41 protein-coding genes and 1 tRNA gene (1 of these 42 running past the window's edge) are annotated in these 57671 nt (G+C 46.4%); 22 read left to right on the top strand and 20 right to left on the bottom strand.

Going from position 1 to position 57671, the window contains the following annotated elements:
• A protein-coding gene (locus GTQ38_RS20415; RefSeq protein ID WP_161437443.1) for a hypothetical protein crosses the window boundary here: on the top strand, positions 1–2129 show its 3' portion. The gene continues 304 nt to the left of window position 1, outside the view; the window shows 2129 of its 2433 coding nt (coding positions 305–2433); its start codon lies beyond the left edge, outside the window; it ends in the stop codon at positions 2127–2129.
• A gap of 18 nt (positions 2130–2147) precedes the next feature.
• Positions 2148–2624: a DUF11 domain-containing protein gene (locus tag GTQ38_RS20410; protein ID WP_161437442.1), complete on the top strand. Its 477-nt coding sequence runs from the start codon at positions 2148–2150 to the stop codon at positions 2622–2624.
• A 1-nt stretch (position 2625) separates the two neighbouring features.
• Here GTQ38_RS20410 and lipB read toward each other — a convergent pair whose 3' ends face one another.
• From lipB to GTQ38_RS20395, 3 genes are read right to left on the bottom strand one after another with little or no spacing between them, the layout of a single operon-like run.
• Complete coding sequence (gene lipB, locus GTQ38_RS20405; RefSeq protein WP_161437441.1) at positions 2626–3342, bottom strand: lipoyl(octanoyl) transferase LipB; 717 nt, start codon at positions 3340–3342, stop codon at positions 2626–2628.
• 32 nt (positions 3343–3374) lie between these two features.
• Positions 3375–4112: a hypothetical protein gene (locus GTQ38_RS20400; RefSeq protein ID WP_161437440.1), complete on the bottom strand. Its 738-nt coding sequence runs from the start codon at positions 4110–4112 to the stop codon at positions 3375–3377.
• Positions 4113–4120: 8 nt separating this feature from the next.
• The gene (locus GTQ38_RS20395; protein ID WP_161437439.1) at positions 4121–4276 is read right to left on the bottom strand and encodes a YqaE/Pmp3 family membrane protein; all 156 of its coding nucleotides are present in this window, start codon (positions 4274–4276) and stop codon (positions 4121–4123) included.
• Positions 4277–4375: 99 nt separating this feature from the next.
• Between GTQ38_RS20395 and GTQ38_RS20390 the strand changes: the two genes are divergently transcribed.
• The 7 genes from GTQ38_RS20390 to GTQ38_RS20360 all read left to right on the top strand — a co-directional run bounded on the left by GTQ38_RS20390 (position 4376) and on the right by GTQ38_RS20360 (position 15473).
• Positions 4376–4900 carry a GNAT family N-acetyltransferase gene (locus GTQ38_RS20390; RefSeq protein WP_161437438.1) on the top strand — a complete coding sequence of 175 codons (525 nt, stop codon included), beginning with the start codon at positions 4376–4378 and terminating at the stop codon, positions 4898–4900.
• 101 nt (positions 4901–5001) lie between these two features.
• Positions 5002–6693, top strand: coding sequence for a lysine--tRNA ligase (lysS, locus tag GTQ38_RS20385; RefSeq protein ID WP_161437437.1), 1692 nt, complete (start codon positions 5002–5004; stop codon positions 6691–6693).
• Positions 6694–6811: 118 nt separating this feature from the next.
• Positions 6812–9550: a PSD1 and planctomycete cytochrome C domain-containing protein gene (locus GTQ38_RS20380; protein WP_161437436.1), complete on the top strand. Its 2739-nt coding sequence runs from the start codon at positions 6812–6814 to the stop codon at positions 9548–9550.
• A gap of 2 nt (positions 9551–9552) precedes the next feature.
• Entirely contained in the window at positions 9553–11061 is a 1509-nt protein-coding gene (locus GTQ38_RS20375; protein WP_161437435.1) for a DUF1501 domain-containing protein, read from the top strand.
• Positions 11062–11072: 11 nt separating this feature from the next.
• Positions 11073–12458, top strand: coding sequence for a c-type cytochrome domain-containing protein (locus tag GTQ38_RS20370; protein ID WP_161437434.1), 1386 nt, complete (start codon positions 11073–11075; stop codon positions 12456–12458).
• Between the two features lie 106 nt (positions 12459–12564).
• Positions 12565–13962, top strand: a complete 1398-nt coding sequence (locus GTQ38_RS20365) for a PKD domain-containing protein (RefSeq protein WP_161437433.1) — start codon at positions 12565–12567, stop codon at positions 13960–13962.
• A 77-nt stretch (positions 13963–14039) separates the two neighbouring features.
• Entirely contained in the window at positions 14040–15473 is a 1434-nt protein-coding gene (locus GTQ38_RS20360) for an SLC13 family permease (protein WP_161437432.1), read from the top strand.
• Positions 15474–15635: 162 nt separating this feature from the next.
• Here GTQ38_RS20360 and GTQ38_RS20355 read toward each other — a convergent pair whose 3' ends face one another.
• Complete coding sequence (locus GTQ38_RS20355) at positions 15636–16268, bottom strand: hypothetical protein (protein WP_161437431.1); 633 nt, start codon at positions 16266–16268, stop codon at positions 15636–15638.
• Between the two features lie 279 nt (positions 16269–16547).
• Here GTQ38_RS20355 and GTQ38_RS20350 point away from each other — a divergent pair, with 279 nt between their 5' ends.
• The 3 genes from GTQ38_RS20350 (at position 16548) to GTQ38_RS20340 (ending at position 20055) form a co-directional block, all read left to right on the top strand.
• The gene (locus GTQ38_RS20350) at positions 16548–19046 is read left to right on the top strand and encodes a zinc-dependent metalloprotease (RefSeq protein WP_161437430.1); all 2499 of its coding nucleotides are present in this window, start codon (positions 16548–16550) and stop codon (positions 19044–19046) included.
• 194 nt (positions 19047–19240) lie between these two features.
• A complete protein-coding gene (locus GTQ38_RS20345) occupies positions 19241–19432 on the top strand; it encodes a hypothetical protein (RefSeq protein ID WP_161437429.1) in 192 nt (63 codons plus the stop codon).
• 182 nt (positions 19433–19614) lie between these two features.
• On the top strand, positions 19615–20055 hold the full coding sequence (locus GTQ38_RS20340; RefSeq protein ID WP_161437428.1) for a Spy/CpxP family protein refolding chaperone: 441 nt from the start codon (positions 19615–19617) through the stop codon (positions 20053–20055).
• Between the two features lie 236 nt (positions 20056–20291).
• Here the strand turns inward: GTQ38_RS20340 and hemL are convergent, their stop codons facing one another.
• Genes hemL through GTQ38_RS20320 form a run of 4 tightly spaced genes read right to left on the bottom strand, consistent with a single transcriptional unit; the run spans position 20292 to position 23655 of the window.
• Positions 20292–21581, bottom strand: coding sequence for a glutamate-1-semialdehyde 2,1-aminomutase (hemL, locus tag GTQ38_RS20335; RefSeq protein ID WP_161437427.1), 1290 nt, complete (start codon positions 21579–21581; stop codon positions 20292–20294).
• Between the two features lie 5 nt (positions 21582–21586).
• Positions 21587–22408: a glucosaminidase domain-containing protein gene (locus GTQ38_RS20330; RefSeq protein WP_161437426.1), complete on the bottom strand. Its 822-nt coding sequence runs from the start codon at positions 22406–22408 to the stop codon at positions 21587–21589.
• Positions 22405–23310: a 1-aminocyclopropane-1-carboxylate deaminase/D-cysteine desulfhydrase gene (locus GTQ38_RS20325; protein ID WP_161437425.1), complete on the bottom strand. Its 906-nt coding sequence runs from the start codon at positions 23308–23310 to the stop codon at positions 22405–22407. Before GTQ38_RS20325 ends, GTQ38_RS20330 begins: the two co-directional genes overlap by 4 nt.
• 21 nt (positions 23311–23331) lie before the next feature.
• On the bottom strand, positions 23332–23655 hold the full coding sequence (locus tag GTQ38_RS20320; protein WP_161437424.1) for a hypothetical protein: 324 nt from the start codon (positions 23653–23655) through the stop codon (positions 23332–23334).
• A gap of 179 nt (positions 23656–23834) precedes the next feature.
• Here GTQ38_RS20320 and GTQ38_RS20315 point away from each other — a divergent pair, with 179 nt between their 5' ends.
• From GTQ38_RS20315 to GTQ38_RS20305, 3 genes are all read left to right on the top strand, one after another.
• Positions 23835–23993 (top strand): DUF5522 domain-containing protein, encoded by a 159-nt coding sequence (locus GTQ38_RS20315; RefSeq protein WP_161437423.1) that lies wholly within the window; start codon positions 23835–23837, stop codon positions 23991–23993.
• A 75-nt stretch (positions 23994–24068) separates the two neighbouring features.
• Complete coding sequence (locus GTQ38_RS20310; protein WP_161437422.1) at positions 24069–24629, top strand: DUF4136 domain-containing protein; 561 nt, start codon at positions 24069–24071, stop codon at positions 24627–24629.
• 152 nt (positions 24630–24781) lie between these two features.
• Positions 24782–26542: an aromatic amino acid hydroxylase gene (locus GTQ38_RS20305; RefSeq protein WP_161437421.1), complete on the top strand. Its 1761-nt coding sequence runs from the start codon at positions 24782–24784 to the stop codon at positions 26540–26542.
• Between the two features lie 39 nt (positions 26543–26581).
• Here the strand turns inward: GTQ38_RS20305 and GTQ38_RS20300 are convergent, their stop codons facing one another.
• The 5 genes from GTQ38_RS20300 to alaS form a co-directional block, all read right to left on the bottom strand.
• The gene (locus GTQ38_RS20300) at positions 26582–27220 is read right to left on the bottom strand and encodes a DinB family protein (protein ID WP_161437420.1); all 639 of its coding nucleotides are present in this window, start codon (positions 27218–27220) and stop codon (positions 26582–26584) included.
• Between the two features lie 66 nt (positions 27221–27286).
• Positions 27287–27901 (bottom strand): DUF4230 domain-containing protein, encoded by a 615-nt coding sequence (locus GTQ38_RS20295; protein ID WP_161437419.1) that lies wholly within the window; start codon positions 27899–27901, stop codon positions 27287–27289.
• Positions 27902–27968: 67 nt separating this feature from the next.
• Positions 27969–28928, bottom strand: coding sequence for a GSCFA domain-containing protein (locus GTQ38_RS20290; protein ID WP_161437418.1), 960 nt, complete (start codon positions 28926–28928; stop codon positions 27969–27971).
• Positions 28929–28944: 16 nt separating this feature from the next.
• Complete coding sequence (locus GTQ38_RS20285) at positions 28945–29601, bottom strand: hypothetical protein (RefSeq protein WP_161437417.1); 657 nt, start codon at positions 29599–29601, stop codon at positions 28945–28947.
• A complete protein-coding gene (gene alaS / locus GTQ38_RS20280) occupies positions 29601–32219 on the bottom strand; it encodes an alanine--tRNA ligase (RefSeq protein WP_161437416.1) in 2619 nt (872 codons plus the stop codon). Before alaS ends, GTQ38_RS20285 begins: the two co-directional genes overlap by 1 nt.
• A 104-nt stretch (positions 32220–32323) precedes the next feature.
• Here alaS and GTQ38_RS20275 point away from each other — a divergent pair, with 104 nt between their 5' ends.
• From GTQ38_RS20275 to GTQ38_RS20255, 5 genes are read left to right on the top strand one after another with little or no spacing between them, the layout of a single operon-like run.
• On the top strand, positions 32324–33301 hold the full coding sequence (locus GTQ38_RS20275; RefSeq protein ID WP_161437415.1) for a M23 family metallopeptidase: 978 nt from the start codon (positions 32324–32326) through the stop codon (positions 33299–33301).
• Positions 33301–33630 carry a MerR family transcriptional regulator gene (locus tag GTQ38_RS20270; RefSeq protein WP_161437414.1) on the top strand — a complete coding sequence of 110 codons (330 nt, stop codon included), beginning with the start codon at positions 33301–33303 and terminating at the stop codon, positions 33628–33630. The genes GTQ38_RS20275 and GTQ38_RS20270 overlap by 1 nt, the downstream gene beginning before the upstream one ends.
• Positions 33631–33657: 27 nt before the next feature.
• Positions 33658–34257: a LemA family protein gene (locus tag GTQ38_RS20265; RefSeq protein ID WP_161437413.1), complete on the top strand. Its 600-nt coding sequence runs from the start codon at positions 33658–33660 to the stop codon at positions 34255–34257.
• A 2-nt stretch (positions 34258–34259) separates the two neighbouring features.
• Positions 34260–34703 (top strand): TPM domain-containing protein, encoded by a 444-nt coding sequence (locus GTQ38_RS20260; protein WP_161437412.1) that lies wholly within the window; start codon positions 34260–34262, stop codon positions 34701–34703.
• The gene (locus GTQ38_RS20255; RefSeq protein WP_161437411.1) at positions 34684–35481 is read left to right on the top strand and encodes a TPM domain-containing protein; all 798 of its coding nucleotides are present in this window, start codon (positions 34684–34686) and stop codon (positions 35479–35481) included. The genes GTQ38_RS20260 and GTQ38_RS20255 overlap by 20 nt, the downstream gene beginning before the upstream one ends.
• 378 nt (positions 35482–35859) lie before the next feature.
• Here GTQ38_RS20255 and GTQ38_RS20250 read toward each other — a convergent pair whose 3' ends face one another.
• From GTQ38_RS20250 to GTQ38_RS20240, 3 genes are all read right to left on the bottom strand, one after another.
• Positions 35860–38190: a hypothetical protein gene (locus tag GTQ38_RS20250; RefSeq protein ID WP_161437410.1), complete on the bottom strand. Its 2331-nt coding sequence runs from the start codon at positions 38188–38190 to the stop codon at positions 35860–35862.
• 141 nt (positions 38191–38331) lie between these two features.
• The gene (gene der / locus GTQ38_RS20245) at positions 38332–39633 is read right to left on the bottom strand and encodes a ribosome biogenesis GTPase Der (RefSeq protein ID WP_161437409.1); all 1302 of its coding nucleotides are present in this window, start codon (positions 39631–39633) and stop codon (positions 38332–38334) included.
• A gap of 100 nt (positions 39634–39733) precedes the next feature.
• Entirely contained in the window at positions 39734–40438 is a 705-nt protein-coding gene (locus GTQ38_RS20240) for an acetyltransferase (RefSeq protein WP_161437408.1), read from the bottom strand.
• A 247-nt stretch (positions 40439–40685) separates the two neighbouring features.
• On the opposite strand from GTQ38_RS20240, the gene GTQ38_RS20235 reads away from it, so the two are divergent.
• Positions 40686–41180 carry a GTP-binding protein gene (locus GTQ38_RS20235; protein ID WP_161437407.1) on the top strand — a complete coding sequence of 165 codons (495 nt, stop codon included), beginning with the start codon at positions 40686–40688 and terminating at the stop codon, positions 41178–41180.
• On the opposite strand, the gene era is transcribed toward GTQ38_RS20235, so the two are convergent.
• A complete protein-coding gene (gene era, locus GTQ38_RS20230; protein ID WP_161437406.1) occupies positions 41175–42068 on the bottom strand; it encodes a GTPase Era in 894 nt (297 codons plus the stop codon). The genes GTQ38_RS20235 and era overlap by 6 nt on opposite strands.
• Positions 42055–43440, bottom strand: a complete 1386-nt coding sequence (locus GTQ38_RS20225) for an alanine/glycine:cation symporter family protein (protein WP_161437405.1) — start codon at positions 43438–43440, stop codon at positions 42055–42057. Before GTQ38_RS20225 ends, era begins: the two co-directional genes overlap by 14 nt.
• 214 nt (positions 43441–43654) lie before the next feature.
• On the opposite strand from GTQ38_RS20225, the gene GTQ38_RS20220 reads away from it, so the two are divergent.
• A tRNA-Met gene (locus GTQ38_RS20220) sits at positions 43655–43727 on the top strand.
• 957 nt (positions 43728–44684) lie between these two features.
• On the opposite strand, the gene GTQ38_RS20215 is transcribed toward GTQ38_RS20220, so the two are convergent.
• Together GTQ38_RS20215 and GTQ38_RS20210 are read right to left on the bottom strand one after the other, a co-directional pair.
• On the bottom strand, positions 44685–55865 hold the full coding sequence (locus GTQ38_RS20215; RefSeq protein WP_161437404.1) for a BspA family leucine-rich repeat surface protein: 11181 nt from the start codon (positions 55863–55865) through the stop codon (positions 44685–44687).
• A 1298-nt stretch (positions 55866–57163) separates the two neighbouring features.
• Positions 57164–57671: gliding motility-associated C-terminal domain-containing protein (locus tag GTQ38_RS20210; RefSeq protein WP_161437403.1), on the bottom strand; the 508-nt coding region annotated here is incomplete at its 5' end.

The following is a 57671-nucleotide window of genomic DNA, read 5'->3' as shown; positions in this document are numbered from 1 at the left end:
GGCAGATAGAAGCCAACTTTGAAGCCATGATCAAATCCCGTGGCAAGTTTAGTGAATATGGCAATGTACGTAAGAAATGGTTCTTTTTCCTGGAAGGAAGGACTCCGGATCAGGACGCCCAGGCCTACATTTTTGAGGACCAGTGCTGGATGCGATCCGTTGCCTGGGCAGAAGATGGAAGCCTGGATGATTTCAAGCAAACCGTTGCTCACGAATGCGGCCATTGCTACCAGATAGAGAATATGGAAGGTGAGGATTATTTCTACCACGCCTGGTTAGATGAGGCCAATGCCGAGTTTCTTTCTACCCTGGTGTACCCTGCCAATAACCTGGAACACTATTCCGCCGGGGACTTCGACCTGGACGATACCATATTTAAACAGGCCTATAAGTTTAACGTTATGCTGCAACACTATGCAAATCAATTCTCCATAAGGCAAACAATGTTATTAGTAAGGCAATCATTCAAGGTTAGCCCCGGCCGACTGACGCGGCATTATAAAAGCGCTGGCTTTGATCAGATCCTGCACGAGGCCTATTTTACCCACTTTAAGGGAGAGGTGGAAGACTCCGGCGGAGGTTATGTGCCAAGAGAAAGGGAAGTAAAACTGCGCCAGGATCCCGTAGACATGATCCCCGGACCGGCACAGACGGTAGACCTGGACTCCATTCGTCCACAAAGGCTCAACGTATACGGGCTGAAGTTACCTCCGGGATATGACCTGACCATAAACCCACCTGTAAGCAGTAGTGCCCCGGCATATTTCTCTTTAAAAGCAAATGAGCTGGAAATCCTGGACTGGAACAGACAGGTAAAAATTAAAGGTGAATGCGACGAGGAGGTCCGGGTTATGATACTGTCTACACATATGAACCCCAGGACCGTTAGAGGCACTAAAGTCACCTATAAGCTTAAAGAACGCGAAGGATGCTGTAGTGCAGACCTTGTGGTAGAGGAAAATCCAACAGAAAATGAATTAGACGGTAAATTCGCCTTTGATTACTATATAGAATCCACGATAAACTATAATACGGACGGCGAGAGTAATTCCCTCAACATGAATTATTACGTTAACTCCAAGGACGGTTCCATATTACTCCCTGTCTCTTTTCTTAATGATAATTTCGGAACTTCTTCCAACCGTAGTTTGGAGGCCAACGCAGTGATCTGGCTTGCCAATGGACAACTGGTGGGTTATGTTGATGATCTGTATGAAGGTGTAAAAAGGGCGATAACCATTGACCTCAACCAGACCCGTTCAGATATTATGGGAGTGCGAATAGTGAAAGTGGCCGAGCTGCTCAGGGAAGGCAGGAGCAGTGGAATATCTCCGGCACCACTTCCTGCCGGTAGCCGATGGATCGGAAAATCCCGGGCTTATGCCTTTAATCAACAGGAAAGGTCAGATCCAGGCAAGATCAACAAAGTTACCGCTTACATCAGCAACGAGTCCGTACCCTTTAGCAGTCCTATGCCTTCCTTTGGCTTTATGGCCGGTTATATCAGGGATGCAGCAGGAAGCAACAAGAACCTGGCGTATACCCGTTTTGACCTTCCCAATGGAGATATGTTCGAGGTTCACCTTAACCATATGGAAAAACTCTGTGCCACCTTTGACGGGGCGGGCTATAAAAAGATGACCCTTGGAGCCAGTACAGGGGCCATAGCCGCCATGACGGAGGCAGAGCAAAACGCCTTTGCGGATAGCCAGAACGAACTCAACAATCAGATGCTGGCAATGCTCAAAGATATGGAACGCTGTAACGGGGATAAAAGATGCGAGGCTGAGGTCACTAAAAGAATGATGGCTATTCAGAGACAGATGCAGGACGCGGTTTACGATCTTCCTGAAGATCCGAGCTTATCCGGTACAGCGGCCTCAGATCATCAATTACTGGAGAGAGACATACGCGATCGGATGCGTCCGATCCAGGAACAGATTATTGACACTGAAGTTCGTTGCGACAGATTGAGCAGGCAAGATGCGGCCTGTGGAGGTTGTATGAGTCTGGCCGTTGAACGATGCAAAGACGACCTCGAGGACCAGAGGGAGCAATTGTACGCTCTGGAGTGTCAGCTTGCCAGATTAAAAGGTTTGGAAGATCTGATGGACAATTGTCCACGTTAATATTAAATCCAGATAATTATGAAACTTAAAAAAATTTATGTCCTTTTGCTTTTATTGCCCTTAATGTCATTTTCACAGGACCTGGAACTCGGTGTGCATGTACTCCCTACCTCTGTGATTGGCGATAGGATCATGTTCAATATTACGGTTAGAAATAAGGACGAGGATCCCGCGAAGGGGGTAAGAGTAAAGGTCAATATGCGATCTGGTCTTAAGTTTTCAAGCTTTACCCCCAACACCCAGGATTTTGATCCTGAAACCGGGATCTGGCGCATTGGTACGGTAGACCGTTACAAGGCCAAAGTGCTTGGGGTAATCGCATTTTATGCCACAAAAGACGATGCTATCTTATCTGCTGAGATCATTGCCAGTTCAGGGATAGATCCGGACAGCACACCGGGTAATGGCATAGACACCAATGGCAATGGGATTATCGTGCATGATAAAGGTGATGAAGACGATGGGGATGCAGCCCAGAACGGACCTTATAATTAGTTTATACGGTCTTTTCTTCTCGGATTAGGGTGGCCTTGAACAGGGATTCAAAGTGGTTTAGAAGCTTTTGTTTGACCTCTTCTTCGTCTACCCTCTCCTTGCCTAACTCCACGTTCAAAGAGGTTACTGATTTGTCTTTGATGCCGCATGGGATCATCAGGTCAAAGTAGCCCAGGTCCGTATTGATATTAAAGGCAAAACCATGCATGGTTACCCAGCGGCTGGCCCTTACGCCCATAGCGCAGATCTTTCGGGCAAACGGTGTTCCCACATCAAGCCATACACCGGTTTCTCCGTCTGAGCGCTCTCCTTTAATTCCATAATCTGCCAGGGTAAGGATAACGATCTCTTCTAAAAACCGCAGATATTTGTGGATGTCCGTAAAAAAGTTGTCCAAGTCCAGGATGGGGTAACCGACCACCTGCCCCGGTCCGTGATAGGTAATATCTCCACCCCGGTTTATTTTGTAGAAGGTGGCATTCCTGTCTGCCAATTGGGATTCGTTCACCAGGAGATTAGACAGGTCTCCGCTTTTACCCAGGGTAAAAACATGTGGATGTTCAACAAATAATAGGTGATTAGGGGTGCTTAAGGAAGTGCCTTCCCTCCTGTTCTTTATTTTCAGGCCAACGATCTCATCAAACAGCTGCTCCTGATAGTCCCAGCAAGCCTTATAATCCATGTGGCCAAGATCCTGATATCGTACCTCCTTATTCATCCTGCAAAGATACGAAGAGCTTTCCAGAGAAGCTATTTTTCCAATTCTACTGAAATGTTCAGAGCTTCCGGATCTTTCATATAATCCAGGAACTTTACGGTATAGATCATGGTTTTTCCGTCCGCACTGAAGGTTGCCTCCTCTGCTGAGGCAGACTTTACCCTTTTTGGAAAGTGGTATTTCAGGGTATAGGTAGATCCGGACAGGAACATTTCCGCACCCTGCAGGCTATCCAGGCTCATCTGGTGCAACACGCTATCGGTGATCCTCGCGGTTCTCTTAAAGGTATTATCTTTAAAGGTGTAATTGACTTCGGAACTTTGGTAGTCCGAATTGATTGGGCTGTCTTGTGCGCCGGAATTCGGGCCTATGGCGCTGGCATTCTGAAAGGCGTTAAAGGCGTCACTAACCTCACCTACCTCTTTAAATTCGCTATACATATCAAATTTCATCACCCCGGTTTCCGGGTTCATGATCATATGCAGATTAAAAGGTTCCAGCTTTTTGAGCTTCGCCTGTTCCTCCGGGCTAAGGGTCGCGATGCTATCTTTCTTTTCTTCCAGGAAATCCTTAAAAGATATAATGGAATCCACTGGCTTTTCATTGGTTTGGGCCATTTCCTCCCCTGCCATCTCCATGAGCTCGGATCCGTCAAAATTGATCGATATTTTACCGGAACCGTCTTCCTCAAGAAATATCTCCTCTGTAAAATTGCATGCCGCTGCCAGGGCAACCACTGCAAGTAGCACCCAACATCTGATCTTATACATACTTCTGCCTAATTTGGATTATTTAAAATGATTAGCGCTGCAATGACCCCAGGCACCCAGCCACACAAGGTTAAAAGTAGTACAATTAAAATAGAACCACAACCTTTTCCGATAACCGACAAGGGCGGAAAAAGTATCGCGAGTAAGACTCTCCAGAAGCTCATAACGTAGGTTTTTGATGATGATGTACTTATGTGACGCTAAAAAAGTAATTCTGTTACACTTCATCATACCTATAAATATTCTGTATTTTTAGTGATAGGATGAAACTTACTTCTGAAAAGATCACACTGCGCAAATTTAGCGAGAAAGACGCCCCCCGGCTGGCATTATTGTGCAATAACATAAAGATCTGGAACAATGTACGCGATTACCTGCCCCATCCATATTCCGAAAAGGACGGTCTGGCTTTTGTCCGCGCCATAAAGGATGAGGATCCCCAGGCCACCTTTGCCATTGACTACGAGAATGAACTTGCAGGCTGTATCGGCATCCAACCTCAAAAGGATGTATATCGCCTGACGGCAGAAATCGGTTTTTGGATAGGAGAGCCTTTCTGGGGTAAGGGCATCGCTCCGGTGGCTATAAGATTGGTTGCTAAATATGTGTTTGAAGAACTGGGACTCGTCCGTATATATGCCTGCTGTTTTGACTTTAATACTGCTTCCCAAAAGGCGTTGATCAAAGCCGGATTTCACCGCGAAGGGGTAGCGGAAAAAGCCATCATTAAAAATGATCGCATAGGTGATGAGATCCGCTTTGCCATGATACGGAAAACAGCAGATTAAGCCTTCAAATCGGCCGGATTAATACCTTCTGTTTTGTTTAAATCATTCCATTGATAGATTTAGCCATTGTGGCTATATTTGCAGCTTAAATCCTTTTGAATATGCAGCTTTCTGAACAAGAAGTCGTAAGGCGAGAAAAATTGACCCGTTTGCGGGAGTTGGGAATCGATCCCTACCCGGCAGCGGAATATCCTGTTGATGCCACTTCCGGGAGCATAAAACAGGATTTTGTGGAAGGCGGGAAGGTGGTGATCGCAGGAAGGTTGATGTCCAGGAGGATACAGGGGAAGGCCTCTTTTGCCGAACTACAGGACAGTGAAGGTAGGATACAGGTTTACTTTAACAGGGATGAGATCTGCCCGGGTGAAGACAAAACCCTTTATAACGAAGTCTACAAAAGACTTTTGGATATAGGGGATTTCATTGGAGTAGAAGGAGAGCTTTTCATCACAAAAGTGGGAGAAAAGACCGTACTGGTCAAACACTTTACACTGCTGAGTAAAGCTTTGCGTCCCTTACCACTACCAAAAAAGGACGCGGAGGGTAACTTATACGATGAATTTAACGACCCTGAACTCAGGTACCGCCAACGCTATGTGGATCTGGTGGTGAATCCGTCGGTCAGGGATACTTTTGTAAAGCGCACCAGGATTACCAACAGTATTCGGGAATTCTATAATGAAAGAGGTTACCTGGAGGTGGAAACGCCTATTCTACAGCCTATTCCAGGTGGGGCTACCGCACGCCCGTTTGTCACCCATCACAATGCCCTGAACATCCCGCTATATTTGAGAATTGCCAACGAGCTCTACCTGAAAAGGCTCATAGTTGGTGGCTTTGATGCAGTTTACGAATTCTCTAAGGATTTCAGGAATGAAGGGATGGACCGAACCCATAACCCGGAGTTTACGGTTATGGAACTCTATGTGGCCTACAAGGATTACAACTGGATGATGAGCACGACGGAGCAATTACTGGAAAAGGTAGCCATAGACGCTACAGGATCAACCCGGGTTCCGGTTGGTGATGACGAGATAGAATTTAAGGCACCATATCCCAGAGTCCCTATACTTGGGGCGATCAAGGAACACACAGGTTACGACGTATCGGAAATGGATGAGGATGAATTAAGGGAAACCGCCAAAAAATTGGGTATAGAGGTAGACGATACTATGGGGGTAGGTAAGTTGATCGATGAGATCTTTGGCGAGGCTTGTGAGCATCACTACATCCAGCCGACGTTTATTACAGACTATCCTAAAGAGATGAGTCCGCTTACCAAAGAACATCGGACTAATCCAAGGCTAACCGAGCGATTTGAGCTTCTGGTCAACGGTAAGGAACTCGCTAATGCTTATTCCGAGCTGAACGACCCCATAGACCAGCGCGAACGTTTTGAAGAGCAGTTAAGGCTGTCCGAAAAAGGCGATGACGAAGCCATGTTCATAGACCAGGATTTCCTGCGGGCCCTGGAATACGGTATGCCCCCTACCAGCGGTATTGGAATTGGCATAGACCGCCTGGTGATGTTGCTCACCAACAATTCTTCCATACAGGAGGTGCTTTTCTTCCCTCAGATGAGGCCGGAGCAAAAACAGCTTCAACTTACGGAAGAGGAAAAGACCATAGTGAATCTTCTTAAGCCAGAGGGACAAATGGAGCTCGGTACCCTTAGATCCCGGACCGGCCTAAGCGGCAAAAAATGGGACAAATCCATGAAGGCCCTGGCCAAAAACGGCGTGATAAAAGTACAACTGGAGGGTGAGGCTAAAACCGTTACCCTGAAATCTTAGATTTCAGCAGGTAGACCTCCATCCCTGAGTTCAGGGCTTGTTTTGTTGCCCGACTCCTGATCAAAACCTCAGATTTTATAAGTATATTTAGTCTGCTGGTCTTTATTTTACAGGGGGAATGCAAAAAAAGATAACCGTCGCGCTCTTTGGGGTTTTGCTGATATTGGCAATCATCCTGCTATGGAATTTCCTTAAACCCTCAGATCCGGTAGATTTTAGCGCGGAAATCAAACCCATTTTCAACAAACACTGTATCTCCTGTCACGGAGGGGTGAAAAAAAATGGCGGACTAAGCCTGCTCTTTGAAGAAGATGCGCTGGGGCCTATGGATTCCGGAAAGGCCGCCATCGTCCCGGGAGAGCCCGGAGCAAGTGAACTCATCAGGAGGATAAAAGCCCATGATCCCGAATTGAGGATGCCTTACGAGAAACCCAGACTAAAAGATGATGAGATAGAGTTATTAAGCCGTTGGATAGACCAGGGAGCCCCCTGGGGTAAGCACTGGGCCTATACCCTTCCGGATAAGGTAGATCTCCCTGAAATTACTCAAGAAGCCGGCTTTTTGCCTGAAAAGGATCAGGATTTCCTTCAAAATGGAATAGACCAATTTGTGCTAACCCGGTTAAAAGCAGAAGGATTGCAGCCAAATCAGCAGGCATCCCGGGAAATACTTGCCAGGAGATTGGCTTTAGACCTTACAGGATTACCCCCTAATGCGCAACTTTTTGATGCATGGTTGGAAGCTGAGCTACCATATGAGGGGCTGGTAGATTCTTTACTGGCTTCAGAAACCTACGGGGAAAAGTGGAGCAGTTGGTGGCTTGATCTGGCGCGATATGCAGACACCAAAGGCTATGAAAAAGACCTTGGGCGTACCATCTGGCAATACCGTGACTGGGTGATAAGGGCATTTAACAAAGACATGCCCTATAACCAGTTCACCCTGGAACAATTAGCCGGCGACCTCTTACCTGAACCCTCTATGGATCAGTTGATAGCCACGGCCTTTCACCGGAATACCATGAACAACGATGAAGGGGGTACCGAAGATGAGGAGTTTAGAGTTGCCACTGTGATAGACCGTGTAAACACCACCTTTGAGGTCTGGCAGAGTACAACTATCGGGTGCACCCAATGCCATAGCCACACTTATGATCCCTTCAGGCACGAAGAGTATTACAAGCTTATGGCCTTCTTCAACAATACCCGGGATGAAGATACCCCGGGGGAAGAACCTGCGCTAAAATTCTACGAAGAAGAAGATCTGAGAAAGGTTGAAAAAATAAAGCAGTGGGTGGCCAAATACGGTTCTGCTGAAAGTGCGAGGAAATACCGTGATTTCCTATTGTTTAACGAGCCAATCTACCAGGCCCATACGGCAACCGGGTTTAAGAACGGAGAGCTATCAGATACCAAGTGGCTCTCGCTCTGGGACGACGGCTCCTGCCAGGTAAAGAACGTCCATACACATGGGGCTTCTTCGCTACTCTTGAACTACTGGTCTAATCTGAATGGCACGGAAATGACCATAAGAAAAGACCATGCAGGGGGTGAGATCCTGGCACGCTTCCGCATAGACAAAACCAGGGGAAGAATAATCCGTAAGATCCCCTTCAAACCTACAAACGAAGAACTTACGCTTTATTTTGAAGCCAACAATGACGGTATTCCCAAGGAGGCCGGAACTAGTTTCATAGTTTGGTTTGGTTTTATTGAAGACCTTCCGGGAAAAGGAGAACCCGGTTATACAGAGATTGACAACTCTTTCTTAAAACTGCTAAATACCCAGACGCCCAGCCTTCCTATTATGGCTGAAAACCCACATTATATGGGGCGGACAACCCAGGTTTTTGAAAGGGGTAACTGGTTGTTAAAGGCAGATACCGTAAGCCCTGCAACCCCGCAGGTTTTAAACCCCTGGGATCCGGAATGGCCAAAAAATCGAATGGGGCTGGCGAAATGGATCGTTAGTACAGAAAACCCTTTGACCGCCAGAACCCTGGTTAACCGTGTTTGGCATCAGTTTTTCGGTCGTGGGATGGTGGCTACTTTAGAGGATATCGGGAGTCAATCAGACCCCCCCTCCCACCCGGACTTGCTAGACTGGCTTGCCCTGCGGTTTATGCACGAACATCAATGGAGTATTAAAGGCCTGGTAAAGGATATTGTAATGTCCGGCACCTATCGACAGGATTCTGAAAGTAGCCCGGAGCTATACGAAAGGGATCCGGATAACGAGCTGCTAGCCAGAGGCCCAAGGCTTCGGTTAAGTGCCGAACAGATCAGGGACCAGGCCCTGGCCGTTTCCGGTCTGCTCAGTGACAAAATGTACGGGCCCGGGGTTATGCCACCTCAACCTGAAGGCATTTGGAAATCTGTTTACAACAGTCAAAAATGGGTAGAGAGTAAGGGAGAAGACCGCTACAGAAGAGCAGTTTATACCTATCTGAAAAGAACAAGTCCCTATCCTTCATTCGTGACCTTTGACGCCGGTAGCCGGGAAGTCTGCATGGTTAGGAGAACCGTTACAAACACCCCACTTCAGGCGCTGGTTACCCTTAACGATCCGGTTTACCTGGAAGCTGCACACCAAATGGCGGTTGCCAACGCCATCCCGGATGATCCGGACGGAACCATTTCCAGACTCTATCAAAAGGCAACTTTTAAGAAAATTGACGATCAGAAGCTCGGGGTTCTCAAAGAACTCTATACAGTATCACTAAAAGAATTCAGGGCAGATGAAACATCTGTTCAGGGTTTTTTATCCCTGGAAGCCCCTACCGAACCCGAGATCGCGGCACTTACTATTGTGGCAAATGCCATTATGAACCTGGATGAATTCCTGACGAAATCTTAACGATGGACCCTATACAAAAATTGATCAAGGAGAAAATAGAAAGAGAACTGCAGGCAAGGACCCGAAGGCATTTTATCAAAGAATGCGCCGCGGGCATGGGAGGCCTTGCATTTGGTTCCTTATTCGCAGCCTGCGATCGGAAGAAAGCAGTACCACAACCTACAGGAAGAAAGCTGACCGAACGCGACCTTAATCCGCTTTCCGTATTACCTCCTCCGAATATGTCCAGGATAAAATCTGTAATTTATCTTCATATGGCCGGCGCTCCTTCCCAGCTGGAGATGTTCGATTATAAGCCTCAGCTGCAAAAACTGCACGGTAAGCCTTGTCCGGAATCTCTGCTTGAAGGTAAGAAATTCGCCTTTATCAGGGGGATTCCCAAACTACTGGGGCCTCAATCTAACTTTAAGCAGGAAGGTGAATCCGGGAATTGGGTTTCGGACTATCTTCCACATTTTAGAAAGGTGATAGACGAAGTGGCTTTCCTGAAAGCAGTGCATACGGACCAGTTCAACCATGGCCCGGCCCAGCTATTCATGCATACGGGAACACCACGTCTTGGGAGGCCAAGCCTGGGTTCCTGGGTTACCTATGGCCTAGGATCCGAAAACCAGAACTTACCGGGATTTGTAGTGCTGATCTCAGGGGGTAATGACCCAAGTGCCGGGAAAAGTGTTTGGGGAAGTGGCTTCCTGCCTTCAATTTACCAGGGGGTGCAATGTCGCTCGGAAGGAGATCCTGTGCTTTATATTGAAGATCCGGAAGGAGTTTCCCGGGATATGAAAAAACGCACCATAGAGGCCATAAACGCCATAAACAAGGAGGAATATGCCAGGTATGCAGATCCTGAGATACTCGCCAGGATCAATCAGTACGAAATGGCTTATCGCATGCAGATCTCCGTACCTGAGATCATGAATATCAATAAGGAACCCAAACATATACAGGAGATGTACGGTGTGGTGCCGGGAGAGGAATCCTTTGCGAACAATTGTTTACTGGCAAGAAAGCTGGTAGAAGACGGTGTGCGCTTTGTGCAGTTGTACGATTGGGGATGGGACAGTCACGGTACGGACCCCTCCACAGCAATAGACCTCGGATTCAGGAACAAATGCCGGGATATAGACCGCCCTATGACAGCCTTACTGCTCGATCTAAAACAGCGAGGGCTACTAGAAGAAACACTGGTAGTTTGGGGTGGAGAATTTGGCAGGACCCCAATGCAGGAAAACCGAGAGGGAAAAGAAATGGGCTATATGGGCAGGGACCATCACGGAGATGCCTTTACCATGTGGATGGCCGGAGGAGGCATAAAAGGAGGCGCATCATGGGGTACCACCGATGAAATTGGGTTTTCCGCGGTAGAAGGGCGGGTTTCGGTACACGATGTTCATGCGACTATACTACACCTGCTGGGCTTTGATCATGAACAATTCACCTATAATTTCCAGGGAAGGCCATTCAGGCTTACTGATGTGGAAGGTGAGATAATCCATGAAATCCTTTCTTAATGGAGGGGTTTATGCAATTTTTCGGAAGGCTGCATCCGGTATTGGTGCACCTCCCTATAGGTTTCATTGTTTTTGGTGTGCTATTGCTTTGGACAGATCGAAAAAAGAAGCGATATGAACAGGTCATTGCCCTGGCTTTCCTCTGGGGTGCCATAAGCGCTCTCCTGGCTTCCCTAACAGGCTATGTACACTACAGACAGGAAGGTTATTCGTTTTCGTCCGTACAACTTCACCTCTGGACAGGTTTGATCACTACGGTCTTCTGCCTTTTGGTCTATCTGAGAGTAATAGAAAACTCATGGGTAAAGCTGTTGAGGGGTGCTTCACCGGTTGCTCTGTCTATTGTTTTGTTCCTGCTTATCTCAGTAACAGGGCATTTTGGGGGAAGCATTACCCATGGGGCCGATTTTCTTATAGAGCCGCTACCGCAATCCCTCCAAAGAACACTGGGATACGAAACCTTTGAAAAGAAAGAGATAGTGCTCAATGAGGAAAACTGGCAGCAACTCATTTTTTACGACAGTCTTATCGATCCGATGATACATAACTATTGTGCCAGTTGCCACAATCCAAGAAAGGCCAAGGCTAACCTCATTCTCACCGAACGCGAAGGAATTCTCAAAGGAGGAGAAAATGGAGAGGTAATAGTGTCCGGAGACCTTGAAAACAGTCCGCTCCATGCCAGGCTGATCTTACCCAAATCTCATGAAGATCATATGCCGCCGAGTGGAAAATCACAACCCTCCAAAGCGGAGATCAACCTCATCAGACAGTGGATCCTTAGCGGGAATTCCTTTGAGAAAACCCTTGGGGAGGCCGGTCTTAAAAAATCTGAGCTAATTACCTTTTTCAGAAAGGATTCCTTAGCAGGTTATCCCAAAGTAAATCCTCCGCCATTGTCCCCGGACAGTCTGGAGTTATTTAAGAAAAGTCGCATCCATATCAGTAGATTAAGCGCCAATTCAGAACTTGTAAGGGTATCCATGGTCAACAATCCTGCATTTCAGGACATGGATTTTGATCCGCTGCTCGGTATTGCCCAAAACATTGCGGTCCTTGATCTTGGTGGTACAGCCGTAACCGACAGCATTTTTGGAAAATTAGCGCAATTACCACACCTCACCGTCCTTAAACTGGACAATACAGGGGTAACCGGTGCACAACTGGAAAAGTTACAGGAACTGGAATATCTCAAATCCCTTAATTTGACAGCTACCCCCTTTGAAATAAACAATTTAGCGGCCTTAAATAGTTTCAAAAGTCTCCGGACAGTCTATCTGTACAACAGCCCGTTCACCGAGAAAAGCGGGGTGGAATTCCTCTCAAACAGCAATATTTCTATAGAATATGGCAATTACAGCCTGCCGGGCATCCCTTCTGACTCCATATCTTATTGATAATCAATTTCCTACAAAGGCTGCAATTCATCGAAATCCTGTTAAAATTTGAAATAAACGGAGTTCTGGAGGCGTTATTGGGTTAGAAACCCAAATCTTGCCGCTTATGAAGCATTGCTACTTTCTATTCCTATTTATTTTCATACTACATTCCTGTTCAAAAGACAGTCCAGGAGAAGAACCCGGCAATCCGGATTCAAATCTCAGGGCCTGTTTCACAGTGAGTAGTGAGACCATCGCCGTGGGTGAAGTCCTGAAGTTGGTGAGTTGCTCCGAGGGGGCTACCTCATTTTTGTACGACTTCGGAAATGGCGAGACCAGCCTAAAGGAGAATCCTGAAATTATTCTCTCCGAAGGCGGAAATTACACCATCAAGCTAACGGTAAAGGACGAAGAGGAGAATACAGACTCTTTTACCAAGGCTGTAACGGTCACAGAACCGGTGGAATTCAACTACATTTTTCCGGAAATCCCAACCGGATTTACAGCTATTCCTCTGGAAGCAGGTATCAACCCTGAAAATGGTTCCCTGTACTTTGTTGAATTGCTGGAAGACAATGTGGGCTCAGGCGGATCCAAGTTCTACTACAAAGAACTGGATCAGAATTATCAGGCAACCTCAACCTACATTGCCGATAAGCCCTTTAGCTCTAATAGCGCGTTTGTCAATTTCTATGCAAGTGGTAACAGAAACCTGGTATTCTCACGAACCCTGGATGGTTTTTACGGGACCCAGGAATTGACCTACAACAGTGTCTGGGGATTTGTAAACGCCATTACCTCCGCTACCAAGCACAGCAACGGCTTTATTCAGGAGGGTGTAAATTCTCTCTATTTTGGTACGGAAGAAGACGCGGGAATTTACAAGGCTGCGGTTGAAACCAGGAACGCCAGTGGGGATGCCTTTCAGGTAAGCTTAAACACCTTCGGACCGGCAGATTCCATGATAGGTGATATGATAAAAGTAAGCGGTGGCTACCTGGCATTTGGAGCCGCGTTTACCAAGAATACCGGTGTTCCTTATGTGAGCGATTACACTCCCTTATTGATTTTCATGGACAATAGCCTCACGGTTACCTCCCATGTTTTATATGAGGATTCTGAACTGGTTGCCAAAATAAGCTCTTTTAACGACCTGAATGGCTCCTATCACCTGGAACAACTCTCTAACGGCAATATTGTGATGTATGCCAATGGGGAAGTTATCGTGTCGGATGCCTCGGGTATAAAATTGAGTAGCACCTATTTTGAGGATACCAGTAATAACCAGGCTTTGATTGGGCTCGGAGATTCCTTTGTACTTTCAAGCGACAGTTACCTCAGAAAGTTCGATTCCGATGGTATGCAGCAAAAAGAGCTTAAATACAACGGGAATTACCTGCCTGAGATACTGGAAATTGAAAACAAGCTATTCTTTGTGGCCGGTTATGACATAGAGGGAGAGGTAAAGTTATTTTACGGCTCTTCGGACAAAGATCTGAACCTTATCAACCTCAACCAGTAACAACCCGGACATTGGTATAGTGACATTATTTTTAAAACTAAAGCAAAAAGTATAGTTTAGGGTCCAAATTAGTGTTCATGACCCTCAGCAAGAGAATTGGCCTGCTTTTGGGCCCACTGCTTTTTTTATTACTTATCAACATCCCGGACCTTATACCTGGCAAGGAATACGCCAATGGTGTTATTGCCGTAGCCGCCTGGATGGTCCTATGGTGGATTACCGAGGCAGTATCCATTTCAGTCACTGCCCTGCTGCCCCTCGTACTTTTTCCGATACTCAAAGTGATGCCTATAGCGGAAGTCGGGGCGAACTATGGCAGTCCAATCATTTTTCTTTTTTTCGGAGGATTTGTGCTCGCCCTGGCACTGGAAAAGGTCAACCTGCACAAAAGGATCGCCCTGAATATTATCAGGATCACAGGCACCACCCCGAACAAAGTCGTTCTCGGTTTTATGATCGCTACGGCCTCCTTAAGCATGTGGATCAGTAATACGGCCAGTACGGTTGTAATGCTGCCAATTGCCATGTCGGTCATAGGCTTATTGATCAATGACGAAGACGGATTTACAAAAGACGATAGGAATTTTGCCTTGAGTGTCATGCTGGGAATCGCATTTTCCGCGAATGCCGGGGGTATCGCTACGGTTATAGGCACCCCGCCTAACTCGGTTTTGATCGGATTGTTGGAAAATGAATACCAGATAGAAATATCTTTTTTGCGTTGGATGACTATCGGCCTGCCCTTCTCCCTCATTCTACTGAGCATCTGCTACCTGGTTCTGGTAAAGTGGATGTTCCCGAACAAACATTTAAAATTCAACGCCTCAAAAGAGGTTATTGATCAGGAGTTGAAAAAACTGGGGCCCACTTCCCCTAAGGAAAAAATGGTCCTGATCATTTTTGGAGTAACCGTATTTCTCTGGATATTCCGAACCTTAATAAACAGTATTTTCCCTGTGCTGGGACTTTCGGATACCATTATCAGTATGATGGCGGCCGTGGCCTTATTCTCCATTCCGTTTAATCTTAAACGCGGTGATTTTATTATTGACTGGAAGGACACTCAAAGGCTTGCCTGGGGAATTCTAATACTCTTTGGAGGCGGGTTGGCATTGGCCCGAGGAATGGCTGTAAGTGGCATTGTAGACACGGTTTCTAACGCCATAGCCTCCAGCGAAATAAGCATTCTGTTTACCGCGGCCTTGCTGATCACGTTGATGTTGTTTATGACAGAACTGATGAGCAATGTGGCCCTGGTTGCTGTGCTGGCACCTGTGGTAGCGGGCATAGCCATTGGCCTGGAAATTCCTATACTATACCTCCTGATTCCGGTAACTATCGCGAGCAGTTGCGCCTTTATGCTCCCCATGGCCACTCCGCCAAATGCTATAGTCTTTGCAAGCGGTTATATAAGGGTACATCAGATGGCCAGGGTTGGTGTGGTACTGAATCTGATCGCGGTTGGCTTGCTAATACTGATGTTCCAGTTTGTACTACCTTTACTTTTTTAATATCGAAAAGCGCTGACTCCAGAATTCTTCAACAGGTTTCACAAGTACGTGCAACACTAAGGAATGATTACAGGAATAATAAAGCCCCGACTTGCGTCAGGGCTTTATGGCTAACTAATCAAATAATCCGATAGAAAATGAGAAAATGTTCTATCCACTTATTTATCGCGAGTAAGGGTCAAAACCCTCGGGTAAATAATCTAAGGTGTCAAAATCCAGCTCTACTTCATCTGCTTCTTCTATATACTCTATAGCATTCAGGTCAAAGTAGGGCTCGTAAGGGTCAAATCCTGCTGGCAGGTAGGCAGCTGTGTCAAATCCTAAGGCAAGCTCAGATTCCTCTTCTATGTAGGAAACCGACATGAAATCTTCGGGAGCCGCGTACGCATTGAATCCTTCAGGCAGATGGCTTTCGGTAACTATACCGGTGAATGGATCTTCGTTTTCCTCTATATAATTTACACTGCTTAGATCTACATAGACCTTATAAGGGTCAAAGTCCGTTGGCAGATAATCCGCGGTGTCGAATCCAAGGTCGAAATCTGATTCCTCCTCAATATAGACGATCTCACAAAGATCAAGTTCTACAGGCTCTGCCTTCGCGGTCCAGCTTACAAGCTTTGGAGCCACAATTTCCGGCGATTCAACACTTGCCAAAACCACAGGCAAGCTTTCCAATTTTGTGTTTTCTAAGGGTGTTTTATCGGAAGTGCAATCCTGAGATGCTTTTCCTTCTTGCGGTGTGGTGACAGTGCCCAGCATTATCATTCCACATATTAGTAACAACTTATTCATTTTGATTGATTGATGATTGATTGATGAATTGTTTATTGTTTGCTTATAAGACTGTTCAAAAATTAAATTGTTACAGTCTTGTGCTTTGTTTAACATCACAATTTAAGACCGAAGTAGGTGGTGTACTACAAAAAAATGTAGTTTATAATTCTGATTTTCAATTATTTATAGAATATAAAATGTAAATAATAACAATTGTATGCTTATGATTTTGTTAACAAAAGAATTGTGCATTTTTTCAGTTCTTTGACAAATTCAAAATTTCAAAACGCTCTTTTTATGGCCAAAACTACCCTTTGTAAGTTACTCGTACTTTGCTTGGTTCTAAGTTTACCTTCCCAAACCGAAGCACAGATATTCAAAAAGAAAAAGAACAAAACGGAGCAGGCGTCCAAGGACTCCAAGGGCAAAAAAGACAAAATAAAAGCTTACGATAAGGTTATCACCAAAGATGCTGTAACAGACAAGGGGCTGTTTGATGTACACGTGGTCGATGACAAACACTATTACGAAATTCCTGATTCACTTTTTAGCAGGGAAATGCTCATGGTGAGCAGGATATCTAAAACAGCTTCCGGAATAGGTTTTGGGGGAGGCAAGATCAACACCCAGGTCTTGCGATGGGAGAAAAAGCCTAAGAAAGTCCTTCTGAGGGTCGTTAGTTATGGTGTGGTAGCTGCGGATTCGCTTCCTATACACGAAGCTGTGGTCAATTCTAATTTTGAACCGGTATTATTCGCTTTCGATATCAAAGCCTTTAAAAAGGATTCCCTGAATCCGGCAACAGTGATCGAGGTAGACGAACTGTTTACCAAAGATGCCAAAGCGCTTGGGATGCCGGAGTTCTATAGAAAACGTTACAAGGTGTCTCGACTTGATGAAAAAAGAAGTTATATAGAATCGCTGAAAAGTTATCCTCTCAACCTGGAGGCAAGGCATGTAAAGACCTATCTCGCCAAAGAGCCGCCCTCTAACACCAGCCTGGGTTCTATTTCTATTGAGATCAACAATTCTATGATCCTATTACCTGAAGAACCTATGAAAAGGCGCTATTTCGACAGAAGGGTAGGATGGTTTGCCCGCGGGCAGACGGATTACGGTTTGGAGGCCCAGGAAAGCAAGACGGTTAGATTCCTGGATCGCTGGCGGCTCGAGGTTAAGGAAGAGGACATGGAGAAATTTAAGAATGGAGAGCTGGTGGAACCTAAAAAGCCCATAGTGTACTATGTTGACCGGGCCACTCCCAAAAAGTGGATACCATTTATCAAACAAGGCATTGAAGACTGGCAGGTGGCTTTTGAGGGTGCCGGTTTCAAAAACGCCATTCTGGCCAAGGACCCACCCTCACCGGAAGAAGACCCGGAATGGTCTCCGGAAGACATCAGGTATTCTGTGGTTCGCTACCTGGCTTCTCCTATACCCAATGCCAATGGACCTCACGTAAGTGATCCGCGTAGCGGGGAGATCCTGGAATCGGATATCAATTGGTATCACAATGTAATGACCCTTTTACGTAACTGGTTTTTTGTACAAACAGCTGCCATAAACCCGGACGCCAGGGGTGTGGCTTTTAAGGAAGAAGTTATGGGCCGGTTGATCCGCTTTGTTTCGGCTCATGAGGTAGGACATACTTTGGGCCTGCCACACAATATGGGAAGTAGCGTAGCCTATCCGGTAGATTCGCTCCGATCTGTAAACTTCACTAAAAAATACGGGACGGCTCCTTCCATAATGGACTATGCCCGATTCAATTATATCGCACAACCGGAAGACGGTGATGTGGCATTGATGCCGGATATCGGTGTATATGACAAGCACTCCATAAGATGGGGCTACAGGCCTATCCCGGACAAGTCTGCAGAGGAAGAGAAACCAATTCTGGATCAGTGGATATTGGACCATGCGGATGACCCCATGTATCGCTTTGGTCATCAGCAGATCGGTGATGTTGTTGACCCCAGTTCCCAAACCGAAGACCTTGGGGACGATGCGATCAAAGCCAGTGATTACGGCATTGAAAACCTAAAACGCATCGTACCTAATTTAACGGAATGGACTGCCGAAGACGGTAAGAACTACGATGATCTGGAAACATTATACGGACAGGTAATCGCCCAATTCAACCGATATATGGGTCATGTCTCTAATAATATCGGAGGTGTTTACGAATACCATAAGACTTATGATCAGGATGGGGCGGTCTATACTCATGTTTCTAAAGAGCATCAAAAAAATTGTCTGAATTTTGTCCATGAGCAGTTGTTTCAAACTCCCGAATGGTTGTTGGATAAGGAGTTGTTCTCCAAAATTGAATACTCAGGATCCGTAGAGCGTGTAAGGGCACTTCAGGTTCGTACGCTTAACCGAATATTGAGTCTTGGTAAAATGGCAAGGCTTATAGAGAATGAAACGCTAAACGGCTCTGAGGCCTATTCCTTGAGCGGTATGATGCAGGATCTGCGAAACGGACTTTGGTCTGAGCTCCGAAGTGGGCGTAAAATTGATACCTATCGCCGGAATTTGCAAAAGGCGCATATAGACAGACTGGAATACCTGATGACCGCAAAGAATCAGGCGAAAAAACCGGAAATCAGAGGCTACCAGAAATCCACCGTGGTAAATACCAGCCAATCGGACATTCGTTCAGTAGCCCGTGCCGAACTAAATATTCTGCAAGGTAGAATACGCGGCGCCATATCAAGGACTTCGGATCAAATGAGCAGATACCACCTGCAGGACGCTTTGGAGCGCATCAATCTGATCCTAAACCCGAGCTAGGGAATAAAAATGTTACCGTAAAAAGCGCTTTTCATCGATGATCAGCGCTTTTTTTTGCCAAAAAAATAAGGGTTTTCCAAGCCTAACCACATTTTTTTGAGAATTCACCCCATGAAGGGGGGCTTTTACAACATAGATATTGGAAAAAGCCCTATTTATGGGTAATTTAGTGATGTAATTAAAACCCCCGATCCATGAAAACCTATAAAATAAAAAGTCTTGCCTATTTCGTTTGTTTCGTAGCGGCCCTTTTCTTTTACTATAACTACAATATAAAACTGGAAGCGGAACAAATGGCGAACACTAAAAAAGAAACCTTTGCAGAGATACAGACAGAAGACCTGTCTTCAACAAATTTTTCAGATGCAGATGAGGTAAAGCAGTAATTTCGATTAACCTTTATATTCTTAACAGACACCCGGGGTGCGAATAGCTTCGCACCCCGGGTGTTTTGTATAATTCCAACTCAGCAGGTCCTAAAAGTTAAATGCATCATAAATTCTCTTTGTTGTTTAAACCTTGAGGCCTTGTAAAGGTCTAAAGGTTGAATCAATAAAATTTAAACAACATGAAAAGAGTTTTAGTTACCGTATTCATGCTGATCGGTTTAGTTGCTTTTGGGCAAAGAGGCGAGCATAGCATGGATCACAAGAGAAATTTAAAGGACCTGAGTCCGGAGCAATTGGCTACACTGCACACCAAGAAATTAACCCTGGCCCTGGATCTTTCCGACGCCCAGCAAAGGCAAGTACAAAAACTAAGCCTTGAAAAAGCCACGGAGCGAAAGGCTAAGATGGAATCCCGTAAGGAAGCCAGGGAAAATTCAGAGGATAGTAAACTGAGTACTGAACAGCGTTATCAACTTCAGATCGAGCGTCTGGATAAGGCGATCGCCGAGAAAAAAAAGATGCGTTCCATACTTGACGACGATCAATATGCGAAGTGGGAAAAGATTATGGCCCTCAAGAGCAAACACCGCAGGCAGAAGCACGGAAAACGTAGTAGGTAAGCATACGATGGAGGCTGTCTAAAAAGTCTGTACATGCCTTGGTCACATCGAGCGCCCGCCTGAATGACTTAGTCGGGCAGGCAGTCGAGATGTATTAGATATTCAGAACTTTAATAAGTTCTAGACTGCCCGGGCGGATGCTAGAACGGACGAATTACTCTTTTTATACAGCCTCCTTACATTGACAGTTAAGGTCAATCAGACTAACAAAAGGAAAATTGAAAGTTAAGCTTCAGCTAAGTGAGTAGCGGGCATACCTTTTCCAAAGCCGCGATAGTTTCATCCAGGTCTTGATAACTCAGAGCGTCATTGAGGAAATAACTTTCAAATGCGCTGGGGGGCAGATAGATCCCCTGCTCCAACATACCGTGAAAATAGCGCTTAAAGGTATCGTTATTCCCCTTGGCAGCAGACTTAAAATCCTTTACCGGTTCCGCTGTGAAATGCACGGAGATCATACTTCCAAATCGATTTACCTGGTAGGGGATCCCGGCAGCGGTTAAAACCCGGTCAAATCCCTGGTGCAGGTAATGCGTTTTTTCAGCAAGACTCTCAAAAATTTCCGGTTTGGAATTCAGGCTGTGCAACATGGCATAACCGGCGCTCATTGCCAGGGGATTACCACTGAGGGTTCCTGCCTGATAAACCGGACCTTCAGGAGCCAGATATGCCATGATCTCAGATCTGGCCGCAAAGGCTCCAACAGGAAGTCCCCCGCCAATAACTTTTCCGAAAGTAACAATATCCGCATCTATCCCAAGGGTTTCCTGTGCTCCACCACGACTCAACCGGAACCCGGTCATGACCTCATCAAAAACCAATAAGATCCCTTCTGCTGTGCAGAGCTTCCGAAGTCCTTCTATAAATTCTTTTTCCGGAATTATACAACCCATATTACCCGCTACAGGTTCTATGATCACAGCCGCAATTTCTCCCTTGTTCGCCTCTACCAGTTTTTCTACGCTCCCGAGATCGTTATAATCTGCCAATAGGGTATCTTTCGCAGTGCCCTGGGTAACTCCTGGGCTATTTGGACTACCGAATGTGACCGCTCCACTACCTGCCTGGATCAGAAATGCATCTGCATGGCCGTGGTAGCATCCCGCGAATTTTATGATCTTGTCCTTGGCCGTAAATCCCCGGGCCAGGCGAATGGCACTCATACAGGCTTCTGTACCGCTATTGACAAAACGGATCTTATCTATATTAGGGACCATGGACACGGCCAATTTCGCCAATTCAGTTTCTATGGCCGTAGGCATTCCAAAAGAAGTACCTTTTTTGGCTTTTTCTGTCACCGCCTCTATTACCGGTTCATAGGCATGACCCAAAATAAGCGGTCCCCAGGAGGCAATGTAGTCTATGAGCCTGTTTCCGTCCTCATCAAATAAATAGGCACCCTTGGCATGTGACACAAAAATCGGGTCGCCCCCAACAGCTTTAAATGCTCTGACAGGGGAATTTACACCCCCGGGAATGTATTTTTTAGCTTCAGCAAAAAGCGCACTGCTTCTTTTATACTGCATATGTTCTATTCGGATTTTATTTTGAGTTCCTGTCCTATGGACAAAGTACTATCTTCCATGCGGTTCAATTCCATTAACTCTTCCACGGAGACCAGATACCTTCTGGAGATGGAGTAAAGGGTGTCTCCGGCTTTCACAATGTAAACTTCAGGGCTTCGTGTGATCTCGATCTTAGATCCTCCATATTTTTCACGCATTACGGCCCGGTCGTATTCGTAGAGTTTGTATTGTTCTATAAAGGAGATCAGTTTTTGTGGATAGCGCTTGTCCGTGGCATAGCCGGCCGCCTTAAGTCCCCTGGCCCATGCCTTGTAATTGTCTTTTCGCAGCTCAAACAAAGAGGCGTACCTGGACCTGGATGAAAGAAATATGCTGTGATCCCTGAAGGAATACATAGGGTGATTGTATTTTCGGAAACACTCGCCCTTCTCGTCATCATCGTGATAAACAACCTGCCCGTCCCAGCCCTTATGACATTTTATGCCGAAGTGGTTGTTACTACGCGTGGTGAGTTGGCCCCTGCCAAATCCACTTTCCAATATCCCCTGGGCCAGGGTTATGCTCGCAGGAATGCCGTAGGCCTTCATCTCGAACTGGGCGATCTCCGCGAAGGTGTCAATGTACTCTTCTACAGAATTGATAGGGAATTTAACGAACTTGCCATTGTCCTCGGGCATGGGATATAATTTATCATCACTATCCTCCGAAGTATCAACTGTTGTAGTTTTTGGCGTGGGTTTGTATCGCTTGGAATAGGAGGTTCTCTTTTTGGTACCGCAACTACCCAGCAGTACGGCCAACAGGGCCAGAGTGCATAGTCTTCTCATACCTCGATCAATGGTAAGTTTTTCATTTTCAATTTTGTATTCATTCCGTCTATCCCCTGCAGGCCACCCGTATGAATGGCTAAAATCTTCGTATGGGCTGCAAAGAAATCCTTTCTTATAAGGTCCAGTATTCCAAACATCATCTTTCCTGTATAAACGGGATCCAGTGGAATTTTAGTCTGGCTGTAGAAATTATTTATAAACAGTACCAGCTCCTTATTGACCCGTGCATAACCTCCGAAATGGTAGTCTTGCTGCAATTCCCAATTATTTCCGGCAGTAAATTTACGAATATCTTTATTCAAAAAATCCCCGGCTAAGGCGGGAAAACCCAAAATAAGCTGATGCTCCCATGAGCTATTTACGATCCCGGCCAGGGTCCCCCCGGTTCCCACACTGCAACAGACCACGTTGAATTCCTTATCCTCATCACTAAGTATTTCCTCGCAGCCCCTGATAGCCAGCTCATTGGTGCCGCCTTCAGGCAAGAGGTAGTATTTACCGAATTCCGCCCGGAGCCTTGCATGAAAAGCCGGATCATGCCTTTCGCGATAGGTAGTACGACTTACAAATTTGAATTGCATGCCATCCTGCCGGGCCTTTTTTAGAGTGGGGTTCTGCTCCCATGCGGAAACTAATTCCTCACCCCGAATTATACCTATGGTTTTGATACCATTATCCTTCCCTGCCCTCGCGGTTGCCGCAATATGATTGGAGTAAGCTCCGCCAAAGGTAAGAAGCTGTTCGTGGCCTTGTTCCCGGGCACTGAGCAGATTGTATTTGAGTTTTCTGTACTTGTTTCCGGAAAGGGCCGGATAAAGAAGGTCTTCCCTCTTGATTTGGAGAGAAATTGACTTCTGTTCTAGAATCGGGAGTTGGATCTTTTGTACTTCGGCCTTCAATGATTGAATATCAATTATGGCTCAAAGGTATTTAAGAAAACTGAAAGGTCTTCGCCTTTCGATGTAGTCCAATTGTTTCTCGTTGTGGTAGGCTTCCCTTTCAAAGCTGATATTCTGATAGGCCTTATAGCTATCCAAATAGATTGCAGAACGTATCAGCCATTCCAAAATGTAAAAGATGTAAAAGGGTAGAATAAGCATTTCCAGTTGCTGTCTCAAATGGATGCGCTCATGGTTGATGAGTACCGCGTCTTCCTTTAAATGAATGTTTTTAAGAATAATAAAAGGCCATATAGAAAGACCTACGTAGTTTTTATAGAAGAAATGTTTGATAACTAATATCATACGCTATTCTCTAACGCTGTTCTACAAAGATAATTGTTAATTCCCCTCAAATTGTTATCAACAGCAGTTTATTACGAACAAAATCAGAAATACCTTATAATGCCAATTATAACGTTAAAGCCGGTATTCTGACGGTTTGCCTGCCTGATTATTAACAATAAAGCCGTATTTTTATATTTATGAAGAAGATTCTGCCGGTAGAGGAGGGTGACTTCTACCTTTCCAAAGAAGGCTATCGGGTTTTTACAGCGCAATACCATCTGAAAAGAGGTTACTGCTGCGAAAGTGGTTGTAGGCACTGTCCTTACGGCTATGATAAAAAGAGGGACTCCCTATAAAAATCATGGTATTCGGCATGATATTTGATACCCTCTATGTAAAACAAGTTGTAAATAAACCCAAAAAATTGCGATATGAAAAAATTTAAGCTCTTAGCTCTTCCGGCCCTTATTATTCTATTCATGAGTTCCTGTTCTTCGGTACGTGTTTTAGCGGATTACGACCGGGAAGCAGACTTTGGCACTTACAAAAGTTACGCTTTCTATAAAACAGGTATAGACAAGGCACAAGTCTCTGACCTGGACAAGAAACGTATCTTAAAGGCCATAGAATCTGAATTGGGCTCACGTGGGTTTGTGAAGTCACGGCAGCCGGATATTCTTATCAGTATTTTTACTAAGGAGCGAGAGCGCGTCAACGTCTACAACAACAACTGGGGTTGGGGCTGGGGCTGGGGCTGGAACCCTTGGCTCTGGGGTGGACCCGGATGGGGAGGCAGTAATGTCACCACCAGCACCGAAGGTTCATTGTACATAGATGTCATTGACACTCGCACCAAAGAATTGGTATGGCAGGGCCGCGGCGTCGGAACCCTTAGCAATACCGGAAATATCGATAGAAAAGAAAAGCGCATACGGAAATTCGTATCTCAGATCCTGGACGAGTACCCGCCAGACGCTATCGCATCTAACTAATAATATACAAGGCCCTGTTTCTTTAGATCAGGGCCTTTTTTGTCTCTTTACTCGAAGGCAAGCCTGCTGCTGAATCCATCTTCAAACACATACTTATTCAGGCTGATCCGCCCCGAATTTCGTATCTTTAGAGCACAAAATTGAGTTAAACTATGTCTTACGAAAGCAACCCCATCTTAGACAAGCTTCCCGAGCATTTAAGGCAATACATCAAGCCTCAGAATTACGAGGATTACTCCGCCGTGAATCAGGCTGTTTGGCGTTATGTAATGCGAAAGAATGTGGATTACCTGAGCAAGGTAGCCCATACTTCTTACGTGGAAGGACTCGCTAAAACAGGCATTTCCCTGGACCGAATTCCCAATATGTATGGAATGAACCGGATCCTTAAGGAGATCGGCTGGGCCGCAGTGGCGGTCGACGGGTTTATTCCACCGTCAGCTTTTATGGAATTTCAGGCCTATAATGTGTTGGTGATCGCCTCGGACATAAGACAGTTGGAACATATAGAATATACCCCGGCACCGGATATCATCCACGAAGGCGCAGGGCACGCGCCCATCATCGCCAATCCGGAATACGCTGAATATCTCAGAAGATTTGGGGAGATTGGCTGTAAGGCCATTTCCAGTGCAAAGGATTACGAACTTTATGAAGCCGTAAGGCATTTGTCTATCATTAAAGAGGCTCACGGAACTCCTGAAGCGGAAATAAAAGCCGCCGAAGCTCATATAGAGGAACTTCAGCAAAATATGGGTGAGCCCAGCGAAATGGCGCTTATCCGGAACCTGCATTGGTGGACGGTAGAATACGGGTTGATCGGCAGCCTGGAAGCGCCTAAGATCTATGGGGCCGGACTACTGTCTTCCATAGGTGAAAGCGCCTGGTGTATGACGGATGAAGTGCGGAAGATCCCCTATTCCATAGAGGCGGCACATACCTCTTTCGACATCACAAAACCTCAACCTCAGCTATTTGTAACCCCTGATTTTGCCTATCTGAGTGAAGTATTAGAGGAATTCGCCAATACGATGGGACTTCGGAAAGGCGGACTTAGCGGCCTAAAAAAACTTATAGCATCCAGGGAGTTGGGTACTGTGGAATTGAGCACAGGGCTTCAGATTTCCGGTAAGTTCTCTGAGGTCGTAGAGCATGAAGGAAAAGCGGTTTACTTGCGTACTTCAGGTGAAACAGCACTCTCTTATCGCGAAAAGGAACTGGTAGGGCACAGTAGGCAACACCATGCGGATGGATTCGGCTCCCCTATCGGAAAGCTCAAGGGCATCAATATTGCCATAGAAGACATGAGTCCTAAAGACCTGAAGGCCTACAATATTTTTGAAGGAGAGACCAAAACGCTGGAATTTGAAGGAGATATCACTGTAACCGGCAAGATCATTACCGGTACCCGTAATTTACGGGGTGAGATCATCCTGATCACCTTTACGGACTGTACCGTTACCCACGGGAATAAAGTCTTGTTTTCTCCGGAACAAGGGCTTTATAATATGGCGGTAGGAGAAAAAATCGCATCGGCCTTTAACGGACCCGCAGACCTCAGTAGTTTTGACCTGATTACCCATGAGATCTCCAGTACCACTATCAAACCAAAACTAACGGATTCCGATAAAAAACTGGAACAGTATTACCAGCAGATCAGGGACTTTAGGGAAGGTGCCAACAGGACCATCTCAAGGAACAAAGTCTTCAAGGAAGTGCGGGAAAACTATCCGGATGACTGGCTGCTACCTGTGGAACTTTACGAGTTGGCCAAAAATAACAACGACGCGGAATTTGCCTCGGAGATTGAAGAACATCTGGAAACCGTTAAACAAAACAATCCGAATGTGGGGCATTTGATAGACGATGGGCTAAACCTGGTGAATGTCTCCCTGACTGCCAGGGAATCTTAAATTCTCCCGTACCGGTACCTTTTTAAATAAAGCTAAGACTTAGCTAATCCTGCTTTTGATGTATTTGATCTGGCCGTTGTGATTGGATTCGTGCTCTACAACATGGAACCACTTACAGTAATTATTCGTTGGCTTTCCTGCAAAGAATTTGGTAGACTTCATTAACCAGCTATCATCAAGAGATCTTAGTTTTACAAGACTGGCTTCGCGGACCTCTGCCAGTTGGTCCTGATAATAGCTTAAAGGATGCCCCTTTATCTTTTTGCGCGCTTGCGCTCCCAGGTTCATGGCCATATCCCATCGCTCTATGTCCTTTTTATCAAAATCACCCCAATCGCGTTCGTCAAATGTATGGATCTGATAATAGCGCTCAGTAGCCGCAAGGTGCAGTAACATAGCTCCAATGGAATTGGATTCCTCATCGAGAAGAAAATCCAGATCCTTCTGAGAAAGGCTATTTACCGAACGAAGCACGGTAGCCCTCATCCAGTCCATCATTGAAACCAGAATACTGATCTGATCCGAATAGCCTTCCCGTTTTCCGAATTCATGAATATTATCGGATAATTCAAGCGAATTTTCCCCTGCAAAACCCATGGCGGGTAGTAAAAGCCCGGCACCTAAAGTCCCCGATACCTTGATAAAATTTCTTCTTCCCCTTACATTGCTTTGTTCCATAATGCTGTTTTTCAGAATATAAGGACTATTTCTGAATTGCAGGGATGATTTCGGAAAAAGCTGGTACTAGTCCATCAGAAAGAATTCCGGAACGTTTCGGTCCACAACCTTACCCTGATAGCTCAAGGTCCAGCCCATGGTATTGGTCAACACATAGAACCTTGACAATTCACTGAGAAAGCGGTTTTGGGCGTTAGACAACATGGAAGAGGCCTTCACCTTTTTCAAAAGTGAGGCGTTTACAGTGTTCTTGATGGCGTTGTAGTCTTCAGCATCGAAGGGGTTAAAATAATCCGCACTAACATCGTAATATTCAAAATCCGGATGCACTTTGATCTCCGGTTCCGGTAGCTTCAGGATGTGAAGGGTTTTGTTGGCCTCATCCACCTCAAATTCAATCTTAGCCAGGTCAAAAGAGATGGTAGCCTCCGCGTTCACAACCACCAAGGCCTTTTTATCTGCCTTGAGGAGGGATCCGAAGAGTTCCCGGGAATCCCTGTAGTTATAGACTTCAGCGAAATGTCCTTCTGTAACTACCAGTTTGGATACCTTACTGATCTCTTGCTGGATAAGCATGCTGTTCTCCCTTAGAATGGCTCGCTCCTCCATGTCTTTGGAACAGGAGCGGACTACAAAGACCGCAGCAAGGGTGATCACAATACCAATGAGTACCTTTTTCATAAAACAGTTTAAAAGCATTCAGATCTAAAACGATAAAACCGGGGATTGCTTGTAAAGCCGGAAATCTTTACTGATCAAATTGCATAAAAGGATAATCCTGCTTTAAATACGAAATTTTTGCCTCGATCGATTTCCTGAAGTCTTTGTAAGCCTTCGAATTGGTATTAAAAGGCTTGTGATCAAGACCCTTTTGCACGGCTGCAACCTTGTCCATAACCGGCTGGGCAGAATCGGCAATCCAGCATTCCACGAACTTTTCCCAGATGTAGTTTACAGCCAATTCATTTGGGTGCACCATATCCGCTTTGTAAAAGCGGTAGTCTCTTAATTCGTCCATCATGATCTCAAAAGCGGGAAAATACGAGACCCTTTTCTGGCTTGGGTCATCAAGCAACTGATGTACGGCCGTCAGCAAATGCGATTTACTCCGTTGATTTTCTATAAAGCCGTCTTTCAAATGCCTAACCGGGGATACGGTAAAAACTACCTCAGCCTTATTGTTCAATTGCCGTATCATCCTAAGCATGTTGTGAAGAGATTCAAGCACTTCATCAACAGCCAATAGCCGTTTATCAAACTCTTTTTGAGGAACCTTGTGGCAGTTCGCTACGGCATCCCGAGTTTTTTTAAGCTCATAGATCCAGGAAGTGCCTAAAGTGATAATAACATGGCTGGCGTTTCGCAACTGCTCACGCGTTTGATCAACTGCCTGATTTAACGTTTTCAACAGACCTTCAGCATCGGAAGAACTTAGGTCGGAATGCGCTTCAAAAGACTTCCACCGCTCGTTGGCGAAGAAAATATCCCCTTTAGAGAAATTCTGCTGTTCCACTGCCCTGCCCAAAAGGTTTTCAATGGCCAGCGGATGAAATAGTATTCCAAACGGGTTCGATAATGTACGAAACTGGTAATAGGAGAGTTTGTCTGCCATGTGTTCAGCAAAGCAGGATCCAAGCATCAGCAAATGGCTGTCGTAAGTGATCTGCTGATCTGCCCTGGATAATTTTAAATGGGTTTGCAGTTCCATCCCTATGCCTGTAAACTTAGTCGCAGTTGCGAATATTCTCGAGTACGGAATTATAGTCTCTTTCGAGTTGCGCATCCAGTTGCTCCATGAACTCCAGAACCCGTAGCAGTCGCTTTATATCTCCTTCCTGAAGGGCATTGGCGGCCTTGGTCACCTCGTTTTGTACCAGTTTCTGCACATTGTACATTCCTTCCAGAAGGTAAAGGCATTCATATCCGAATGCTCCGGTAATGCCTGTTGTCTTAGAAGTTTCCCAGGCGATTTCGGTAAGTTCCATAAGCTCCAGGTTAATAAAGGTATCTCCGTCGTAAATATATTTCTTCCCCTGGTGTAATACGGAGTCCTGCACTCTGAAAAATCGCGGGTAATCCTTTTGGAATTGGGTGATTTCTTCAGATGTAGCAACCGTTCCGAGACCGCTAACCTGCATTTTCCTATAGGCATCAATCGCTTCTTTTACGCTGTAGTTCGCCTCCCTGGCATTCACCAATTCTTCCAGGTTGTTGCTTACTTCTTCCTCGATTTTCTGAAGTGCGATCTCTTTATCCGCATTTCTCGTCCTGGACGTATTCCAGTTATTGAACCAGATGGCCAGGTTGATCCCTATAAAAATTAGGAGTACCTCCCCAATTACGTACTTCCAGTTGAGCTTTGCAAGATTAAATCTTCTCATTATTCAGGTATAAAGTCCCTGGCGCTTTCCAAAGCTTTGGGTATGCCTGCAGGATTTTTTCCACCCGCCGTTGCAAAAAATGGCTGGCCACCGCCTCCGCCCTGAATATGCTTCCCCAATTCGCGCACAATGGCACCCGCATTCAGTCCTTTGTCAGCTACCACTTTCTTTGAAATATAGCAGGATAACAGGGCTTTGCCATTTCGTTCTGAAGCCAGAAGCAGGAAAAGGTTATCGTGCTTTCCTCCCATCTCAAAAGACAGATCTTTGATCCCTGCCGCATCCAGGTCTACTTCACGCGCCAGAAATTGAAGGCCCTTAATGCTCTCGAGCTCTTGCTCAAGGCTTGACTTCAGGCCCTTGGCCTTGGCTTTTTGCAACTGCTCAACCTCCTTTTTAAGTTTGCTGTTTTCCTCCAATAGATCGGTTACTGCCTTCAAAGGGTCTTTGGCCCCTTTAAAAAGCATTTTTATACCGCCAAGGGTCTTGTCATTGTTGGCGAAGAGCTCCTTTACCGTATCGGAAGTAATGGCTTCTATTCTTCGTATCCCGGCTGCGATCGCTCCCTCTGAGGTGATCTTAAAATGCCAGATATCCGCGGTGTTAGACACATGGGTCCCTCCGCAGAGTTCTATGGATTGCCCAAAACGGATGGTTCTTACAGAATCGCCATATTTTTCTCCGAAGAGCGCAATAGCACCTTCTTCCCGGGCCTGCTTCATCGGAACATCGCGATTTTCCTGCAAGGGTAATTGTTCATCTATACGGGCATTTACGAAATTCTCTACCATCCGTAATTCGTCCGTTGTCAGCTTGGCAAAATGCGAAAAGTCAAATCTGAGATACTTGGAATGCACTGCGGATCCCTTCTGTTCTACGTGGTTTCCAAGTACTTCCCTCAGCGCCTGGTGCAGCAGATGTGTGGCGGTATGGTTGCGGGCCGTGCGCATTCTTTGACTTTTGTCTACCACTGCCCTTAAGGTCTCCCCCGGATGCTTGGGCAGGTTTTTGGCAAAATGTATGATCTCGTTGTTCTCTTTCCTTGTGTCAAGGATATAAACCACATCACCATTAGGTACCTCCAGGTATCCCTTGTCACCAACCTGGCCGCCACCCTCAGCATAAAATGGTGTAAGATTGAAAACCAATTGGTACTGATCTCCGTCCTTTTTGGTCTTGATTTTTCGATATTTTACCAGCTTTACGTCGGCCTCCAGGGTGTCATACCCCACAAATTCCTGTTCGGCATCCTCCACCAGATGGGTCCAGTCTTCCTTGGAAACTTCTGATGCAGCCTTAGACCGGTCTTTCTGCGCCTGCATCGCCTTCTGGAATCCCTCTTCGTCCAATTGAAAGCCTTTCTCTTCCAGGATCAGGGCAGTAAGGTCTATCGGGAAGCCATAGGTATCGTATAATTCAAATGCCTTTTGTCCGTCTACAGTTTTGCCTTTGGTAGTACTTACCACAGTATCCAACAAAACCAGGCCTTGTTCTAGGGTTTTCAGAAATGAATGCTCCTCTTCCCGAACAACATTCTCAATAAGTGTCTTTTGCTCCTTTAGCTCGGGGAATGCCTCACCCATAATATCAGCCAGAACTTTTACCAAAAGAAAAATAAAGGGCTCATTGGTCCCAAGAAAGGTAAACCCGTATCGAATTGCCCTTCTCAGTATTCTTCTGATGACGTATCCCGCACCTGTATTACTGGGTAACTGCCCGTCTGCAATGGCAAAGGCCACGGCACGAATGTGATCCGCTATTACCCGAATGGCGATGTCGGTTTTTTCAGATTTACCGTATTCGGAATTGGTGATCGTCTCCACCTCTCGAATAAGGGGGGTAAAAATATCGGTATCGTAATTAGACTGAACCCCTTGTAAGACCATACAGAGCCTTTCAAAGCCCATTCCGGTGTCTATATGCTTTTCAGGTAAGGGCTCCAACTGCCCATTGGCCCTGCGATTGTATTGAATAAACACCAGGTTCCATATCTCAACCACCAATGGATGGTCCTTATTGACCAGTTCTGCCCCCGGGGTCTTTTGCTTTTCTGCTGCGGATCGGATGTCAACATGGATCTCAGAACAAGGTCCGCATGGCCCCTGGTCACCCATTTCCCAGAAGTTATCCTTCTTATCACCCATAATAATACGGTCTTCCGGAACTATATCCTTCCAAAGCTCATATGCCTCCTTATCCATTTCAAGCTGGTCCGCATCATCACTACCTTCAAAAACGGAAACATAGAGGTTATTCGGGTCAATTTTACAGACTTTAGTCAAAAACTCCCAGGCCCAGTGGATGGCTTCTTTTTTAAAGTAATCACCGAAACTCCAATTCCCAAGCATTTCGAACATCGTATGGTGATAGGTATCTTTACCAACCTCTTCCAGATCATTGTGTTTTCCGCTTACCCTAAGGCATTTTTGGGTATCTGCTACCCTGGGGTTTTTAGAGCTGCTGCTCCCAAGAAAAAACTCCTTGAACTGGTTCATACCGGCATTGGTAAACATCAATGTCGGATCGTCCTTGATCACCATAGGAGCTGAGGGTACGATTTTGTGGTTTTTATCCCTGAAAAAGTCTAGAAAATGGGTTCTAATTTCCTTGGAAGTCATACAAAAAGGCAAGGTTTTGCAAATTTTAACAAATTATACAAAACAATTTTTATATTTGTTTGTTCTGATAAAACGAAAGCACAAAAATAGGACAAAATCCCTTCATGTCTAAAGTAAAGTATTATTACGATCCGGACACCCTTTCGTACAGAAAGATTGAACCGAAAAAATCGAGAAGATACCGAAATATTTTTCTCTTTCTTTTGGGTTCCGCCCTATTCGGTTTTTTGGGATTGACCCTATTGCTCAATACCAATTTGCTGAACACGCCGAGGGAACTTTCGCTACAGCGGGAAGCCAAGAATTACGAACTGCAGTTTGAGCTGCTCAACAAGAAAATGGAGCAGATAGAACAGGTGTTGGCGAATATTGAAGACAGGGATAATAATATCTATCGGTTGTATTTTGAAGCGAACCCCATTCCTGAGGAGCAAAGGCGCGCTGGATTCGGAGGGATAAATCGATACAAGTCCCTGGAAGGCTTCAACAATTCAGAAATGATCATATCCACCACCAAGAGGTTAGATATCATACAGAAACAAATGGTCATTCAGTCCAGGTCGCTGGATGAGATCACCAAACTGGCGGAGGAAAAGGAAAAGTTGTTGGCAGCTATACCTGCCATACAACCACTGAACAACGAAAACCTGACCCGTATGGCCTCCGGTTTCGGCTGGCGATCGGATCCCTTTACCAAGGCGCGAAAAATGCACAGGGGTATGGACTTTACCGCTCCCAAGGGAACCCCGATATATGCCACGGGTGATGGCAAGGTAAAGAGAGCGGATAATAAGTCTTCAGGCTTTGGAAAACACATCAGAATAGATCACGGCTACGGCTATGTGACACTTTATGCCCACCTGAGTAAATACAACGTCAAGCGGGGGCAAAAAGTAAAACGCGGAGACCTGATAGGATTCGTAGGAAGTACCGGCCGTTCAGAGGCGCCACACCTGCATTACGAAGTGTGGAAAGACGGAGACCGGATAAATCCGATTAACTTCTACTATGGAAGTTTGACCCCCGAAGAATTTGAGAACATGCTCAAATACGCCAATCAGGAGAATCAATCACTGGATTAATGCATATAGATTTACCCGAAAAACGGTATTATGGAATTGGCGAAGTTGCCAGGGCTTTTGATGTCAATACTTCGCTCATCCGCTTTTGGGAAAAAGAGTTCGATGTTATCCAGCCCAAGAAAAATGCCAAGGGAAACCGAAAATTCACCCCAAAAGACATTAAGAATCTACAACTGATCTATCACCTGGTCAAAGAGCGCGGTTTCACCCTGGAAGGCGCCAAGATCCACCTTCGGGAAGAGCGGCAGAAGACCTTGTCTAATTTTGAGATTATTCAGAAATTAGAACGGGTAAAATCTGAGCTTATCAAGATCAAGAATCAATTGTAATACTACACTAACCTAAAGAACACTATCATGAAAAAATGGTTAATTCCAGTAATTATCCTATTGGTATTAGGCTTTGCTATTTATCAATGGGCCGTAGGTTTCAACAACACTGCAGTTACCTACGAAGCAGACGCCAAAACCGCCTGGTCTAATGTTGAAAGTTCTTATCAGCGACGAAATGACCTGATAGGGAACCTTGTAAAGACCGTACAGGGGGCGGCAGACTTTGAAAAGGAAACCCTGGAAGGGGTTATTCAGGCGCGTGCTGAAGCGACCAAAACCACTATTAATGCCGGCGATCTGACCCCAGAGAACATGGCAGCATTTCAGGAGGCCCAGAGCGGGCTTACCGGTGCTTTAAACAAGTTGATGGTCGTAGTTGAACGCTATCCGGACCTCAAGGCGAACCGTAATTTCATCGAGCTGCAATCCCAACTGGAAGGCACTGAGAACAGGATCAATGTAGCACGTGACCGCTATAACGACAGGGTGAACACTTACGACATCCATACTACCAAGTTTCCGAATAAACTACTTGCAGGTTGGTTCGGGTTCGAAGAAATGGCCAGATACCAGGCTGCACCCGGTTCTGAGCAAGCCCCAGATGTAAATTTTGATTTTAACTAGATATGCCATCCTCACAGGTAGAAGCATTTTTAACAGCTCAGGAGGAGCAGGAAGTAGTATCTGCCATTCTTGAAGCGGAAAGCAATACCTCCGGAGAGATACGGGTGCACATTGAGGCTCATACCGACCTGGAACATCTGGACAGGGCTAAACAATTGTTCCACCTCCTAAAAATGGACAATACCAAAGATGAGAACGGGGTATTGATCTACGTGGCTGTAAGGGATAGAAAGTTTACAATTTACGGAGACCGTGGAATAGACCGGGTAGTTCCGGAAAACTTTTGGAACAGTACCAAAGACCTTATTCAGGATCATTTTCAGCATGGAAGATTCAAACAGGGGCTGATAGAGGGAATACTGCAGGCAGGCAAGGAATTGCAAGCCCACTTTCCATGGGAACACGGAGACCGCAACGAATTGAGCGATGAGATATCCAAGGGCTGATCTTCTCTTTGTACTCCTTTTTCTAGGAGCGGTGTTTACGAGCTTCGGACAGTTTGAGATCCCGGAAAGACCCTCAGTTCAGACCAGTGTTTATGACTATGTAGACCTGTTAGCGGAAAGCCAGGAAACCGCACTAAAACAAAAGCTTATCCGTTATTCGGACAGCACCTCTACTCAGATCGTAGTAGTTGTAATAGCATCTACTGAGGGCGAGAATATCAACTACCTGGGAGCTCAATGGGGCCAAAAGTGGGGTATAGGCCAGAAAGGCAAGGATAATGGGATCTTGATTATCCTGGCCAGCCAGGACCGGCGTATCGCGATCAATACAGGTTACGGAGTTGAGGGCTCTTTGACAGATGCCATGTCCAAAAGAATCATAGATACGGTGATCATCCCTGAATTTAAAAAAGGGGATTACTACGCGGGGTTGGACAAGGGTGCTGAGGCAATTTTTAAAGTCCTCACCGGAGAATTCAAGGAAGACCGCAGCTTTGCAAAAAAAGACAAGTTCCCGTTCAGAGCAATTTTGCCTATTATCATCTTCATTATCATCTTTATCATCCTTGCCACCAGAAACAACCGGCGAGGTGGCGGCAGAGGTGGTAGAAGAAGGTCTGGTATAGATCTTTGGGATGTAATTATCCTGAGCAATATGGGCCGTGGAGGATTTGGAGGTTCTTCCGGCGGCGGAGGAAGTTTTGGTGGCGGAGGCGGTTTCGGAGGTGGCTTCGGAGGCGGCGGCTTTGGTGGAGGCGGAGCCTCAGGAGGATGGTGAAGTCAGTACGCAGTTGGCAGTGAACAGTGAACAGTACTTCTTCGCTTAGACTGTTGAGGATCAATTGGGCAGTTCACATTTACAATTCAACGCATACATTTCAGAACCCTTTTCTTTTACTTCAGCTTAAACTTGTACTTGTACTTTAACCCTGTCATTCTGCTTTTAATTTACAGTGCCAAAGACTAATTTAACTCTGGGGTGGGGTTTGGAACCCCAAATTTCAGTGAACAGTGAACAGTCCCGATAACTATCGGGAGTGAACAGTCTTCCCTCGCCAAAGCTCTTGAGGATGTATTGTTAGTTGACAGTTGATAGTTGATAGTTGATAGTAAGCTTGCTGATATTTCCGATGCTTTGTGTTTAGTTGTCTCAATACTACTGAATTTCTACGGTTTTCATTACCGATACCAGTCTTCCCTGTTCATCAAAGCCTTCAACAAATACTTTCACGCTATTTTGCCCACTTTTCAAAAACGAGAAAGAAGTAGTGCCGTCCTGCCCGGAAACCAGGTCCGGCAACCAGGCGATAGAACCGTAATTTTCCAGAGTCTCAGGGGAGAGCGAGGTATACAAAGGTTCGTAGTACTGGGATGGCTTGGCGTAACCTTGCTTTATAATTGTGCTTATGTACTGAGCCGGTAAATTGGGGTCTGTATAATCCCCGTTGCGGAGGATTACATTGACATATTGTTCCTTAAAGGTATCAAATACCACGGCTTGCACCCTTACGAGTGGCATGGAAACCAATTCACGTCCATGGACTGGCAAGCCATCAATGTAAATGGGTATAAATCCCCTCAAATGCCCCTGGTTGGCACGAATCCTCACCTGGTTGTTGAAGATCTCCACCTCAAAACCCAAACTTCTCAGATAGTTGTAAACAGATCTGTATTTTAGCCTGTCCTCATCCGTGATTATTGTACCTTCATCCGTAGCCAACTGGAATAGATATTCCTTTTCTTTTTGGCTGTTTTGGGCAAATACCTCCACTTCCTTAAGCCTGATGAGATTTCCCGCGGCTACTCCCCCATTCGCAAATTCCACCTCATCTTCCGGAAACATATCCATTTCATTATCCATCAATCTGAGTTCGGATAAACTGAGGAAATCCTTATCGGCCCTGGGTAAGAAGGTCAGATCCAACCTGGGTCTTCTAAGCTTGCCCTTATCATTAATGATCGCAATATCTAAAGACTCGTTCTTAAAAAGCGGAGCTTTCAGCAGCAGGTTTTTATTCCTGTCGAGTGGAGCAATAATGAAGTTTTCTGAGCCAGAAGTTCTCAGCATTACATTCTGCTCCCTGGTCAGATCCGCATTGATAATCTTACCGCTTATCGTAATTTCTTTTTCGAAGTCGAATTTGTATTCCGGCCTATAGTTAAATATTCGATCCCAATCGTAATTAGACCAGCCCTGAACGATCAACAAATGGTCCAGCGCAAGCATTTTTGCTCTTAAATTCTCAAAATAATACGCCGGATTCTCAACCGGATGCCGGAGGTAAGGTTTCAACCAAAAGGATGACAAAATTGAGTTGTCCGAAGCCTGGACCCTGGTGGCTTCAGGCAATACCGAAGCACTTAATCTATAAGAAGCCTTGGTTTTCTCAGCAGCTTTTGGTGAAATAAATAAATTTACACTATCCCTGTCATAGTTTTGAGCACTTACATCTAAATCCAGCCTCTTTAGATCTATATCGTTGAAGAATAGTCGCCTTGAAATTGGATTTAAGCTTTCATCAAAGAGCGTAAGTTGATTTAAACCTTTAGGCAATTCGCTTTTCCTAAGCCTGATAAAATGATTGGAATGCTCAAGAACAAACTCCTTGATGATGAGCTCCTTGTTTTTGTGAAATGCCAAATAGCACTTTTGCCCAGTTCTCTCGTCCAGAGTTGCACGATTTGTACTGATGCGCATGAGCAGATAAACGGGATTCATCACCTTGAGGGATAGGGACAGACCCTTGTCCCTGGCAAGTGGCAGCGACTTTTCTACAACTTCCCCGTTGCCCAGATGAGCCCTTAAGCTGTAATTTCGGCCATCTTCATAATAGAAACGGAACTTTCCAAAGCCAAGGTGATTATTCAGAATATCGCTAACCACGGCCTTGCCATTATTATCCATCAACTCCGCATGAGCTACCTGCACTCCTGTTCCCTGATGCTGCATCAACTTAAATCCAACCGTGTTATGAGTGCCTTCAACCAGGTGACCACCCTCAGGTAAGATCTGAAGGTCAAAACCCAGGCTATTGTCATGCTCATTTGCAGCTGATTTGCGGCCCAGTATTCGTATTGACTTTGTAAAGGAATTGGATACCGCAAAATTCTTCATCCAGTTTGAATAGGCCTTCAGGTAGTATTTATCTTTGATAAAGAGCGAATCGATAAGAAAATTTCCATGGGTAACGCCTTGATTAACATGCAAGAGCTTTTTCTTGATCTCTATTCCCTGCTCATCGTAGATTCCCACATATAAATTCCTGGTGCTGTCCGACGGCTTTTCAGTTAACTGGTTAAGGACATAAGCCGCAAACCAGATGTGCTCTCCCTCAATGTAGGCAGCTTTGTTTGTCTGCAAATGGAATAACTCCCTATGAGGTGTAAAGAATTCGGCATGGGCTTCTTCAAGGGTAGAGAGCTGACCACATAGGCTTGTACTGTTGAGAAGAAGGAAGAAAAGAAAACTTGCGACAGGTACTCTCATCAGGCTTTTTCTTAAAGGTATTTCCTATTTCAAAATACAACATTTAATGCAAGGTTGATAATAGAAAGGGTAAAATTCCTGCTGTTAATGCCGAGATCTAAGGCCAATCAGCCGGAAATTTGAAGACCGCCAATCACAGACTTATTTCTTCCTCATAAAAATGGTAATGGGGACTCCGGTGAAATCGAAGTTTTCCCGAAGCTTGTTTTCCAGAAAACGCTTGTAAGGGTCTTTCACATATTGTGGCAAATTGCAAAAGAATGCGAACTGCGGGTATGGGGTAGGCAACTGAGTACAGAATTTTATACGAACATATTTCCCTTTGTAGGAGGGTGGAGGAGTATGTTCTATGATGGGAAGCATAATGTCGTTCAACTTACGGGTAGGGATCTTTTTAGACCGATTTTCATAAACCGTAACCGCGGTTTCAATGGCTTTGAAGATCCGCTGTTTGGTTAGCGCAGAAATGAATATAATAGGAACGTCGGTAAAAGGCTCTATGCTTTTTTTGATATTCTGGGTAAATTTCTTGACAGACTGGGTTTCTTTCTCAATCAGGTCCCACTTGTTAACCAGGATCACAATCCCCTTGTTGTTTCTCGCGGCCAACCAGAAAATGTTCTCCACCTGCCCGTCAAAACCTCTTGTTGCGTCTACCACCAACAAACAAACATCCGCATGTTCAATGGCCCTTATAGAGCGCATAACCGAGTAGAATTCCAGGTCTTCTTTTACTTTGGCCTTGCGCCTGATCCCCGCGGTATCTACCAGGTTGAACTCAAAGCCGAAGCGGTTGTACCTGGTGTCAATACTATCCCGGGTGGTTCCAGCGATATCCGTAACTATATAGCGGTCTTCGCCTATTAGCGCATTAATAAAGGAAGACTTTCCGGCATTGGGCCTCCCGACCACTGCAAAACGCGGAAGTTCATCGGCTTCTTCAGTACTCTCAGGTAGCACCTCCACCAGGGCATCCAGTAACTCTCCGGTGCCACTTCCATTTATGCTGGACAGCGAATAGTAATCTCCAAGGCCCAGGGAATAGAATTCCACAGCCTGCTCCTCCCTCTTGGCGTTGTCTACTTTATTGACTACTAGGAAAACAGGCTTGCTAACCTTGCGTAACAGGCGGGCTACATCTTCGTCCATTCCGGTAATTCCGGCCTCTACGTCCACCATAAAAATGATCGCGTCGGCCTCTTCAATGGCCAACTCAACCTGTTTGTCTATTTCCTGTTCAAAGATGTCGTCACTTCCCAATACGTATCCCCCGGTATCGATCAGGGAAAACTCCTTTCCGTTCCAATCGCTTTTGCCATAATGCCTATCCCGGGTTACGCCGCTTACGGCATCAACAATAGCCTCCCTGCGCTGAATCAGGCGGTTAAAAAAGGTGGATTTGCCCACATTGGGTCTCCCTACTATGGCTACTATGGCACTCATCTTATAAAATCAGGCCACAAAGGTAGTATTAATAGGCTAACTGACCATGAGCTTGCGAGCCATTTGGAAAATCAACTATGGGCTAAAAGGTGATACGGGTTCAGGCGTCCACTACATTCAGTAGGTAGGGTACTTTCCCTGCGGTAAGGTACTTTTCCCCAACAGCACGTATTCTTACAGCTTTGGCCGGGGAACCATAGGCCAGAACGTGACTGTCAATATCATCAATGACGAGTGATCCTGCACCTACCACAGTATGTTGCTTTATGGTAATGCTTTCTATAACATTAGCTCCCAGACAAATAGCTGAGAATTTGCCCAGCTGTAAGTTTCCTCCTGTACACACACGGGGGGCAAGGCTGGAATACTCTTCCATTTTACCATCGTGATCCAGGGAGGAATTTGTATTGAGGATGCAAAAATCCTCAATTTGGCAGTTGGCATTTACGATAGTCCCAGGCATGATCACCACTCCTTTCCCTATAGTAACGTCCTTACCAATAATCGCGGTGGGATGAATGGCGGTAATGAAATTAAAATTGGGAACGATCTTGGATATTTTGTCTGCGATGATCTTCCGGGTCCAGTTATCCCCTATCGCAATAATACCACCATGAAGATTGAACTTTTCCATGAGCACAGGAAGGTCGTGCTCATTACCCAGGATCTCATAGCCGTTTTGAAGCCTGCCTTTTTTCTTGAAGGAATCTACAAAGCCAATGACCTGGTATTTGCCTTCCTGTTCAATACAGTCTAATACGACACTGCCATGACCGGAGGCACCAAATATGATGATGTTGTTCATAGTGTTTGGGGGATTTGGAGCAGTTTATCGATAAAACTATGCATTTCATCGATAAATCAAATATAGGAAAAGTAAACAACTATTAAGTAAAAAGCTACATTTTTTCGATAAAGGGTTTTTGACAAGTTGTAATTGATTGAAAATTTGATGATTAAAAATCATTAAAGGCTGCTTTTAGGTATTGTAGCATCCGAAACAATCCTTTATTGTCTCAGAAAAGTGTATCTTTTAGTAAGAATAAGCCGTGATGAGTACTTTACCCAATTCCGTTGTATTGCGGCCCAGATTTCAGCTGGAACCTGGATCGCCTAAAGAGTCTGTTATCGAGGCCTTTGAAAACGCTGAGCACAAATCCTTCCTGATCCGTCGGATAGATGATCATGTTTTTATCAAATTTGTGGATAAGCACCGAAATTTCTGGTCTCCGCAGTTACAGCTGGAAGTCAATGAGTTAGACGATAAATCATCCCGAATTTACGGCCTGTTCGGGCCAAATCCTACCCTTTGGACCTTTTTTATGTTCCTGCACTTTGGGGTGGCTACTTTCTTTATCATCTTGGGGATCTGGGCGTATTCCAATGCAGCATTAGACCATCCTTACGGCATCCAGCTTGGCGCTATGGCATTCCTGGTTTTGATATGGTTTGCACTTTACTTTTTCGGCCGGTCTGGAAAACGCAAAGGCAGGCCTCAGATGAATCAATTGTACGATTTTATGCAGGACCGGTTAAACACCTTATGATTTCTTTTGATCGTAGCCGAATCGCCGCAGCTGCTGTGTATTGCTTCTCCAGTTTTTGTTCACTTTTACATATAACTCCAGATGAACCTGTTTCGCGAAGAATTTCTCCAGGTCTTTACGGGCTTCCACCCCGACCTTCTTAAGTGCCTTTCCCTGGTGACCTATGATTATCCCTTTTTGGGAGTTGCGTTCCACCATGATCAGGGACCGGATACGGATGAGCTTTTCGTCTTCTAAAAATTCCTCGGTTTCTACTTCTACCGCATAGGGTATTTCTTTTTTATAGAATTTCAAGATCTTTTCTCGTATCGTCTCATTTACAAAAAAGCGTTCCGGCTTATCCGTGAGTTGGTCTTTAGGAAAATAGGGTGGTGATTCCGGTAGCAGCTCAATGATCCGTTGAAAAACTTCCTTGATATTGAAATTCTCCAGGGCCGAAATAGGGTGGATCTCCACCTTCGGTAAACGCTCCTGCCAATACGCCAACTGTTCTTCGAGGAACTGCTGATCTTTAGTGTCTATCTTATTTAAGAGCAATAATACGGGTATCTTGCTGTTCTCTATCCTTTTGAAGAATCGATCGTCCTTTAAACCCTTTTCCCCAATCTCTACCATATAGAGCAGCACATCTGCATCTTCAAAGGCAGATCTCACAAAATCCATCATGGAATCCTGCAGCTCATAGGCGGGTTTGATAATACCGGGAGTATCGGATAATACCATCTGGAAATCCTCGCCATTTACAATACCCAATATCCTGTGGCGGGTAGTTTGTGCCTTGGACGTGATGATGGACAGCTTTTCACCCACAAAAGCATTCATCAAAGTAGATTTCCCCACATTGGGGTTTCCAATAATATTGACAAATCCAGCCTTATGAGCGCTCATTTTTCAGTTTTTTGAAATACAGTTTCATCTCGGCATTTACTTTGGGTGCCAAATACAGCACGGCCAGCATATTTGGAATAACCATTAACGCATAAGCCAGGTCAATAAGATTAATAACTAGCCCTACAGAAGCCACCGCGGCAAATGTAATAGTAGCCACATAGTAGAAATTAAAATACTTACCAATCTTAGGGTTGGTGAGGAAAGACAAGCATTTAACACCGTAATAAGAATAAGTAAAAAGCGTGGAGAGCGCAAATGCTGAAACGATCAGCATCAGGAGTACGTCGCCAAAGCCGAAGAGTGATTTTTTGAAGGCTATAAGCGTCATCAATATGCCGTCGCTTTCCGCCTCCAGGTAGGCCCCGCTTAGGATAATAACCACAGCTGTCAGGGTACACACTATGATGGTATCAATGAAAGGCCCCAGCATGGCCACCAGCCCTTCCTGGACAGGTTCTTTGGTTTTGGATTGTCCGTGATACATCGGCGCACTTCCCAGCCCGGATTCGTTGGAAAAGACCGCACGCCTAACCCCAAGTATTATAATTCCCCAGAAGCCGCCTTCTATGGCTGTATTGAAATTAAATGCCTCAGTGACGATCAGTTTAAGGCTGGGCAGTATTTCACCTGAATTCATGACCATAACTACCAATACTGCCAGAAAATACAGTACTACCATAAAGGGAACGATGGCGGTTGCCACCCTGGCAATCTTTTGCAAGCCTCCAAAGATCACAAAGGAGGTGATAATGGAAAGCGTTATCCCTATGATAAGTTTCCAATACAATTGAGGATTCGCGGAAGTACCTCCGAGATGGACAATGCTATTATCCGGGGATACCACTTCCATAAAGGTTTGGGTAAACTGGTTTACGGTAAACACCCCGAGGAATCCCACAAGCCCGGCAACACAGAAAAAAGAGGCCAGAGGTCTGGCTTTTTGCCCTATTCCTTTGGTGATGTAGTACATGGGGCCACCCTGTAATTCTCCGTGGGCGTTCTGATCCCTGTAGATGATGGCAAGGCTACAGGAGTAGAATTTTATGCACATCCCTATAATGGCAGTAAGCCAGATCCAGAAGATTACGCCGGGCCCACCCCGATAAATTGCTATGGCTACGCCGGAGATATTTCCGAGTCCTACCGTTGCGGCAACCGCGGCAGATAAGGCCTGAAGGTGACTTACTTCCCCGGGATCGTCCGGGTTGTCGTGTTTCCCAGCGGTAATACCGATGGCATGTCGGAAATAGCGATAGGGAATACCCCTGGAATAGAAAACCAGGTATAATCCACCACCGATCACTAAAAAGAGCATTACCCATTCCGCATAAGGAATCAGGGCAGAGAGAAAATCATTAATAACGTCCATATCAAAGCCCGAAGTTATGCAATTTAAGGTTTGGGTAGTTCGGCCAGCTTAAATTATTATGGGTATAGTTTGGATTGGTGAAGAAAACCGTTGTATATTTGCCGTCCACATCGCGGGGTAGAGCAGTATCCTGCGGCAGGCTCAGGACAGGGTACCTACTCATCCTGAGAAAAGAAACAAAAAACACGGTCGTAATAGACTGAAAAACATACATCGCGGGGTAGAGCAGTAGGTAGCTCGTCGGGCTCATAACCCGAAGGTCGCTGGTTCGAGTCCAGTCCCCGCTACTAAGAGAAGCCATCAACGAAAGTTGGTGGCTTTTTTATTTCGTAACAGCCAAGCTTGCTTGTGCTGTGGAGCAATAAAAAGACCTATTTGCGCCAGCAAATAGATGGCTTTTCTTGGTAAAGCCACCCCAAAGGCCCTTTCCGAGCAATGCGAGGAAAGAATCCAGTCCCCGCTACTAAGAGAAGCCATCAACGAAAGTTGGTGGCTTTTTTATTTCGTAACAGCCAAGCCTGCTTGTGCTGTGGAGGAATAATGTGTTCAGTTGGCAGTGGGCAGTAATCAGTTTGCAGTGAACAGTAATCAGTAAACAGTAATCAGTGAACAGTAAACGGTTTTCCTTACTCAACACTCAAAACGTTTAAACTTATACTTACACTTGAGCTTATACTTGATCTTAATCCTTTCTGCTCTTAAATTTCAGTCCCAGGAATTAACTTGAATTTGGGGAGGGGTTTAGAACCCCGGTGAACATTTGGCAGTGGGCAGTAATCAGTTTGCAGTGAACAGTAATCAGTGAACGGTAAACAGTGAACAGTTTTCCTTGCTCAGCACTCAAAACTTTTAAACTTATACCTACAATTAAACCACAGAATCTTCTTGCCCCTCGCTACCGCGAGATTGCATCTCGTGGTTCGCTTAATAAACTTATAAAGATAAAATCGCCCACCAGTTGAAAACTGGCGGGAGCGTTGGGAAAAAAATTTTCATTGTGGTATTTTAATAAGTACAGGTTGGTAGCCGTAGACGCCATAAATAATGCAAAGGCATGTGACTGGCACGAAGTTTATTAAGGAAACAAAGGATTGATAAGACAAAACTGGCAGACAATACAGTTCCATTTAAGCTACAGAACCTTCTTGCTAACTAATGCTTAAAAAAGTTTTAATTGGATAAGATCCAATTAACGACTTCACAGTTTTACTACTTCAGAAATCAACTATTCAAATTCCTCCTGCTTATCGGTTCAGATAGACTACCCCCTGGACTGATGGCGTTGTCCCATCTCCGAAATCTATGGTGTAGTAGTATACCCCGTTGGGTAATTTGCCATCTGCCAGGATAAGTCCACGGTCCGCGTTACCGTCCCAGTCAGCCATACCGATGTTCCCTTGATATACCAGGGTGCCATTTCGATCGTAAACCGACATGCTGTAGTTAGGGTAATCATTCCGTAACCAGGAAATGGAGAAAGTATCATGGATCCCATCACCATTCGGCGAAAAGGCAAGTTTATCTGCCTTCGGTAGTTCATCACAATCTTTCATTGTGATCCTTACTAGGACTTCAATCCGCTCGGATATACATCCATTATCATCCTCTAAGGCTCCGTAGTACAAGCTGCCGTCTACAAGTGGAATATCGCTTGCCAATTCCGTGCTGCTGTTCTCATCCTCATACCAGCGGATGGTGCCATTACCTGAGGCCGCCAAATCAGATACAATAGGGGTCTGCAAAATACAGAATTCCTGTTCGCTGACTGTCTTCAGGACAGGGGTTTCCAGAAGAAAGGCCTTGGTGGTGCCTGTTACGGTACAGCCATTTGCCAGGGTGACGGTAACCGTGAATTCCTCCCCGTCCGAGACATTGGTAGCCTCGGGATCTTGTATGTCAGGGTTGTTAAAAACGGCATCTCCATCGCTGCTCCAGGACCATGAGAGACCAAGTCCACTGATCTCGTTCAATTGCAAAACGGATCCCTGACAGACCGGTCCGCTATTGGTAACAAGGACCATAGGTGCAGTTAAATTCAGAACCGTTACCGTAGCGGTACAGCTGGCTGTGTTGCCGCCATCGTCCGTAACGGTCAGGGTTACAGTGTTCTCTCCAACATCGGAGCAGCCAAAATCAGTCCTGTCCAGAGCAAGTGACACTGTATCACCATTGCTATCAAAGGAGCCATTGTCTATATCCGCTGCCGCGATGGTCGCACTACCCTTCGTGTCTAGCTCCACAGTGATGTCCTTACAAAGGGCCGTAGGGGCCGTATCGTCCACCACAGTCACCGTGGTCTGACAAGTCGCAATATTATCACTGTTGTCGGTTACGGTAAGGGTCACTGTGTTCGCACCCAGGTCATCGATCGTAAAACTACTTGGGAATACCTCCAGACGGACTCTTCCACAGGTATCACTGCAACCATTGTCCACAAGATTGGCCGTTATGTTGGCGTTCCCATTGGCGTCCAGTTCGAGCGCTACTTCCTGACACTGGGCCATTGGTGGGGTCAGGTCCCGAACCGAGACTGTAGCCGCGCAGCTAGCCGAGTTGTTGCTGCCATCAGTCGCCGTTAAGGTCACTGTGTTCTGCCCTATATCGGAACAACTAAAATCCGCACTATCCAGCGAAAGGAATAAGGTTCCGCTATTATCGGAAGAACCGTTGTTTACGTCGGCTACCGCGATGGTCGCTCTACCCGTTGCATCCAATTCTACAGTAATATCCTGGCAAGAGGCCGTAGGGGTTGTCGCATCCACAACGGTCACTGTGGAGGTACAAGAGTTCGTATTCCCATTGGGGTCTGTCACCGTTAGGGTCACCGTGTTCGCACCCAGGTCATCGATCGTAAAACTACTTGGGGATAACTCCAGGCTCACACTTCCACAGGCATCACTGGAACCGTTGTCCACAAGGTCGGCTGGGATATTGGCTTCCCCATTGGCGTCCAGTTCGAGCGTTACTTCATGGCACTGGGCCATTGGAGGGGTCTGGTCCCGAACCAAGACCGTTGCCGTGCAGCTAGCCGCGTTGTTGCTGCCATCGGTCGCCGTAAGGGTCACTGTGTTCTGCCCTATATCGGAACAACTAAAACTGGTCTTGTCCAGTATAAGTGATGATATGCTACCACTATTGTCGGTGGAGCCATTGTCTATAACCGAGGTAGTGATGGCCGCGCTGCCCGTCGCATCCAATTCTAAAGTAATATCCTGGCAAGAGGCCACAGGGGCCGTCGCATCCACCACGGTCACCGTGGAAGTACAAGTGTTGGTATTCCCATTAGGGTCGGTCACCGTAAGGGTCACAGGGTTCGCCCCCAGGTCGGAGGCTGTAAAACTGTACTGGGATAGCCCCAGACTTACACTTCCGCAGGCATCACTGGAACCATTATCCAATTGGCCTGCTGTTATGCTAGCTGCTCCATTGGCGTCCAGTTCGAGCGTTACTGACTTGCATTGTGCCGTTGGCTTAATAGTTTCTGCAACATCGCCGATGATGTTGAGGGAAAGTGCATCCCGCTCAGTGCCGGCTGTGCAGTAGACCAGCCCGGAGGCATTAATGGTGGGGGTGTTCGTGAATCCCTGGTTGTACCAACCAATTAGCGTGTCGTCCCAGTTTTTCACGGAGAGCCCACTATCGTTGAGCATACTGGTCCCACTAGTCAACTTCCCCAGATCCCAGTTCCCTAAGTCCTGGTCAAAAGCACTTGCCTCATAAAACATCCATCGCATATCTGTTACGCTGGCCGTATTCCACGAACCAATGTCCTGGTTAAAGGAGCTTGCCCCATAGAAAAGGCTCCACATGTCCGTCACCTTGGCGGTATTCCAATTGGAGAAGTTGCCCGTAGATGTCCCCTTGAGGGAACTGCAACTGTGGAACATGGCCGCCATAGTGGTTACATTGCTTAGATCGGGAGTGTCGCTCGCCAAAACGTCCAGATTGGTACAGCCGTAAAATGCCCATCCCATGGAACCCCATGATATTCCACTACCCCACTGATCCACGGACAGTATCTTGGCTTTATCTCCCGTATTGTTGAATTTTATACTCAGGGTCCCGGATCCGGCATTGCGAAGGGCCAGTTGAATCTCTCCGGAAGCGTGACCATAAGTTGTAATATCTATAGTGGTGGTACCGTTCTGGTTGAGTAATTCGTAACTACCATCATTGCCCAGATCCACGTCATAGGTACCCGTAGCAGGGATAGTGATGGAATTCCCGTTGGATATGCCCGAATTGGTAGTATCCCATGTGGTAACAAATACGCTTGCAGGGTCCTCTACGGTCACCGTCGTCTGGCAACTGTTCGTGTTCCCGTTGGGGTCGGAAACAGTCAAGGTCACGGTGTTCGGTCCCAGGTCGGAGGCCGTAAAGTTGGTCTTAGACAAATTCAATGAGACACTTCCGCAGGCATCAGCGGATCCGTTATCCACCAGGCCGGTTGTGAGTACTGGTACTCCATTGGTGCCGATTCTGAGGGTAGCTGCCTTGCATGCAGCCGTTGGGTTGATATTGTCCTCTACGGTCACCGTAGCTGAACAGCTGTTGGTGTTGCTACTGCCATCGGTCGCCGTAAGGGTCACTGTGTTCTGCCCTATATCGGAACAGCTAAAACTGGTCTTGTCCAGTATAAGCGATGATATACTACCACTGTTGTCGGAGGAGCCATTGTCTATAACCGAGGTAGTGATGGCCGCGCTGCCCGTCGCATCCAATTCTAAAGTAATATCCTGGCAAGAGGCCACAGGGGCCGTCGCATCCACCACGGTCACCGTGGAAGTACAAGTGTTGGTATTCCCATTAGGGTCGGTCACCGTAAGGGTCACAGGGTTCGCCCCCAGGTCGGAGGCTGTAAAACTGTACTGGGATAGCCCCAGACTTACACTTCCGCAGGCATCACTGGAACCATTATCCAATTGGCCTGCTGTTATGCTAGCTGCTCCATTGGCGTCCAGTTCGAGCGTTACTGACTTGCATTGTGCCGTTGGCTTAATAGTTTCTGCAACATCGCCGATGATGTTGAGGGAAAGTGCATCCCGCTCAGTGCCGGCTGTGCAGTAGACCAGCCCGGAGGCATTAATGGTGGGGGTGTTCGTGAATCCCTGGTTGTACCAACCAATTAGCGTGTCGTCCCAGTTTTTCACGGAGAGCCCACTATCGTTGAGCATACTGGTCCCACTAGTCAACTTCCCCAGATCCCAGTTCCCTAAGTCCTGGTCAAAAGCACTTGCCTCATAAAACATCCATCGCATATCTGTTACGCTGGCCGTATTCCACGAACCAATGTCCTGGTTAAAGGAGCTTGCCCCATAGAAAAGGCTCCACATGTCCGTCACCTTGGCGGTATTCCAATTGGAGAAGTTGCCCGTAGATGTCCCCTTGAGGGAACTGCAACTGTGGAACATGGCCGCCATAGTGGTTACATTGCTTAGATCGGGAGTGTCGCTCGCCAAAACGTCCAGATTGGTACAGCCGTAAAATGCCCATCCCATGGAACCCCATGATATTCCACTACCCCACTGATCCACGGACAGTATCTTGGCTTTATCTCCCGTATTGTTGAATTTTATACTCAGGGTCCCGGATCCGGCATTGCGAAGGGCCAGTTGAATCTCTCCGGAAGCGTGACCATAAGTTGTAATATCTATAGTGGTGGTACCGTTCTGGTTGAGTAATTCGTAACTACCATCATTGCCCAGATCCACGTCATAGGTACCCGTAGCAGGGATAGTGATGGAATTCCCGTTGGATATGCCCGAATTGGTAGTATCCCATGTGGTAACAAATACGCTTGCAGGGTCCTCTACGGTCACCGTCGTCTGGCAACTGTTCGTGTTCCCGTTGGGGTCGGAAACAGTCAAGGTCACGGTGTTCGGTCCCAGGTCGGAGGCCGTAAAGTTGGTCTTAGACAAATTCAATGAGACACTTCCGCAGGCATCAGCGGATCCGTTATCCACCAGGCCGGTTGTGAGTACTGGTACTCCATTGGTGCCGATTCTGAGGGTAGCTGCCTTGCATGCAGCCGTTGGGTTGATATTGTCCTCTACGGTCACCGTAGCTGAACAGCTGTTGGTGTTGCTACTGCCATCGGTCGCCGTAAGGGTCACTGTGTTCTGCCCTATATCGGAACAGCTAAAACTGGTCTTGTCCAGTATAAGCGATGATATACTACCACTGTTGTCGGAGGAGCCATTGTCTATGGTCGAGGTGGTGATGGCCGCGCTGCCCGTTGCATCAAGTTGTAAGGTGATGTTCTTGCAACTGGAGGTGGGAGCAATCTTGTCTTCAACGGTTACTGAAGAAGTACAGCTATCCTTGTTCCCGTTAGGGTCAGTAACTGTAAGCGTAACCGTGTTTGTTCCAAGATGGTTGGCTGTGAAATTGCTTTGGGACAAACTGAAGCTAACGTTCCCGCAGGAATCATTCGAACCATTGTCAACAAGGGAGGCGTTCAGGCTGGCACTGCCACCCGTTCCCAGTTGGAGGGTAGCTGCCTTGCACTTAACGGTCGGTTTGGTAGTTTCGGCCGTATCGCCGCTGACGTTAAGGGAAAGAGCGTCTCGCTCAGTACCAGCAGTACAGTAAATTAGCCCGTTGGCCCCTATGGTTGGCGTGTTTGTAAATCCCTGTTTATGCCAGCCGATAAGTGTCTTATCCCAGTTTTCGACGGAAAGCCCACAGTTATTGAGCATATTGGCACCACTGGTTAAATTTCCCAGGTCCCAGTCTCCAAGATCCTGGTTAAAGGAGGTCGCCTGGTAAAACATCCACCGCATATCCGTCACACTGCTGGTGTTCCACGAACCGATGTCCTGGTTAAAGGAGCTTGCCCCATAGAAAAGGCTCCACATATCCGTCACATTCGCGGTGTTCCAACCGGAAAGGTTGTCTGCAGAGGTCCCCTTGAGGGAACTGCAATTGTGGAACATGGCCTCCATAGTGGTCACACTGCTCAGATCAGGGGTATCGCTCGCCAAAACGTCCAGGTTTGTACAGCCGCGAAATGCATTTTGCATGCTGCTCCAGGATATCGCACTGCCCCATTGTTCTATCGCGAGTATTTTGACCTTATCACCACTATTATTGAAATTTATCCTGGAAAGGGAGCCATTCTCGGAGATGGCGTTTCGAAGGGCCACTTTTATTATACCGGAACTATATCCGTATGTGGTCACATCTACGGTAGTGGTCCCGGTTTGCTCCAATAGTTCATAAGAGCCATCATCCCCCAAGTCCACATCATATATCCCCATGGCAGGAATAGAGATTGAGCTCCCCCCCGAAGTACCGGATTTGGTCGTATCCCAGGTTGTGACGAAAGTGGTTCTGGGATAAGCCTCCACAGTCACTGTGGCATTACAGCTATTTGTATTCCCATTGGTATCGGTTACCGTCAGGGTCACCGTTTTCACACCAAGGTCATCAGTGCTAAAGTTGCTTTGGGACAGACCAAGCGAAACAATCCCGCAGGCATCACTAGAATCATTGTCAACAAGAGTGGTGGACAGGGTGGCGGTATCGTTGGCATCCAGTCGAAGTGTCACCGCCCGGCACATTGCCGTCGGTTGGACCTTGTCCTCCACAGTTACCGTGGCGGAGCAGGTCTTAGTGTTGTTGTTAGCGTCAGCCACGGTGAGGGTCACTATGTTCGCCCCAACATTGGAACAGCCGAAACCGGTTTTATCTATCAGAAGTGACACTGTTCCACTGTTGTCTGAAGATCCATTGTCAACGTCCATAGCAGTGATAGCAGTAGCACCCGTTGCGTCGAGCTGTACCGTGATGTCCTTACAGGATGCCACCGGTTCCGATCTGCTTAACACAGTCACCGTAGTATCACAAGTGTCTGTCTTGCTACTATTGTCGGTCGCCGTCAGGGTCACAGTGTTTGCACCAAGTTCGGCAGTAGAGAAGTCACTCTTCGACAAACCTAGAGAGACGCTCCCACAGGCATCGCTGGAACCATTGTCAACAAGATCGGTCGTCAGAGTGGCAGTGCCATTAGCGTCAAGTTCGAGTGTTACCGCCTCCTTGCATGCGGCCGTTGGCGGGTTCGCCTCTACACTATCACCAGTAATGTTTAGGGAAAGCGCGGCACGCTGGGTGGCAGCCGTACAATAGACCAGGCCGGAAGCCCCGATTGTAACGGTATTGGTAAAGCTCTGCCCGTACCAACCAATAAGCGTGTTGTCCCAGTTACTAAGGGAAAGCCCACAATTGTTGAGCATTGCCGTACCCTTGGACAGCTGTTCTAAATCCCAGGCCCCCAGGTTCTGGTCAAAGGCGGTTGCTCCAGAAAACATCTTGCTCATATCGGTTACACCGGATACATTCCATGAGCTTATGTCCTGATTAAAGGAACTGGCGTTCATGAACATCGAGTCCATATCCGTCACCTTGCTCATATTCCAGGAGCCGATGTCCTGGTCAAAGGCACTTGCATCCTCGAATACGGCATACATACTGGTCACGTTGCTCGTATCCCACGAGCCAATGTCCTGATTAAAGACAGTAGCGCCTTCGAATATGAGAGCCATATCAATCACAGCGCTTGTGTTCCAGGAACCAATGTCCTGGTCAAAGGCACTTGCACCTCTAAAGATGCCACCCATGTTTTGCACCATGCTCGTATTCCAGGAACCGATGTCTTGGTTAAAGGACGCGGCAAATCGAAACATCTTGTGCAAATTGGTTACGTTGGCCACATCCCAGGAACCGATGTCCTGGTCAAAGGCACTTGCGTCTTGGAACATGAAGCTCATAAGGGTTACCTTGCTTGTATTCCAAGATCCGATATCCACATTAAATTCGCTTGCTCCCTCAAACATACTGCTCATATTCGTCACTTTGGCCGTGTTCCAGTTGGAGAAGCTGGTCGTCCCCGTAAGTGAGGTACAAGCGCGGAATGCGCTTCCCATATTGGTTACATTGCCGAGGTCCGGAGAGTCGGTCGCCTTCACCTCTAAATTGGTACAACCATAAAATGCGCCCGCCAAGGTGCTCCAGGAAATACTATTGCCCCATTGGTCGACGGAAAGCAGTTTCTGTCTGTCACCTCCATTGTTGAAATGTATCCTGGTCAGCGTCCCGCTTCCAGATATGGCATTTCGAAGGGCCAGCTGTATTTCCCCGGAGGTATAGCTGTAGGTAGTGACATCCACAGTGATGGTTCCGGTCTGGTCCAGCAGTTCATAGCTTCCGTCATTGCCCAGGTCCACATCATATGTCCCGGTGGCAGGGATGGTAATAGATTTGCTGTTGGACGTGCCGGACTTGGTCGTGTTCCATGTGGTGATAAACAGGTTTTCGGGATCCTCTACGGTCACCGCGGCCAGACAGGTGTTCGCGTTCCCATTGGGATCGGTCACCGTAAGGGTCAGCATATTCACGCCTAAGTCGGAGGTAGTAAAGCTGCTCTTGGACAAGCCCAATGAGACTTCGCCACAGGCATCGCTGGAACCACCGTCCAATTCCGACGCGGTAATCGATGCGCTGCCTCCTGAATCCAATCGTACGGTGGCACCTTTGCAACTGGCTGTCGGCTGGATCTTGTCCTCCACCGTTACAATGGCGTTACAGGTTTTTGTGTTGTTGCGACTGTCGGCCACTGTAAGGGTTACTGTGTTGTCCCCCACATCGGAACATCCAAAAATCGCTTTGCTCAGGGAAAGGGAAACCGTGCCACTATTGTCAGACGAGCCGTTATCGATGTCCGCCGTTGTGATCGTCCCGCTGCCTGTCGCATCTAGCTGTAGCGTCATGTTTTTACAGGATGCTATGGGCTCAGAATTACCTACTACAGTCACTGTTGCGCTGCAACTCTCCGTGTTCCCATTGGGATCACTCACCGTTAGGGTCACCGTTTTGGAACCAATATCAGCGGTTGTGAATTCACTCTGCGATAAACTTAGGGAGACGCTCCCGCAGTTATCATTGGATCCATTGTCAAAAAGTTCAGTCGTAAGAGTGGCCGTGGCGTTGTTATCCAATTCCAGTGTTACTGCCTTGCAGGCGGCCGTCGGCTTGGTAGTTTCCACGCTGTCCCCAGTAATATTTAAAGTCAGTGCGGCACGCTGGGTGCGGGCTGTACAGTAGACCAGCCCGGAGGCGCCGATAGTAGGTGTATTCGTAAAGTTCTGGGCGTGCCAGCCGATCAGTGTAGCGTCCCATTTACCTGATGAGAGCCCACTGTTATTGAGCATAAAATCGCCACTGATCAACTTCCCCAGATCCCAATCACCTAGGTCATGATCATAGGCGCTTGCGTCCCGGAACATGGAGTGCATATTGGTCACATTGCCGGTGTCCCAGGAACTGAGGTCTCTGTTAAAAGCGGTTGCCTGAAAGAACATTCCGCTCATATCATTGACGCCACTTGTGTTCCAGCTACTGATGTCCCCGTTAAAAGCCTTGGTGTAGGCAAACATGCCGGACATATCGGTCACGCTACCCGTGTCCCAGCTACTCAAATCCTGGTCAAAGACGTCCATAGCCCGGAACATATTGACCATATTGGTCACCCCGGATACATTCCACGTGCTGAGGTCCTGGTCAAAGGCGGATGCGAACCGAAACATCCAGCTCATATCTGTCACACTGCTGGTATCCCAGGAGCCAATATCCGCATTAAAGACACTTGCAGCGGCAAACATGTAGCTCATATCGGTCACACTGGACACATTCCAATTGGAGAGGCTCGCTGTACCCGTGAAAGAACTACTACCGGTAAACATCTCACTCATATCGGTCACCTTGGACACATCCCAGGAACCAATGTCCGCATTGAAGGTTCTTGCCAGATAGAACATCCTGGACATATCAGTTACAGTAGCCACATTCCAACCAGAGAGACCTGTAGTCCCCTTAAGTGACGAGCAACTATTAAACATCCTGGACATATTGGTTACACTGCTCAGGTTAGGGGCGTCGGTAGCCTTGACCTCCATATTCAAACAGCCATGGAATGCATCTTCCATGGTACTCCAAGTGATACCGCTACCCCATTGGTCCACAGAGAGTAATTTTCGCCTGTCACCACCATTGTTAAAGTGTATACGGGTCAGACTCCCCTTACCGGAAGCAGCACTTCGAAGGGCTACTTCTATTTCCCCAGCAGTATGGCCATAGGCTGTAACGTCTATAGTAATTGTACCAGTCTGGTCGAACAAGTCATAGGTACCGTCATCGCCCAGGTCCACATCGTAAGTTCCTGTGGCGGGGATAGTGATAGAATTGCTGTTAGAGGTGCCATGCTGGGTGGTGGTGTCCCAGGTGGTGATAAATACCCCTGATGCATGCTCCACCACGGTGACCATTGCAGTACAACTGTTTGTGTTCCCATTGGGGTCAGTTGCGGTAAGGGTCACTGTATTCGTACCCAGATCAGAAGTTGTAAAGCTGCTGTTGGACAGGCTTAAAGAGACGTTCCCGCAAGCATCGTAAGACCCCTTGTCTACAAGATTGGCCGTCAGGGTGGCTGTGCCATCGGTGCCCAGTATAAGTGCTGTCGCCTTGCACTGTGCCGTCGGTTTAGTCGTTTCGGCAATGTCACCGGTAAAATTGAAGGTCAAGGCGGTACGCTCGGTGCCGGCCTTACAATAGACTAGTCCAGAGGCCCCGATAGTGGGGGTGTTGCTAAAGTTCTGGCTATACCAGCCGATCAGGGTGTTATCCCAATTAGCAACGGACAGACCACTGTTGTTGAGCATATCGCTACCATTGGTCACATTTCCCAAATCCCATGTACCAAGATCCTGATCAAAGGCAGTGGCCTGATAAAACATGCCTTCCATATTGGTAACCTGGCTTGTATTCCAGGAACCAATGTCCTGGTTGAAACCAGATGCACCAGAAAACATTGATTTCATGCTGTTCACCTTAGCCGTATTCCAGGAACTGATATTCCCGTTAAAATTAGCCGCCCCATGAAACATCCCACTCATATTGGTAACCCTACTAAGGTTGGGAGTATCTGTAGCCTTAACATCCAGATTACTACAGCCATAAAATGCTCCCTCCATAGTGCTCCATGAAATACTACCCCATTGGTCTACGGAGAGTAGCTTATCCTTGTCGCCGGTATTGTTGAAATATATCCTGTCCAGAGCCCTGAGTCCTTGGACGACGGTAGCCCTGCGAAGAGCCACCCTAATCTCCCCGGCGGTATAGCCGTAGGTAGTGACATTGACGGTTTGGGTCCCCGTCATGTCGAACAGTTCATAGGTTCCATCTGCGCCCAGGTCCACATCGAAAGCCCCTAAGGCGGGTATGGTGATGGAGTTTGCATCAGAAGTTCCTGGTTTGGTAGTATCCCAGGTAGTAATAAACTCACCTTGGGCAAACAGGTTTGTGGTCATCCATAATATGATGAAACAGGAAAGAATAGGTCCCTTCAGGCGCATCTGATAGTTTGTTCTCATTATGGATCAAGGTGTTTGAATGAAGTAATCGACTGCAAAAAATCGAGCGGAATCGCGACATGGGATAGGGATTTCCCAAATCCCGCTTGGAGGGTCAAGTGAACTGGTTTTAGTTTCGGATCCCGGAAATAGAAGTAAAAGCGTTCCGGGTAACCCGAACATCGTACCCTGGACAACATTCTGGACATTGTTTTCCTTTAATTTCCCAAAGACAGGTCGTCTCTTAATATTCTAATCTTCATTTCTCAAAATCATACAACCAGCCAGATCAGCTTTACTAGAAGGGGAAATGTTCCAAGGATAGCCTGGCGGGAAGTTCCTGGGAATTTTTCTTTGCTAACACCATCAATCAATATTAAATGTAAACTTTCAGTGGTGTAAAAGTACTCCCTTGGAACCAAAACCGCACCAATGATGTAACAAGTGTAGCTATTTACGAATAAGTGGGCATAAGAATGGTTTTACACAATTCTTATGTACCTGGTAGGGGAATTGACAGCTCTTTACAACCATCAACAACATATAACAACCCAATTTATGTTTTCGGTTTTCAAGGAGACAATCCAATAACCTGAAATACTAAATTACACAGAGTTTATTAGATAAACCAAAGCCATTGCATAGGCGGGTTCCCATTGAAATAAGTGTTTGGATCCGAAGTCCAAAAAAGGAGGACCCGGCACGTTGGTCATACCATTGGTGCACGAATCCTCTAAGAAAACATTTAAATAGGTCCAGTTATGGGATTTTAATCTAGGTTGGTAGAACCAACTTGTGAAGAACGATATGAAAATGAAACTAAAAGTTGTAAAGCTAAATGCAATATGGCATCCCTTTAAACTGAACAATTCGAAATTAAGGAAAGTCACCAAAGGAAAAAAAGGAGAATGCATAAGTGGTTTATTGAAAAAATAAGTGTAGAATACATTGATATAGAAAGATTCTTTACAAGAACATTTTGGGCGGGAAATAGTTTTTTTACATCATAATATTTGTAGGTTCTCTCCAAATTGGTTGTCTATCACCCTCCTCCATAGTTCAATATCCTTTCACTAATAAGCAACAAGCTGGAACTCTGACAAGTGTAGCGAACGGATGAAATAGGGTATTTCTATTTAAGCCGCCGGAATTGTGCAAATAATTGAGTAGGAAAAGCTACAATTTTCACAGGGCACCCTAAACTATTGAATCCCTGTAATTGCTATAGGCCTGTCGAACAGAATTGTCAATGTTAGACCCTTAGTTGCAATTTTACAGTTTTACAACTTCACAGCTTTACAGTTTCAGATCTTTCCGCCTTATCGGTTCAGATAGACAACCCCCTGGACCGGTGGTGTTGCTTCATCCCCAAAATCTATGGTGTAATAGTACACACCGTTGGGCAGTTTACCGTCTCCCAGAATAATTCCCCGGTCCGCGCTGCCATCCCAGTCCGGTGAGCTGATGTTCCCTTCGTACACCAGGGAACCATTGCGGTCATAGACAGACATTCTGTAGTTAGGGTAGTCATTCCTCAGCCAGGAAATCGAAAAAGTATCATTGACCCCGTCACCGTTTGGCGAGAAACCAAGTTTGTTCAAGTCCGGCATGTCTTCACAGCCCTGTATGTTGATCCTTACCACAACTTCGACCCGTTCGGAGATACAGCCGTTGTCGTCTTCCAATACCCCGTAATATTGGGTGCCATCTTCCAGAGCGGTATCGCTCGCCAGTTCCGCTGTGCTGTCCGCGTCCTCGTACCAGCGTACGATGCCATTGCCCGTGGCTGAAAGATCGGATACCCTGGGGGCTTCCAAAATACAGAAC

This window comes from Poritiphilus flavus, assembly GCF_009901585.1.
GTDB classification, from domain to species: Bacteria; Bacteroidota; Bacteroidia; order Flavobacteriales; family Flavobacteriaceae; genus Poritiphilus; species Poritiphilus flavus.
Note: the sequence above shows the minus strand (reverse complement) of the source record. Positions and strands in the feature narration are given on the sequence as shown.

Bases quoted from the DNA above. Each gene is read 5' to 3' on its own strand.
- GTQ38_RS20270 (WP_161437414.1), top strand. From the start codon at position 33,301: ATGCATATAGATTTACCCGAAAAACGGTATTATGGAATTGGCGAAGTT.
- GTQ38_RS20295 (WP_161437419.1), bottom strand. From the start codon at position 27,901: ATGAAAAAGGTACTCATTGGTATTGTGATCACCCTTGCTGCGGTCTTT.
- GTQ38_RS20345 (WP_161437429.1), top strand. From the start codon at position 19,241: ATGAAAACCTATAAAATAAAAAGTCTTGCCTATTTCGTTTGTTTCGTA.
- GTQ38_RS20215 (WP_161437404.1), bottom strand. From the start codon at position 55,865: ATGAGAACAAACTATCAGATGCGCCTGAAGGGACCTATTCTTTCCTGT.
- GTQ38_RS20370 (WP_161437434.1), top strand. From the start codon at position 11,073: ATGCAATTTTTCGGAAGGCTGCATCCGGTATTGGTGCACCTCCCTATA.
- GTQ38_RS20380 (WP_161437436.1), top strand. From the start codon at position 6,812: ATGCAAAAAAAGATAACCGTCGCGCTCTTTGGGGTTTTGCTGATATTG.
- GTQ38_RS20290 (WP_161437418.1), bottom strand. From the start codon at position 28,928: ATGGAACTGCAAACCCATTTAAAATTATCCAGGGCAGATCAGCAGATC.
- era (WP_161437406.1), bottom strand. From the start codon at position 42,068: ATGAGCGCTCATAAGGCTGGATTTGTCAATATTATTGGAAACCCCAAT.
- GTQ38_RS20265 (WP_161437413.1), top strand. From the start codon at position 33,658: ATGAAAAAATGGTTAATTCCAGTAATTATCCTATTGGTATTAGGCTTT.
- GTQ38_RS20315 (WP_161437423.1), top strand. From the start codon at position 23,835: ATGAAGAAGATTCTGCCGGTAGAGGAGGGTGACTTCTACCTTTCCAAA.
- GTQ38_RS20305 (WP_161437421.1), top strand. From the start codon at position 24,782: ATGTCTTACGAAAGCAACCCCATCTTAGACAAGCTTCCCGAGCATTTA.
- GTQ38_RS20400 (WP_161437440.1), bottom strand. From the start codon at position 4,112: ATGTATAAGATCAGATGTTGGGTGCTACTTGCAGTGGTTGCCCTGGCA.
- hemL (WP_161437427.1), bottom strand. From the start codon at position 21,581: ATGCAGTATAAAAGAAGCAGTGCGCTTTTTGCTGAAGCTAAAAAATAC.
- lipB (WP_161437441.1), bottom strand. From the start codon at position 3,342: ATGAATAAGGAGGTACGATATCAGGATCTTGGCCACATGGATTATAAG.
- GTQ38_RS20285 (WP_161437417.1), bottom strand. From the start codon at position 29,601: ATGAGAAGATTTAATCTTGCAAAGCTCAACTGGAAGTACGTAATTGGG.
- GTQ38_RS20250 (WP_161437410.1), bottom strand. From the start codon at position 38,190: ATGAGAGTACCTGTCGCAAGTTTTCTTTTCTTCCTTCTTCTCAACAGT.
- GTQ38_RS20225 (WP_161437405.1), bottom strand. From the start codon at position 43,440: ATGGACGTTATTAATGATTTTCTCTCTGCCCTGATTCCTTATGCGGAA.
- GTQ38_RS20390 (WP_161437438.1), top strand. From the start codon at position 4,376: ATGAAACTTACTTCTGAAAAGATCACACTGCGCAAATTTAGCGAGAAA.
- alaS (WP_161437416.1), bottom strand. From the start codon at position 32,219: ATGACTTCCAAGGAAATTAGAACCCATTTTCTAGACTTTTTCAGGGAT.
- GTQ38_RS20395 (WP_161437439.1), bottom strand. From the start codon at position 4,276: ATGAGCTTCTGGAGAGTCTTACTCGCGATACTTTTTCCGCCCTTGTCG.
- GTQ38_RS20300 (WP_161437420.1), bottom strand. From the start codon at position 27,220: ATGGAACAAAGCAATGTAAGGGGAAGAAGAAATTTTATCAAGGTATCG.
- GTQ38_RS20375 (WP_161437435.1), top strand. From the start codon at position 9,553: ATGGACCCTATACAAAAATTGATCAAGGAGAAAATAGAAAGAGAACTG.
- GTQ38_RS20330 (WP_161437426.1), bottom strand. From the start codon at position 22,408: ATGAGAAGACTATGCACTCTGGCCCTGTTGGCCGTACTGCTGGGTAGT.
- GTQ38_RS20310 (WP_161437422.1), top strand. From the start codon at position 24,069: ATGAAAAAATTTAAGCTCTTAGCTCTTCCGGCCCTTATTATTCTATTC.
- GTQ38_RS20350 (WP_161437430.1), top strand. From the start codon at position 16,548: ATGGCCAAAACTACCCTTTGTAAGTTACTCGTACTTTGCTTGGTTCTA.
- GTQ38_RS20355 (WP_161437431.1), bottom strand. From the start codon at position 16,268: ATGAATAAGTTGTTACTAATATGTGGAATGATAATGCTGGGCACTGTC.
- GTQ38_RS20320 (WP_161437424.1), bottom strand. From the start codon at position 23,655: ATGATATTAGTTATCAAACATTTCTTCTATAAAAACTACGTAGGTCTT.
- GTQ38_RS20410 (WP_161437442.1), top strand. From the start codon at position 2,148: ATGAAACTTAAAAAAATTTATGTCCTTTTGCTTTTATTGCCCTTAATG.
- GTQ38_RS20240 (WP_161437408.1), bottom strand. From the start codon at position 40,438: ATGAACAACATCATCATATTTGGTGCCTCCGGTCATGGCAGTGTCGTA.
- GTQ38_RS20340 (WP_161437428.1), top strand. From the start codon at position 19,615: ATGAAAAGAGTTTTAGTTACCGTATTCATGCTGATCGGTTTAGTTGCT.
- der (WP_161437409.1), bottom strand. From the start codon at position 39,633: ATGAGTGCCATAGTAGCCATAGTAGGGAGACCCAATGTGGGCAAATCC.
- lysS (WP_161437437.1), top strand. From the start codon at position 5,002: ATGCAGCTTTCTGAACAAGAAGTCGTAAGGCGAGAAAAATTGACCCGT.
- GTQ38_RS20255 (WP_161437411.1), top strand. From the start codon at position 34,684: ATGAGATATCCAAGGGCTGATCTTCTCTTTGTACTCCTTTTTCTAGGA.
- GTQ38_RS20365 (WP_161437433.1), top strand. From the start codon at position 12,565: ATGAAGCATTGCTACTTTCTATTCCTATTTATTTTCATACTACATTCC.
- GTQ38_RS20235 (WP_161437407.1), top strand. From the start codon at position 40,686: ATGAGTACTTTACCCAATTCCGTTGTATTGCGGCCCAGATTTCAGCTG.
- GTQ38_RS20260 (WP_161437412.1), top strand. From the start codon at position 34,260: ATGCCATCCTCACAGGTAGAAGCATTTTTAACAGCTCAGGAGGAGCAG.
- GTQ38_RS20360 (WP_161437432.1), top strand. From the start codon at position 14,040: ATGACCCTCAGCAAGAGAATTGGCCTGCTTTTGGGCCCACTGCTTTTT.
- GTQ38_RS20275 (WP_161437415.1), top strand. From the start codon at position 32,324: ATGTCTAAAGTAAAGTATTATTACGATCCGGACACCCTTTCGTACAGA.